We start from the raw sequence: 57,671 nt of genomic DNA, 5'->3' as shown, positions 1-57,671 counted from the left end.
GAGGCGCGGGAAGAGGCCGTTCGTGGCACCGGGGCCGGCCGCCGGAAGTCCGCCACCCGTTCGGTGGAACGCCATGGGTGCCTCAGCGCCCATTTGACACCCATAGCGTTCCACTCACCGCAGCCCACGCTCGTTCGGTGGAACGGCACGGGTGCCTCACCGGCACGGACTCGACGCCCTCGTGAGCGGGTTGAGGGCTGAGGTGAAGTCGCCGAGCGCGAGAGGATCTCGCGCAGTAGGTTGAGCGGGTGACTGGACGGTTCCCGATCGAAGACGTCTCCCCCGTCGTCTCCTGCGGTCGCTACCCGGCCAAGGCGGTGGTCGGCGAGGTCGTACCGGTGTCGGCGCGGGCCTACCGCGAGGGCCACGACGCGCTCGGGTGCAACGTGGTCTGGCTCGGCCCGGACGGCGCGGCCCGCCCGTTCACCCGGATGCGCCCGGGTGAACCCGGCCAGGACCGATGGCACGCCACCATCCGCCCGGACGCGGTCGGCCTGTGGCGCTTCGCCGTGGAGGCGTTCGGAGACCCGTACCTCACCTGGCAGAACGCGGTCACGAAGAAGCTCGCCGCCGGCCAGGGCGCGGCCGAGCTGGCGAACGATCTGGCCGAGGGCGTACGGGTGCTCACCGCCGCGCTCGACCTGGTGCCGAGGGCCGACCGTGATCGCGTACGCGAAGCCGTGCGGGCGCTGGCCGACGACGACCTGGACCTGCCGCGGCGGGTGAGCGCGGCGCTGGACCTGGCCGACCTGCTGTGGGAGCACCCGGTGCGCGAGCTGGTCACCACCGGCGAGGAGCGCACGCTGTGGGTGGACCGGCCGCGGGCGCTCTTCTCCGCCTGGTACGAGTTCTTCCCCCGCTCCGAGGGCGCGGTCCCGGCCACAGTCGACGCGCCCGCGCGTTCCGGCACGTTCGCCACCGCTATGGAGCGACTGCCGGGTGTCGCGGCGATGGGTTTCGACGTGCTCTATCTGCCGCCGATCCACCCGATCGGCCGGGTCAACCGCAAGGGCCGCAACAACGCGCTCACCGCCGGGCCGGACGACGTGGGCTCGCCGTGGGCGATCGGCGCGGCCGAGGGCGGCCACGACGCCATCCACCCCGATCTGGGTACGCCTGAGGACTTCCGCGACTTCGTCGCGGCCGCCGCCGAGCAGGGGCTGGAGGTGGCGATGGACCTGGCGTTGCAGTGCGCGCCGGATCACCCGTGGGTCACCGAGCACCCGGAGTGGTTCACCACCCGGGCCGACGGCAGCATCGCGTACGCGGAGAACCCGCCGAAGAAGTACCAGGACATCTATCCGCTGAACTTCGACAACGACCCGGAGGGCATCCGGGCCGAGGTGCTGCGGGTGGTGCTGCACTGGGTCGGCGAGGGCATCCGGATCTTCCGGGTCGACAACCCGCACACCAAGCCGTTCGACTTCTGGCACTGGCTGATCGCCGAGGTCAAGAAGGTCGACCCGGACGTGCTGTTCCTGGCCGAGGCGTTCACCCGGCCGGCGATCATGCACGGGCTCGGCAAGATCGGCTTCACCCAGTCGTACACCTATTTCACCTGGCGCACGACGGCGGCCGAGATGCGGGAGTACTGCGAGGAACTGGTCGCCTCGGTCGACTGGATGCGGCCGAACTTCTGGCCGAACACGCCTGACATCCTGCACTCGTCGTTGCAGCACGGCGGCCCGCCGATGTTCAAGATCCGGGCGGTGCTGGCGGCGCTGCTGTCCCCCTCGTGGGGCATGTACGCGGGGTTCGAGCTGTTCGAGCACGTCGCGCGCCCCGGTGCCGAGGAGTACCTGGACAACGAGAAGTACGAGCTGCGCCCGCGGGACTGGGACGCCGCGCTGGCGCAGGGCCGGTCGCTGGCGCCGTTCGTCACCACGCTGAACCGGGTACGCCGGGACAACCCCGCCCTGCACCGGCTGCGCAACCTGCGGTTCCACGACATCGACAACCCGGCGCTGCTGTGCTGGTCGAAGCACGACCCGGAGACCGGCAACACGGTGATCGTGGTCTGCTCGTTCGACTCCCGCGAGGTGCAGTGGGGCAACACCACGCTCGACATGCCGGCGCTCGGCCTGGACTGGCACGAGCGGTTCACCGTGCGCGACGAGCTGACCGGCGCCGAGTACGACTGGGGGCAGCGCAACGCGGTGCGCCTCGACCCGTACCTGCAACCGGCGCACGTGCTCACCGTGCGCCGCCCGGCCGCACCCGAGCCCCCGCAGCCGGCCGCGCCGACCGCCGCCGAGCCGGAGCAGCCGGCCGCGCCCGACCTGACAGTGGAAGACGTGCCCGCCGACCTCTCCGGCGGCACCGCCCCGACCGCACCGGCCGACAAGGACGACGCCCGATGGACCAGCTGATCGCCGGCGAGGTACACGACCCGCACGCCGTGCTCGGCGCGCACCCGGCCGACGGGAGCACCACGATCCGGACGCTGCGCCGGGGCGCGGGCGAGGTGGCGGTGCTCGCCGACGGCGAGCGGCACCCGATGAAGCGGGTGCACGACGCCGGTGTCTTCGAGGCGGTCCTCCCCGGCGAGGTGCTCGACTACCGGGTCGAGGTGGACGGCACGACGCACGACGACCCGTACCGTTATCCGCCCACGCTCGGCGACCTCGACCTGCACCTGATCGGCGAGGGGCGGCACGAGCGGCTCTGGGCGGCGCTCGGCGCCCGGGTGTTCGACGAGGGCGTCGCGTTCACCGTCTGGGCGCCCAACGCGCGGGCCGTGCGGCTCGTCGGCGACGTCACCGGCTGGGCGCCGGACGACGGGTGGCCGATGCGCTCGCTCGGCTCCAGCGGCGTGTGGGAGATCTTCGTGCCGGGCATGCCGGTGGGCAGCCGCTACAAGTACCGCGTCCTCGGCGCGGACGGCCGGTGGCGGGACAAGGCCGACCCGATGGCCGCGCGCACCGAGGTGCCGCCGGCCACCGCGTCGGTGGTGCACGAGTCACGGTACGAGTGGGGCGACGCGGACTGGCTCGCGCGCCGGTCCCGGCAGGCGCCGCACCAGGAGCCGATGAGCGTGTACGAGGTGCACCTGGGCTCCTGGCGACCCGGCCTCGGCTACCGGGAGCTGGCCGAGCAGCTCACCGCGTACGTGCTGGAGATGGGCTTCACCCACGTGGAGTTCCTGCCGGTGATGGAGCACCCGTTCGGCGGCTCGTGGGGCTACCAGGTCACCGGCTACTACGCGCCGACGGCCCGGTTCGGCGACCCGGACGACTTCCGCCACCTGGTGGACCGGCTGCACGCCGCCGGCATCGGCGTGCTCCTGGACTGGGTGCCGGCGCACTTCCCGAAGGACGAGTGGGCGCTCGCCCGTTTCGACGGCACCCCGCTGTACGAGCACCCCGACCCGCGTCGCGGCGAGCACCCCGACTGGGGCACGTACGTCTTCGACTTCGGCCGCAACGAGGTGCGCAACTTCCTGGTCGCCAACGCGCTGTACTGGCTCGACGAGTTCCACATCGACGGGCTGCGGGTGGACGCGGTCGCCTCGATGCTCTACCTGGACTATTCCCGGCAGGACGGGCAGTGGGCGCCGAACGTGCACGGCGGCCGGGAGAACCTGGAGGCGATCGCGTTCCTCCAGGAGGTCAACGCCACCGTCTACCGGCACCACCCGGGCGTACTGATGATCGCCGAGGAGTCCACCGCCTGGCCCGGCGTCACCCGGCCCACCTCGGAGGGCGGGCTCGGGTTCGGGTTCAAGTGGAACATGGGCTGGATGCACGACACCCTGCTCTACACCTCGAAGGACCCGATCTACCGGCAGCACCACCACCATCAGCTCACGTTCTCCCTGGCGTACGCGTGGAGCGAGAACTACGTGCTGCCGATCAGCCACGACGAGGTGGTGCACGGCAAGGGCTCGCTCGCCGGCAAGATGCCCGGCGACACCTGGCAGCGGCTGGCCACGGTGCGGGCGCTGCTGGCGTACATGTGGGCGCACCCGGGCAAGCAGTTGCTCTTCATGGGCTGCGAGCTGGCCGACGACAGGGAGTGGAGCGAGGAGCGCGGCCTCGACTGGTACCTGACCCACGATCCGGCCCGCGCGGGCGTGCAGCGGCTGGTCGCCGACCTGAACCGGGTCTACCGGGAGAGCCCGGCGCTCTGGGCGCAGGACACCGACCCGGCCGGCTTCCGCTGGATCGCCGGGGACGACGTCGCCAACAACGCGGTGTCGTTCATCCGGATCGCCCCGGACGGGCAGACGCTCGTGTGCGTGGCGAACTTCTCCGCGCTGCCGCTGGAGGACTACCGGATCGGCCTGCCGGCCGGCGGTACGTGGACCGAGGCGCTGAACACCGACGCCCACCACTACGGCGGGTCGGGGGTGGGCAACCTGGGCGAGGTGCACGCCGAGAACGTGCCGTGGCACGGCCTGCCCGCGTCGGTCTCCCTGCGCGTGCCGCCGCTGGGCGTCCTCTGGCTCCGCCCGGCCTGACGGCACAGCCCAGCCGGCCGGGCGGCCCACGGCGGCGGCAGGCCACCCCGGACGGCGGCCAACCCCCCGAACGGCGGCCAAACCCCGGACGGCGGGCCAAGGGTACGCACGGGTCACGGGGAAGGCGGCCAACCGGGCCGAGCGGCCGTCTGAAGGTTTCGTCTTGAGCCCGTTATGACTCAGAGGCATAAATATGCCTCTGAGTCATAACCGTATCGGGGAGTCGCTTCCCGGTCAGCACTACGCTCTGTGATATCCCGGCGTCGGGATGACCGCGATCTGGCGGTCGCTCTCCACACCCAGGCTGTCGGCGCGTGACCGCCCGTCGCCGGGTGGCCGCAGGAGTCAGACCAGGTCGGCTTCGCGGAGGAGCTTCCAGAGGCCGGCGCCGTCGGGGGCGCTCAGCCACTTCTGACCGATCGGGCCCGACGACGACCGCCCTGCGGGCGCCGGAAGGCTACCGGCCAGCACCGACTGGGTCGGGGACAGCCGCCGGATCGCCACCCCCGCGACGTTGTCCGGGTGCGCGGCGGCGAACTCCCGGTAGATCTCCGGGTCGTGCTGCCCGTCGTCGCCGATCAGCAGCCACCGCACCTCGGGGAACTCCCGGGACAGCCGGGCCAGCGTGGCCCGCTTGTGCTCCCGGCCGCTGCGGAACCACCTGTCGGCGGTCGGTCCCCAGTCCGTGAGCAGCAGCGGCCCGGCCGGGTAGAGGTGCCGGGACAGGAACCGGGTGAGCGTCGGCGCGACGTTCCACGCGCCGGTGGACAGGTAGAAGACCGGCGCGCCCGGGTGGGCGGTGGCCAGCCGCTCGTACAGCACGGCCATGCCCGGCACGGCGGTGCGGGCGTGCTCGTCGAGCACGAACGTGTTCCACGCGGCCAGCAGCGGCCGGGGCAGCGCGGTCACCATGACGGTGTCGTCGATGTCGGAGAGGATGCCGAAGCGGACGGCCGGGTCGAGGATGCGTACCAGCGCCTCCACCGGTTCGGCGTCGGCGACGCTGAGGCGTACGCAGCCCCAGCCGGGGGTGAAGTCGGCCTCGATCACGGTGTCGACGAAGCCACTGCGGTCGGCGGTCACCTCCTGGCGCACGCCGTCGGCCTCGATGGTCACCGTGATGTGCTTGGCGGGCAGCGTGGCGAAGCTGCGCCAGCCCCGCACCTTGTCCAGCCGGCCCCGCCGCCGCGTGTCCGGGCGGCCCAGCAGCACCCGGCAGAGCACGCGCGCCCAGCCGGGGGCGCCGTAACCCGCGTACGCGATGATGTTGGGCTGCCACCCGGTGCGCCGCAACCGGCGCTCCACCAGGCCGTGCACGGCGTCCTCGAAGCGCGCGGCGCGGTGCAGTTGCGGGACGGCCAGCTGGTCCGGTGGTGTGGGCGGCACACGGCAACAGTGCCACAACCGGACCGGCCGGGCCACGCGAGTGATCCACGCCGATCCGCCCCGGCGCCGGGCGCCGCCGTGACAGACTGCGGTCGGGACGACGACGGGGGCGTTGGTCGTGTCGACGACGAAGCGGAACCCGGTACGACCGCGTCCGGACGCGCCGGCGCTGGTGGCGCTGCTGCTCGGCGCCGCGGGGGTCGGCTACCGGCTGGTGCTGACGCTGCTCACGGTGCCCGCGTCGAACAGCGACGAGGCCACGTTCGGCCTGGCCGCGCTGCACATCGCCGCCGGTGGTGAGCGGCCGGTCTTCCTCTACGGCCAGCGCTACATGGGCGTGCTGGAGTCGTACCTGGCCGCGCCGCTCGTCGGCTGGGCCGGGCCGAGCTGGCCGGTGCTGCGGCTGCCGCTGCTCGCGCTCTTCGCGATCTTCCTGTGGCTGGCGTACCGGCTGACCCGCCGCCTGTTCTCCCCCTGGCTGGCGGTGGTCGTGGTGGGCCTGCTGGCGCTCGGCTCGGAACGCGTGGTCCGCGACCAGCTCACAGCGGTCGGCGGCCGCCCGGAGGTGAAGCCGGCGGTGCTGGCGATGCTGCTGATCGCGGTGGCCCTCGGCGGCCGACGGATCCGGCACTGCTGGCTGGCCACCGGCGCGTTCGGGCTGCTCGCCGGGCTGGCGCTCTGGTCGGACTGGCTGATCGCGCCGTATCTGCTGGTCGCGGCGGTGGTGCTCGCGGTGGCGGTGCCCCGGGACCTGATCGGCTGGCCGGGCGTGCTGCTGGTCGCGGGCTTCCTGGCCGGGATCGCCCCGGTGGTCAAGGACAACCTCGTCGCGCCGCCCGGGCAGGACTCGCTGTCGGTGTTCCGCGAGATCAGCACCAAGGAGGGCGTCGCGCCGTCGCTGGCCGAACGCCTGCGCGGCGGGCTGCTGGAGGGGGTGCCACTGGCGTCGGGCATGTGTCCGATGGACGGCTGCGCGCGCTGGGCGCAGTGGTTCGGCGTGCTCTACCCGGTGCTGCTGGTGGCCGCCGCCGCGCTCGGGCTGATCGCGTACCGCCGGGCCGCCGACCACGCCGCGCGGGTCCGGGCCGTGGCGATCCTCGCCCTGGTCGCGGGCGCGGTGCTGACACTTCTGGCGTACGTGCGCAGCCCGCTCGCCGCGACCGACCCGCTCGGCAACGCCCGCTACCTGTCGGTGCTCCAGATCTCGCTGCCGGCCGTGCTGTGGCCGCTCTGGCTGGCCGCCGCGCACGCCCTGCGGGCCACCACCGGGTGGACGGCCCGGCTCGGCGGCACCGCGGCGGCGGTGGTGCTGGCCGGGCTGACCGCCGCCACCGTTGCCGGGACCGTGGCGTTCCTGGCCGGCGTGCCGGGCGTACGGGACGAGGAACGCACCGCCCGCCGCCTCGCCGACACGGTGCGGGACGCCGGGTTGCACGAGGTGTACGGGGACTACTGGACCTGCAACCGGCTGATCTTCAACACCGGAGAGACCGTTGCCTGCGGCGTGCTCGACGGGGCGCTGACGCCCGGGCAGAACCGCTATCCGGCGTACTGGCAGCGGGTGGCGCGCGCGGAACGGCCCGGGTACGTGGTGGCGGTCGGCTCCCCGGCCGAGCGCACACTGCGGCGGCTGCTGGGCGACCGCGCCGACGCGGCGGTGGTGGCCGAGGTGGGCGGCAGTCGCGTGTACCACCCCGACCGTGCCGTGCGGCCGTGGCGCTGACCCCGGCCCGTACGCTGTGCCGGTGCTCATCCTGCTGCCCCCGTCGGAGGGAAAGGCCGAGGCCGGCACCGGCCGCCGGCTGGACCTGTCCCGGCTGTCCCTGACCGAGCTGAACCCGGCCCGGGAGGCGGTCCTGACCGCGCTCGTCGACCTGTGCGCCGGGCCGGACGAGACGGCGGCCCGGACCGCGCTGGGCCTCACCGAGGGGCAGCGCGGCGAGCTGCGGCGCAACGCCCGGCTGCGGGAGGCAGCGACCGCCCCGGCCGGACGCCTCTACACCGGCGTGCTCTACGAGGCGCTCGGCCTGGACACGCTGCCCCCCGACGCGCAGCGGGCGGCCCGCCGCCAGGTGCTGATCAGCTCCGGCCTGTGGGGCGCGGTACGCTTCGCCGACCGGATTCCGCCGTACCGCTGCCCGATCGGGGCGCGGCTGCCGGGGCTCGGCGCGCTGTCGGCGTACTGGCGGGCGGCGCTCGGCCCGGTACTGGAACCCGCCGCCGGGCGCGGCCCGGTGCTGGACCTGCGCTCCGGCGCGTACGCGGCCACCTGGACGCCGCGCGGCGCGCTCGCCGAACGCACGGTGACGGTACGGGTGCTGCACGAACGGATCGTGGACGGCACGCCGGCCCGGTCGGTGGTGAGCCACTTCAACAAGGCCACGAAGGGCCGGCTGGTGCGGGATCTGCTGCTCGCCGACGCCCGGCCGCGTACCGCCGACGCGCTGGTGGGGGCGCTGCGGGAGCTGAAGTACACGGTCGAGGAGGCACCCCGGGCGGCCGGGCGGCCCCGGCAGGTCGACCTGGTGGTCACCGAGCTCTGAGCCGCGGGCTTCCCGCAAATTTTGCTCAAGGCTCGGGCGCAGCGGTTCCCGGTCCGGCGCTCGGCAGCGACGGTAGAGGTACCCCGACGACCGAGGAGCCGCGCCGATGCTCACCACGCTGCTCGACCGCCCGCGCCCGTCGCCGCCGCCGCTGGACTGGCTGACCCTGACCGACGCCTTCGAGGTCGCCTGCATGGTGCGCTGCACGCCGCCGCCGGCCGCCGACGTACGCCGCCTCGACTCCGGACCGCACCGCGGCGGCATCGCCGAGTTCAACCGCGAGGACGCGGCGCAACGGATGCGGCAGCTGCTGGGACGCCTCGACGTGCCGGTGGAGCACGAGCTGACCACCGGTGGCCTGCGCCGCCGCTACGAGCTGCACCGGCTGTCGGTGCCGCCGCAGCACCGGGCGGCGTACGCGAATCTGCTGACCGCGGGCTGGCGGCAGGGCCGCCGGGAGCTGCTCGGCGGGCCGTTCCCGGGCGCCTCGGCGCCGCGGCGGCTGTGGCGGCCCCGGCTGGCCGCGGCGGCCTGGCGGGCGGCGCTGCTCGCGGGCGGCCGGCACGTCCGCCGGCACTGCCTCGGCATCCGGCTCGCCGACCGGGACCTGGCGGCGGTGCTGGTACGCGGCGCGGCGCTGCTGGACGTGCCGGCGGCGCTGCGGCCCGGGTCGGGTTGCTTCCTCGTGGTGGTGCCGAACGGCGAGCACCGGGAGCGGATCACCGAGAGCGCGGAGCTGGCCCCGGCGAGCTGACCGGCCCGGCCCGAGACTGCCGCACGCCGGGCCTGCGGTGGTGCGTGCGCCGCGTGGGCTTGCGCCACGGCGGGTGCACGGCGCAGAGTGCAGCCCGTGAGCCGACACTGGCCTGTGCGCGCCGCCGCCCCGCTCGCGCTGGTGCTCCTGCTCGTCGCCGGGCTCACCGGGTGCCGGGACGAGCCGTCCGAGCCGACCCGCATCCGCATCGCCACCGGCAGCCCGACCGCCGTCTACCACGCCTTCGGCCAGTCGCTCGCGGCGCTGCTCAACCGGGAGCTGCCCGGCGTACGGGCCGAGGTGGTGGTCACCGCCGCCTCGGCGCAGAACGTCCGGCTGGTCGGCGCTGGGGAGGCCGAGCTGGGCTTCACCCAGGCCGACGTGCTGCCGCCGCGCGAGCCCGAGCATCCGTCGGTGCTCGCGGTGGCCCGGGTCTACGACGACCTGCTGCACCTGGTGACCCGCGCCGGCGGGCCGATCCGCACGCTCGGCGACCTGCGCGGCCGGCGGGTGTCGGTGGGCGCCGACGGCTCCGGCACGGAGATCACCGCCACCCGTCTGCTGGCGGTGGCCCAGCTCGGTGGCGACCGGGTACGCCAGGAACACCTGGGGCTGGACGACTCGGTGGCGGCCCTGCGCGAGGGGCGGATCGACGCGTTCTTCTTCTCCGGCGGGCTACCCGTGCGCGGCGTCGCCGACCTGGCCCAGCGGACCTCGCTGCGGATCGTGGACCTGGGCGACTGGACCGAGCCGCTGCGCCGGGCGTACGGGCAGGTCTACGTGACCCGGGACGTGCCGCGCTCGGTGTACCGGGCCGCCCCGGTCAGCACGGTGGCGAACCCGAACTACCTGATCGTCCGCGCCGACCTGCCCGCCGCGCTGGTGCGGGAGGTGACCCGGCTGCTGATGGACCGCCGGGAGGAGCTGGCCGCCGCGCACCCGGCGGCGGGACGGATGAGTCCCCGGTCGGCGATCGTCACCACCCCGCTGCCGCTGCATCCGGGCGCGGCGCAGTGGTATCGCGCCGCGAAGCCCTGACGCGGGTCAGCACCGGACCGGCGCGTCGGCGGGCGCCGGGAACCACAGCTCGGCGACCAGGCCCCGGGGCTCGCCCTGGCGCATGGTGAGCCGGCCGTCGGAGGCGTCCACGAGCACCGCCGCGATGGTCAGCCCGAGGCCCACGCCGTCCACGTTCTGCGCGTCCGGCGCCCGCCAGAACCGCTCGGTGGCCTGGTCGAGCTGACTGGTGGTCATGCCCGGGCCGGTGTCGCCGACGGTCAGCACCGTCCCGCCGTCGGCGGCCCGTACGGTCACCGTCACCTCTCCACCGGCGCCGCTGAACTTCACCGCGTTGTCGATCAGGGCGTCCAGCGCCTGGTCGATGGCGGTCGGCACGGTCCGGGCGTACGCCGGCGCGTCCTCGGCGTCGAGGCGGAGCGTGACCTCGCGGTGCCGGGCCAGCGGCAGCCAGGCGGCCACCCGGGAGGCGGCGGTGGCGGTGGCGTCCACAGTCACCCGCTCGTTCTCCTCCCGCTCGGCGCGGGCCAGCGTGAGCAGCGCGTCGAGCACCGTCGCGAGCCGGTCGGTCTCCTCCAGCGCCAGCCGGTGCTCGGCGCGCCCGTCCGGGTCGGTGAGGCTGGGGCCCAGTTCCTCCACCCGCAGCCGCAGCGCGGTGAGCGGGTTGCGGAGCTGGTGGCTGGCGTGCGCGACGAAGGCGCGTTGCCGGTCCATCACGTCGGAGACCGCGTCGGCCATGTCGTTGAAGCTGGTCGCCAACCGGCGCAGTTCGGGCGGCCCGAGTCCGGCGCGGACCCGCGCGGCGCGGCGGCCCTCGGCGATCTCGTGGGTCACCGCGTCCAGCTCGGTGACCGGGCGCAGCACCCAGCCGGCCAGCCCGAACGCGGTCGAGACGCAGGCCAGCACCGCCAGCAGGCCGATGCCCGCGAGCAGCAGCCACCACACGGTGACGGTGCGGCGCACGCCGTCCGCCGGGCTGGTCGTGACCACGGCGCCGAGCACCTCGCCGCCGTCGTTGATCGGCACGGCCGTCACCACCGGCCCGCCGACCCACGGCCAGACCGACTCCGGGCCGCTGAACTGCTGCCCGGACAGGGCGGTGTCGAGCGCCGCGCGGGTGCCCGCGCCCGGTTCCCACCCGGACGAGGCCACCACGGTACGGCGGTCCCGGTCCACCACGGCCGCGCCGATGCCGTAGAGCGCGTCGTAGGCGGCCAGTTCCCCGTCCAGCGGGCCGGGGCTGCCGCCCCGCAACGCCGGCCCGGCCAGCGAGGCGAACCGGGTGGCGTCGGCGAGACGGTCGGCGCGGACCCGGTCCGTCTCCCGGGTCGCGAGCGTGGCCGCCAGCGGCGTCTCCAGGGCGATCAGGACCAGCACCATCAGCAGCAGGTAGCTGATCACCAGCCGGCGGCGCACGAACCGGCCCTCACGCCTCGCGGAGCCGGTAGCCGACCCCGCGTACGGTCTCCACCAGCGTCGGGTCGCCGAGCTTGCCGCGCAGCGACCCGACGTGCACCTCCACGGTGTGCCGGTCGGCCCAGGTGGTGCCCCACACATCGAGCAGGATCCGCTCGCGCGGCACCGCCGCCCCGGGCTGGCGGGCCAGGGACAGCAGGATGTCGAACTCCTTGCGGGTGAGCGAGACGTCCCGGCCGGCCACCGTCACCGTCCGGCCGCCCACGTCGATGCGGACCGCACCGGCCTCGATCAGGTTGCGCTGCGGCGCGGTGTGCGCGGCCCGGCGCAGCACCGCCTCGATCCGCGCCTGCAGCTCCACCATCGAGAACGGCTTCACCACGTAGTCGTCGGCGCCCAGCCGCAGCCCCAGCACCCGGTCGCGTTCCTCACCGCGCGCGGTCACCGCGATGATGCCGAGCCGGCTGCTGCGCCGCCGCAGCTCGCGGCACAGGTCGGTGCCGTCGCCGTCGGGCAGCCCCAGGTCGAGCAGCACCAGGTCGCAGGGGGCGGCGGAGAGCGCGGCGGCCACCGTCGCGGCGTGTTCCACCTGGTAGCCGCGCCGGGTCAGCGCGGACGACAACGCCGCGGCGACCCGGCGGTCGTCCTCGACCAGGAGGATCCGCACCCGTTCCTCCCTCGACTCGACGTGTTGCCCTGCGAATGGTGGCAGACGCGCCGCCGGGACGCGAGGCCGCTCTAGGCTGCTGCCGTGATCTACAAGATTCTCACCGACGACGAGTGGACGCAGGCGCGGGCGGACGGGCGGTTCGCCGGCACCGCGATGGACCGGCAGGACGGCTACGTCCACTTGTCCGCCGCCGACCAGGTGGTGGAGACCGCGCGGAGGTTCTTCGCCGGGGTCACCGGCCTGACCGTGCTCGCGGTGGACGAGTCCCGGCTCGGCGACGCGCTGCGCTGGGAGGAGTCCCGCGGCGGCGCGCTGTTCCCGCACCTGTACGGGGCGTTGCCGGTGGACGCGGTGGTCGCCGCGCACCCCCTGCCGGCCGACCGGCCCGCCGCCGACGCGGTGGCCGAACTGCTCGGGTGAGCGCTCGTTATGCTGCGTCGAGCCCGCCCGACGGCGCGACGCGCCCTGGCATGTGATGCGAGTTGAGATGACTGACAGCAACGACCGGTCCGCCTCCGTCTTCGTCCACCCGACGGCCGACGTGGAGTCCGGCGCCCAGGTCGGCGACGGCACCAAGGTCTGGCACCTGGCGCACATCCGGTCCAGCGCCCAGGTCGGCGCCGGCTGCGTGATCGGCCGCAACGTCTACGTCGACGCGGGCGTCACCGTCGGCGACCTGGTGAAGATCCAGAACAACGTCTCGGTCTACCAGGGCGTGACCATCGAGGACGAGGTGTTCGTGGGCCCGTGCGCGGTGTTCACCAACGACTTCCGTCCGCGCGCCCAGAATCCGGACTGGACGATCACCCCGACGCTCGTCCGCCGGGGCGCGTCGATCGGCGCGAACGCCACGCTCGTGTGCGGCATCGAGGTCGGCGAGTACGCGATGATCGCCGCCGGCTCGGTGGTGACCCGCGACGTCAAGCCGTACCAGCTGGTGGCCGGCAACCCGGCCCGCCCGAAGGGCTGGGTCGACGCCAAGGGCGAGGTCATCTCCCGCGACGTCGACAACCCGCCGCACCAGGGCTGACCGGACGAGACAGGGGCGACGACCGGCGCGGTCGTCGCCCCTGCTCCGTCGGTACGCCTCAGCCGCAGAGCCGGCCGATCTCGTCCCGGAACCGGTCCATCGGATTCGACCCGGCCGGGCCGAGCAGGTACTCCTTCAGCTCCCGCCGCGCCCCGGTCATCGGGTCGTCCCCGGCCCGGGTCACGTCGAGGATCTTCGTCAGCTCGCCGCAGTCCGCCGAGAGCAGGTACGCCGCCCGAGCGGTCGGGAACTGCCGCCGGAACTCGTCCTCGGGCAGGCCGGCCGGATTCGCCACCACGTACGGGCGCTCGCTCTGCACGAAGTCGGAGACCACGCTGGACACGTCGCTGACCAGCAGGTCGGTGACGTTGAAGCAGTCGAACAGCCCCGGCGTGCGGCCGGTGACCACCAGGTGCGCGGTGCCGTCCAGCGAGGACGGATCGGTCTCGCCGCCGGCGGCCTTGATCCGGGACACGATCCGCTCGTGCACGGCGCGGGCCTTCGGCGAGCGCGTCCCGGTCAGCGGGTGCGGCTTGTAGATCACCCGCACGTCCCCGGCTGCGAGCAGGCCGGACACGATCCGCTCACCCATCAGCACGAGCGACGTGTGGTACGGGTCGTCGTCGAGCCAGCCCTCCCAGGTCGGCGCGTACAGCACCGTGAAGCGGTGGTCGGCGGCGCCCGAGCCGAACGTGTGCACCCCGGCGAGCTGCGGGCGGCCGACCTCCACGATGTCGCGGTCCAGCACGCCGACGTCGGCCCGGGCGTACCGTTCCCGCCCGGCCGGCCCGGCCACCCAGACCTCGTCGTACACCTTGCTGTACGGGTTGACGCTCGCCTGCTTGTCGCTGTCGCCGTGGCCGACGAAGACGTGCTTCACGCCCGGCTCCCGCAGCAGGTGGATGTTGGCGCCGACGTTCGCGGCGTACAGCGCCACGCGCAGCGAGCCCAGGTCCAGGTTCATGAAGTCGACGCCGGCCGGCACGCAGATCACCGGCAGCCGGGTGTCGGCGAGCTGCTCGAACGCGTCCGCGGCGCGCAGCAGCACGACGGCGCGACGGCCGGTCGCCTCCACCGGCGCGAGCCACATGTTGGCCTGGTAGACGTCCTTGGCCGGGCCGGCGAAGTAGAGCGCCACCTCGGGCCGTTCCCGGGCCATCCAGTCGTGCACGGCGGGCAGCACACCCGGGGCCTTGCCCCGGCCGCGCAGCGCGGTGAGCGCCAGCACCGCGGCGGTGACCAGGCCGGCGGCGAGCGTGACCAGGGCGGTGAGCACCACCGGGGCGACCCGGTCGAGTGCGGCGGCCACCACTGCCGCGGGCACCAGCAGCACGTTCAGCAGCGGCATGCGCAGCCCGGCCAGCAGCCGCGCCCAGGCCGGCGGCACCGGAACCCGCCGCAGCGCGCCGAGGTCGATGTTGCGGGTGTACGCCGGTGGGTCGACCCGGCCGTCGATCACCTTGGTCACCGCGTTGGTGGCGACGGCCACGGTCCACAGCGCGGCGGGCAGCAGCAGGACGGCGACGGTGCCGGCCACGCCGGGACGCACCGCGGCGACCACGAGCAGGACCACCGACAGGTCCCGCACCAGCCGCCGGAATGTCTCGCCCAGACCGGCCTTGTCGAGCAGCGTGGCGGTCTCGGTGTGCCGCCCGGCCAGGGCCAGCTCACCGGCGACGGCGACCACCGCGGCCACCGCGTACGGGACCACCAGGCCGAGAACTCCGGCGAGGACCATGACCGCGTAGCCGAGGAGCGTCGCGCCGACCGCGGCGAGACCCTGCTGGCTGCGTACTCTGCTGAACAACGACACGCTCCCTGTCTGCCCCACCGATGTCGGTGCGGGTCGATTTCCGACGGCTGCGACCCTAAACGGATCACATGACACAAGTATTGCCGGGGTGTCCGGCAGGTGAACTCCACACGGCGTGATCCCGGCTCATCCCGGCGGCGGCACGCGACGGGCCCCGGCCGTTCGAGACGGCCGGGGCCCGCGGAGTCGGTGGGGTCAGCCCCCGATGACCACCCGGCGCACGCCGGTCCAGCGCGCCGGGTCGGTGACCCGGCGGCCGTCGACCAGCACCGTCACGCCCGGCAGGTCGGCCGGGGCGAGGGTGCGGTACTCGGCGTGGTCGGCCTGGATCACCGCGGCGCCGACCGGCTCGCCGTCGTACCCGGGCAGGCCGTGCGCGACCAGCTCCTCGTTCGTGTACATCGGGTCCGAGACGTACGGCACCGCACCCCGCCGGCGCAGCGCGTCCACGGTCGGGAAGACACCGGAGAACGCGGTCTCCTTGACGCCACCCCGGTAGGCGGCGCCCAGCACCAGCACGCCCACGCCGGTCAGATCGCCGTACGCGGCGGCGAGCAGGTCGACCGCGTACTCCGGCATGGCCGCGTTGGCCTCGCGGGCCGAGCGGACCACGGTGGCGGCCGGGTCGTTCCACAGGTACATCCGCGGGTAGATCGGGATGCAGTGGCCGCCGACCGCGATGCCCGGCGAGTGGATGTGGCTGTACGGCTGCGTGTTGCACGCCTCGATGACCTTGGTGACGTCCACGCCGACGGTGTCGGCGAAGCGGGCGAACTGGTTCGCCAGGCCGATGTTCACGTCCCGGTAGGTCGTCTCGGCGAGCTTGGCCAGCTCGGACGCCTCGGCGGAGCCGAGGTCCCAGACGCCGTTCGGCCGGTCCAGGTCGGGGCGCTCGTCGAAGTCGAGCACCGCCTCGTAGAACCGCACGCCGTGCGCGGCCGACGCCTCGTCGATGCCGCCGACCAGCTTCGGGTAGCGGCGCAGGTCGGCGAAGACCCGCCCGGTGAGCACCCGCTCGGGGCTGAACACCAGGTGGAAGTCGGTGCCGGCGGTCAGGCCGGAGCCCTCGGCGAGCATCGACGCCCACCGGTTACGGGTGGTGCCGACCGGCAGCGTGGTCTCGTAGCTGACCAGCGTGCCCGGCTTCAACCCACGGGCGATGGCCCGGGTGGCGTCGTCCATCCAGCCGAAGTCCGGCACGCCCTCGGCGTCCACGAACAGCGGCACGACCACGACGACCGCCTCCGACTCGGCGACCGCGGCGGCGGTGTCGGTGGTGGCCGACAGCAGGCCGGCGGCCACCGTCTCCTTGAGCTTGACGTCCAGGTCGGCCTCACCCGGGAAGGGCACGGCACCGTCGTTGACCAGCTGGACGACCCGCTCGGAGACGTCGGCGCCGATCACCCGGTGCCCCTTGGACGCGAACTGCACGGCCAGCGGCAGACCGATCTTGCCGAGCGCGACGACGCAGATGTTCATGAACTACTTTCCTCCAGAGGGCCAGATTCGGCGCAGGCGGGCAAGGAACCGACCGGGGGTCACCGGCGTGATCGCGACGATCACCTGGCCCTTGTGGTTCGTGGTGGGTGTGACGAGGTGCCAGCGGACACCGCGCCGGGCCACCAGCCGGGGTGCGGCGACGGGGCGGTCGGTGCGCAACGGCGCCGAGCCCGTCCCGCCCAGGGCGGAGACCTCGGCGCGTACGATACGACGCTCGCCTGTCCCCGCGACGACCGCCAGCAACCGGTCCACCGCGAAGTCCGTTCGTACGACGGTACCGCTGCCGGAGGACTCGGCCGACGTGACACCCGTCAGATCGCCCACACTGACCCGCAGCGCCTCCGCGCTCAGCTCGGCCAGCTCGGCCCAGCGGCTGCGGGCGGTGACCACCAGGGCCCGCGCCCCGGCGGCGTCGCGTCCCCAGGCCAGCCCGGTCGCGGTCAGCTTGGCCAGTATCGCGGCGGCCCGCTCGGTGACGTCGTACCAGTCGTCCGGGTAGCCGAACGCCGGATCGCGGAAGCCGACGTGGTCGGCGTACCAGCGGTCGCCGTCGACGACCACCTCGGGCAGTGACCGGTCGGACTGCTGGCCGATGAGCGTGCACAGCGCGTCCAGGTCGCCGTCGCGCGCCACCGCCACCCGCAGCCGCTCCTCGGGCGCCATCCGGGCGGTCACCCCGTCGGTCAGGTACGCCTCGGCGAGCTTGCGGATCCGGTCGTGGACGTGCCGCTGCACGTCCGGGGCGAGGGCGAGGAACTCCGCGCGGAGCAGCTTCGCCACCTCCCAGGTGAAGTGGCGCACCAGCACCGCGTCCCGCCGCGGGCCGGGCTCGATCAGGCCGGCGACGAACCCGACGAGTTCCTCGGCGCAGCGCAGCCGCTCCTCGAACCGGCTGGCGTACGTGATGTTCTGGGCGTTGTCCCGCTTGACCGCGTAGTAGAACTCGTAGTCGCCGAGGACCGACACCTTCTTCGCCCGGACGCACGCCTCCAGCGTGAACGGCTGGTCGCTGCCCATCCGCATGTCCGTACGGAACCGCAGGCCGTGCCGCTCGATCAGGTCCCGGCGGAACAGCTTGGTGTTCGACAACGACCAGGGCAGGTCGCTGTCGAACAGGTCGAGCCGCTCCCGGGTGGTGGCGTAGACGGCCTGGTGCACGTAGCGCTTGTTGGTGCCGACCATCCGGCCGAGCACCACGTCGGAGTCCCACCGGTCGGCGGCGTCGACGAGGCGCTCCAGCGCCTCCGGGCCGAGGTGGTCGTCCGAGCCGATGAAGAAGACGTACCGGCCGCGGGCGTGGTCGAGCGCCAGGTTGCTCGGCGCCGCCGGGCCGCCGGAGTTGGCCTGGTGCAGCACCCGGACCGTGCCCGGGTACCGCTCGGCGTAGCGGTCCAGTTCCGCGCCGCTGCCGTCGGTGGAGCCGTCGTCGACGGCGACGACCTCCAGCCGGTCCCGGCCGATGCTCTGCCCGACGAGCGAGTCGAGGCAGGCGGTCAGGTACGGCATGGTGTTGTAGACGGCGACCACCACCGTCACGTCCGGCCCGTTCACGCGCCCACCTCCACCTGTGCCGGCTCCACCGGGGCGTGCGCCGGCGGCGTCGGCCGGGGCGGCGCGTCGGGCAGCAGCCGGGAGTAGACCTCGTCGAGAACCCGCGCCTGCGCCTCCCAGGTCCAGCCGGCCAGCAGGCCCGGCCGGTCGTACGCGGCGCGGTACCGCTGCGGGTCGGCGAGCACCGCGGTGACCGCGCGGACGAAGTCGGCCACGTCCTCGGCGCGGAACACCTCACCCTGACCGGTCTCCCGGACAGTCTCGGCCATGGTGCGCACGTCGGAGACGACCAGTGGCAGGCGGGCGTGTGAATACTCGAAGAACTTGGTGATCAGCGCGATCTCGTGGTTCGGCCAGTGCTGGATCGGGATGACTCCGACCTGCGCGCCGCCGAGATACCGGACCACCTGGTGGTGCGGCACGTACGGCAGCACGTGCACCCGGTCCGCCACGTCCAGCTCACCGGCCCGGGTGACCAGGCCCCTGACGTACGCCGAGTCGGGCTTGTTGACCACGAACGCGACGTGCGCGCCGGGCAGCCGGGGCAGCGCCTCGACCATCACGCCGAGGCCGCGCTTGGCGGCGGCCACCCCGCTGTAGACCAGCAGCGGCTCGTCCGGCCCGAGCCCGCAGCGGGCGCGGATGTCCGGCGCCGGCCCGGCCGGATCCGCGGGCAACTCGTCCACCGCGGGTGCGTTGAGCACGACCGCCGGCCGTTCGGCCAGCCCGTGCTCGGTGCGCAGCAGGTCGGCCAGACCACCGGAGACGGTCATGGTGGCGTCGGCGTACGGCACGTACTCCCGCTCGTGCGCCACGTTGCCGGGCAGCCAGCGGGCGTTGTCGCGCCACGGCTGCACGCCGGGCAGGTATTCGTGGGCGTCCCAGAGCAGCGCGATCCGGCGGCCCTTCGCGGCGGCCCGGACCTTCGCGCGGGCGCCGACGCCGAGCATCCGGAAGTCGTTGGCGTGGATCAGGTCCGGCGCCAGCTCGTCGACCACCGGGCCGTAGGCCAGCTCGTAGTCCCACAGGCCCGGTTCCAGGCGCCGCCACGCGCCGTCGCCGCGCAGCTTGCGCCAGAACAGCGTGTACGCGCGGTCCCAGGGGCCGTCCAGCTTGCGGCCCTTGCGGGCCCGGGTGAGCTGACGGTTGCGGAAACCGACCCACTTGCGGGTCAGGCCGGACAGCTTCTCCTCGGCGCGCAGCGCGGCCCAGGGCAGCCCGCCCGGCCGGCCCGCGCCGGACTCGCGGGCAGCGACGGTGAGTGCCGCCCGGCGGACCGCCAGGTCCGCGCGCCAGGCCTTCACCGCCTGGGTACGCTGCGCCGCGATGCCGCTGGGCGGATAGGCGAGCGGGTGCCGCAGCCAGGCCCGGCGGAACTCGTGCCGGCGGCGGGCCAGCGGCTCGGGCATCGGCACGAGGCGTACCTCGGCGGCGCCGAGGCGCCAGCTCTGCGGGCTGCCGACCGGCGCGCGGCCGAGCAGCACGACGTCCCAGCCGGCGTCGGCGGCGGAGCGGGCCGCCTTCTGCACCCGGGAGTCCCCGATGACCCCGTTGTCCACCAGCATCACGACCCGTCCCCGGGTGCCCGCCGCTGCGGTCGTGCCGTCAGATCCCATTCCTGCCCGTTTCGTCGTCGCCAGCACCGCGCCCGCGGACCCGAGCGAGTCTACGACAGCGGATCGGGCTCGAACGCCCGCCGCCGCCGGTGCCCCACGACCTGGTGTGACGGTTGCTACCCTCCATCCTGTTCAACGACCGGCGCCCGCTCCGGGTCGTTCGCCGGGTCGCCGGCCGCGCCACGCGGGCCTCCGGACAATCGCAGCTCAGCGCGAACGGGACCGCACAATGGACGTGGTGACCACCGAGGAACCCAGCCGGCCCGCACCAGCCCCGCCGACCGGCCCGGCCACAGCCGACCGCGTCCGGCCCGGCTACGTCCGGCGGCTGCGCGACGCCGCCCGGGACGCGGCGCCCGCGCTGGCGTTGTACGCGGTGATCCGGCTGATCGGCGTGCTCGTCGTCTACCTGTGGGCCCGCAACATCGACGTCTCCCCGGTCGAGCGGCTCACCCGGGCCGACGGCAACTGGTACCTCGGGATCGTCCAGCACGGCTACGACGGGTACGAGAAGACCCAGAGCAACATGGCGTTCTTCCCGCTCTACCCGGGCCTGACCGCGGCCCTGGAGCGGCTCTCCCCGTTCAGCCCGCGCGAGTCGGCGCTGGTCGTGGCGTGGCTGGCCGCGCTGGCCGCCGCCTGGGGCCTGTACGCCATCGGCAAGCACCTGCACGACAGGCGTACCGGCATCCTGCTCGCCGCGCTCTGGGGCGCCGTGCCGCACGCCGTCGTGGAGTCGATGGGCTACAGCGAGAGCCTGTTCACCGCGCTGGCCGCGTGGACGCTGTACGCGTTGCTGCGCCGGCACTGGGTGACCGCCGGTGTGGTGTGCCTGTTCGCCGGCCTGACCCGGCCCACCGCCTCGTCGCTGATCCCGGTGGTGGGGCTGGCCGCGCTGCTGGCGGTCGTCAGGCGGCGCGACGGCTGGCGGCCCTGGGCGGCGCTGCTGCTCGCCCCGGCCGGCTGGCTGGGCTACCTGGCCTGGGTCGGCACCCGGACCGGCCGGCCGGACGGCTGGTTCCACATCCAGTCCGCCGGGTGGGGCACCACCTTCGACTTCGGCGTCTACACCGTCGACCGGGGCCAGCAGGCGCTGGTGCAGGTGGCCGCGTTGCCGCTGCTGGTGGTCACCGTGGTGGCGCTGCTGTCGATCATGTTCTTCGCGTTGAGCGCGATCGACCGGCAGCCGTGGCAGTTGCTGCTCTACAGCGGCCTGATGTTCGTCACCACGCTCGGCGCGGCCGGTTACTACCACTCCAAGGCGCGGTTCCTGCTGCCGGCGTTCCCGCTGCTGCTGCCGGCCGCCGTGGGCCTGGCCCGGGCCGGATGGGCCCGGGCCGGCACGGTGCTGGTCACGCTCGTGGCGCTCTCCGCCTACTTCGGCGGCTATCTGCTGCTGATCTGGACGAAGTCGCCGTGACCGGTCAGCGGGTGAACGGCCGGACGTCCCACACCCAGACGTCCTCGACCCGCTCCCCCGGGCCGTAGAGCGCGTCCAGCACGGTCTTCAGGTCGTCGTGGCGGCGGGCGCCGCGGTCGGGCAGCACCACGGCGTCGGCCTTCCAGTAGCGGACGTCGGCGCGCGCCTGGTCGACGTCGGCCTGGCCGACCGTGGTGTCCCGCTCGCCGAGCGAGACGGCGGTGAGCAGCTTCGCCGTGGGCTGCGGGTCGACGCCCCAGCGGCCGGTGTTGTCGGTGGCGGAGACCGGCGCGAGGAAGTAGCCCTCGGGGACGGCGAAGCCGGCCACCGCGGCAGAACTCCAGTACAGCGACGTCATACCGTTCACCGGGACCGGGACGAGCGTGCGGCCGGGCGCCACGTGGTCGCGCCAGGTGCCGGCGGTGACGAAGTCCGGCACCGGGGTGCGGCCCTTCGCGTCCAGCGGCATCGGCAGGATCGGCAGCAGTGCGGCGGCCACCGCCACGGCCCCGACGCGGGCGGCCAGGCGGCCGGCCGGTTCGGTGCGGCGGGCGGCGAGCCGGTCACCGGCGACCGCCAGCAGCACACCGAGCGCCACCGTGGTGATCAGCGCGAACCGGGACACCACCACGGAGTCGAACACGGGCAGGTTCTGCACCAGGGCGAACGGCGCGGGGACGTCGGTGCGACGGGTGCCGACGGTCCAGGTGGTGCCGATGGAGAACAGCGCCGACACCAGGCCGACAGCCCCGAGGACCCGGACCGTGGTCTCCCGGCGCAGCCACCAGAGCACCCCGGCCGCCAGCACCACCAGGGACCAGCCGTAGAAGCTGGCCTGCTCGGTGGTGTTCGGCGCCCAGCCGATCGCGCTGGTCGGGCCACCGGCGATCGACTTGGTGGCGAACTCGACGAACGAGCCGAGCTTGAGGGCGTAGATGTCCGGGGTGCCGGGGTGGCCGACCCGGTGCTGCGGGCCGGCGAACTGCATCCACAACGGGTACGCCGCCGCCGCGGACACGAGCACGGCGGTGATCGCCAGACCGGACAGCAGCGGGCGCAGCCGGCGTACCGCGTCGCGGGGCCGGAAGACGAGGTAGGCCAGGACCAGCATCAGGCAGCCGAGCGCGGTCAGGAAGAGGATCTCCAGGCTGATGAAGAACTGGGCCACCACCAGCCCGCCCAGGATCAGGCCGTCGCGGATCACCCGCTCGCCGCGGGACAGCGCGATCACCCGCCAGACGATGAACGGCACCAGCCACTGCGCGGTGATGTGCGGGTGGCCGTTGCTGTGCGAGATCAGCGCCGGCGCGAAGGCGCAGAACAGTCCGCCGACGAACGCGGCCGCACGGGAGTCGACCACGTGCCGGGACAGCACGTGGTACCAGGCGTACCCGGTGCCGGCCAGGTTCAGCGTGATGAACAGCAGATAAGAGAAGGACGCGCCGAAGAGCAGCGTGACCGGGGTGAGCACCAGGCCGGGCAGCTGCATCCCGACGTTCGTCATCAGGTTCACGCCGGCCGGGGCGTTCTGGAGCGTGGTGAAGAACGGGTTCTCCAGGTTGGTGACCGCGTGCGCCGCGTACGCCAGCATCCACTCGTTGAAGCCCTGGTCGTTCGGGCGGCTGCCGAGCAGCCGGCCGTCGTAGTCGCGCCAGCCGCGGGCGGTGACCCAGAACGCTCCGGCGAGGTAGATCAGGGCCACCAGCGCGTCGACCCGCCGCCACCGGCCGCCGCGCCGCTTTTCGGCCGCGGTGTCCGGCTCCGGCTGCTCCGGCTGCTCCGGGGCCGCGGTCGTCGTCGGGCGCGGGGTGGACGACCCCGGATCGGACGAGTCGTCGGCCGCGGACCCGTCGCCGCCGGTGGGGGCGGGCTCACGGTCGCGGGTGTCGGGCGCAGGCGCGGTCATGGCGTAGGAGTCTACGAAAGCGGAGGCCGCGGTCGAGGACCGGCCGAGACGGCGTGTCCGGCCGGCCGGGACCGCCGGTGACGGGACCGCGGTGATCCGGGGCACGGCGCACCCGCCGGCCGCCGGGCGGCGGCAGGTCCGGCGCGCGAAACGGCGTTATTGTAGTGTCCGCACGCGCTCCGGCGGTCGTTACGCGGCCACCAGCACAGCAGGTACCGCGTCCGGCCGAGCCGTCCAGGCCGCGACACGGCATCTCCCCACCTCCCCAGGATCGGAATCGATGAACAACGGGCGAACTCTCTGGGACTCGTTGAAACTCCCCCGGCCGCGACGGTCCGGGTCCCGGCCGCACATGGTCTACCTCGCGATCGGCTTCCCACCGGCGGCCAAGAGCTGCGCCTACCGCATGCGGGAGACCGCGAACCAGTTCGCCGCCGCGGGCTGGGACGTGACCGCTGTCACCATCGCGGACGAGGCCTGGGAACGGGAGTACGGGCTCGACCACACCCTCTCCCAGGGGGTGGATCCCAGCGTGCGCGTGGTGAAGCTGCCGCTGTTCCGGGACGACCTTGAGACCGACATCCGCACGTTCACCGAGCAGCGTGCCCTGGCGCACAAGGACTACCTGGCCGACCTGCGCAAGCAGAACCTCAAGGTCTTTCCCGAGCCGGTCTTCGGCGGCTGGCGTCCGGCGCTGGAGAAGGCCCTGCTCCGGATCCACCGGGAGCGGCACGTCGACCTGCTGGTGACCACCTGCGCGCCGTACGTCAACCTGTCCGCGACCTGGAAGCTGTGGGAGACGCACCGGGTGCCGTACGTGGTGGACTTCCGCGACGGCTGGTCGGTCGACGTGATCAACAACGGTGAGGCGTTCACCCGGGAGTCGGTCTCCGGCCAGTGGGAGATCAAGCTGCTCACCAACGCCGTCGCCATCTGGAACGTCAACGAGCCGATCTCCCGCTGGTACCGCGAGCGCTATCCGGAACTGGCGCACAAGATGCGGGTCGTGCGCAACGGCTACGACGCGGCGAGCATCCCGGCCCAGGTCCGCCCCGCCCCGCCGGACCGGCCGCTGACCTTCGGCTACCTCGGCGCGCTGAACCTTCCCGTCCCGCTGCTGAGCGCCGTGCTCGAGGGCTGGCGCACGGCACGCGCCGAGGACCCGGCGCTGGCCGACGCCCGCTTCGAGGTGCGGGGCCACATCGGCGCCGCCTGGGCGCGCGGCGACAACGCGCACGCGGAGCTGCTCAGGGCCGCCGCCGTCGACGGCGTGCTGGTCGGCGGCTCGGTGCCCAAGGCCGAGGTGGTGGACCTCTACTCCCGCTGGGACGCGGTGGTGCTGATGGTGACCGGCGGCCGGTACATGACCTCCGGCAAGGTGTACGAGTACATGGCGACCGGCCTGCCGGTGGTCTCCGCCCACGAGGCCGACCACGACGCCTCCACGGTGCTGTCCACCTATCCACTCTGGACCGGCGCGGTCGGGCTGGACCCGGCCGAGCTGACCGGCGCCTTCCGGCGGGCCGCCGCGATGGCCCGTACCGCCGACGCGGCCGAGCGGGAGAAGGCCCGCGCCGAGGCGCGGCAGTACGCCCGCGAGGAGCAGCTCATCCCCGCCGTCCGGGAGGTGACCGAGCTGGTGCTGGGCACCGGCGGTCCGGCCGGCACCCCACAGCCCTCCCCCGCCGGCGCGCGCGTCCTGGCCCGAGAAGGTAGGTCATGATCGAGGTCCTGATGGTTATGGGCACCGTCCCCGGACGGGTGGCGGTCCTGACCGACGCGCTTCAGCAGTTCCGTGACAGGGGCGTCACCGTACGGGTGGCCACCACCTTCGACCCGGTGGAGAAGATCCCGGCGGCGACCGAGCTGGCCGAGGTGCACCTGCTGCCCACCGCCACCGAGCTGGGCCCCCGCTTCGGCCGGGCGGTCAAGCGGGCGGCCCCGGCCCGGCGCCCGTGGCTACGCGCCCAGCGCGACCCGTGGGTACGCCGGCACGCCAAGCGGGCCGACGTCCTGGTCGCGCTCGACGCGCAGGCCCTGCACACCGTCTGGCAGCTCGCGCAGCGCTACCGGCGGGCCGACGCCGTCTACGGCATCGCCCCGGCGCTGCGGGCGGTGGAGAAGCGGTCCGCCGATCCGGCGCGCTACCGCCGACCCCGGCTGAACACCGTCGGCCCGGCCCCGACCGTGCTGGCGAGCGCCACCCGCAACCAGACCGTCGACCTGGCGAAGCGGGTGTTCGAGATGAGCACCGGCAAGCGGGCCATGAAGCTCAGCCCGGTGCGCTGGTTCTGGCAGGGCGCCGTCACGGCGCCCGGCCTGCCGGAGCGGCACCGCGGCAAGATCGCCCGGCGGGTCACCGGCAACATGCTCAAGACCGGGCACGGCGCCAGCGCGAAGCGGCTGGCGCTGGCGGCGCAGGGCCGGCTGAAGAGCCCGGCGACCAAGGGGCAGCTCCTCGGCCCGATCGTGGACGCGGAACTGAGCCAGGGCAAGGTGCCCGAGCACCTGATGACAGTGGTGCGAGGTCAGCTCAAGCTCGCCGACGGCTTCCTCAAGAAGCGCAACCCGGGCAAGGCCGCGCCGCACGTGCTGCGCGCGTTCAACCTGATGTTCCACCGGATCGTGCAGTTCGACGGCACCACCTCGCCGCTGGCCGAGGACCCGGAGAAGTTCCTCGCGCCGCTGCACGACAGCGAGGCCGGCCGGGCGATGGCGACGCCGCGCGGGCGGCAGAGCCCGGCGGCGTTCCCGCCCGCCGGCCGGCCGCACCGGATGCTCTTCTTCACCGGGCTGAACGACAACTTCCTCGGGCCGATCCTGGAGCGCTACGAGGCGATGCCCGGGGTGGAGGTCCGCCGGCTGAACCTGATGGAGGAGTCGATCCTCCCGGTGCTCAGCAACGGCCGCACCAACGTGACGCTCCACATGCTCGCCGGCGCCTCCAAGCGGGCCGGGGAGGTCCAGGAGGCGTGGGGCCCCCACCTGGAGTGGGCGGACACGGTCTTCGTGGACTGGTGCAACCTCGGCGCCGCGATGCTGACGATGATCGACCCGGGCACCACCCGGGTGGTCGTCCGCCTGCACAGCTTCGAGGCGTTCAGCTGGTGGCCGCACCTGACCGACTGGTCGCGTGTGGACGACGTGGTCTTCGTCTCCGAGCACCTGCGCGACCTGGCGCTGGCCGCGGTGCCGCGGCTGCGCGCGCCGCAGGGCCCGCGGACCCACATGATCAGCAACGCGATGGACCTGCACCGGTACGTGGCGCCGAAGGTCTCCGCCGACAGCCGGTTCACGCTCGGGCTGGTCGGGTTGAGTTCCCTGGCGAAGGACCCGCGCTGGGCCCTGGCGGTGCTGCGGGAGCTGCGCCGGCACGACGAGCGGTACCGTCTCAAGCTGGTCGGCGACGACCTCAACCCGGAGCTCAGCCCGGCGATCACGGCCTACGTCCGGGAACTCGACGCCGAGCTGGCCGAGCTGGAGCCGTCCGGCGCGGTGGTGCGGACCGGCCGTACCGAGGACGTCCCCGGTGCGCTCACCGACGTCGGGGTCATCCTCAGCACCTCGCTGCGGGAGAGCTTCCACTGTGCGCTCGTCGAGGGCGCGGCCAGCGGCGCGGTGCCCGTGGTGCGCGACTGGCCGTTCTTCGCCGGCCGCCCGCACAGCGCCCGGAGCCTGTTCCCGAGCGACTGGGTGGTGGGTACGCCGCAGGAGGCCGCCGAGCGGATCCTGGCCCTCACCGCCACCGAGGAGACCTGGCGTGAGGCGGGCCGGGCCGCGGCGTCGCACGTGCTGAGCACCTGGGACTGGTCGGTGACGCAGAAGGACTTCGACCGGCTGCTGCTGGAGCCGCCGGCCACGTCCGGCTGACCGGCGTACACGTGATCGGCCGGCTCCCCGTCGCGGGGAGCCGGCCGAATCGTTCTGTGCCGGGGGTCAGCGCGAGGTGGCCGCGTACTCCCGCTCGTCGCCGGGACGCCGGGACGCCGGAGGACGCGCCCCACGCGCGGCGGGCGTGCCCAGCAGCGAGCCGTACACCTCGTCGAGGATCCGGGCCTGGGCCTCCCAGGTCCAGCCCTCCAGCAGGCCGGGCTTGTCGTAGGCGGCCCGGTAGCGCTCCGGGTCGGCGAGCACGGCCCGGACGGCCCGGACGTAGTCGGCCCGGTCCTCGGCGGTGAACACCTCACCCTGCCCGGTGGCCCGCGCGGTCTGCGCCATGGTCTTCACGTCGCTGACCACGATCGGCAGCCGGGCGTGCGAGTACTCCAGGAACTTCGTGATCAGCGCCAGCTCGTGGTTGGGCTTGTGGTGGATCGGGATGACCCCGGCGTCCGCGCCGGACAGGAACGGCACCACCTGCCAGTGCGCCACGTACGGCAGCAGGTGCACACGGTCCGCGACGCCGAGTTCGGCGGCCCGCTCCCGCAGCGCCTCGGAGAACTGGTTGTCGCCGTTCGGGTTCATGGTCACGAACGCGACGTGCACGTCGGGCAGCTCCGGCAGCGCCTCCACCATGATCTGGCAGCCCCGGCTCGGGTTCACCGCGCCGGAGTAGACGAGTACCGGCGTACGGCTGTCCACGCCGCACAGCGCCCGCAGGTCCGGCACGTCGCCGTCGGCCTCGGCCGGCGGCGCCATCGGCGCGTTGAGCACCACGGCCGGCCGGTCGGGCAGGTTGTGGGTCTCCTGGAGCAGGTCGGCGAGCGTGTCGGAGACGGTCACCACCGCGTCCGGATAGGCGGCGTACTCAGCCGTGTAGGCGATCTGGGCCGGCAGCCAGCGCGGGTTGTCGGCCCGGCCGGTGATGCCGCCGACGAACTCGTGGGCGTCCCAGACCAGCTTGGTCCGCCGGCCGGCGGCCCGGGCCCGCAGCGTCGCCCGCGCGCCGATGCCGAGCATCCGGAAGTCGTTGGCGTGGATGATGTCCGGCTTGAGTTCGTCGAGCGTCTTGCGGAAGGCCAGTTCGAAGTCCCACAGGCCCGGGTCCAGCCGGCGCCAGGCGCGGTCGCCCAGCAGCCCCTGCCAGAACCGCACGGGCAGGCGGCTGAACAGCGCCTCCGGATCGGTCTGCGCCTTGCGCAGCCGACGGGTCTCGCCGCTGCGGAACCGTACCCAGCGGGCGAGCGCGGTGGCGGCGGCGCGGGTCGGCAGCTGGGCCGCCCGTCCCACGGCGGCCGGAAGCCCGCCGCCCAGCGCCTGGGCGCGGACGCGGCGCTCGTACAGATCGGCCTGCCATGCCTTGATCTCCTGGACCCGGTACGCGGCCTTGGTGGTGGACGCGTACGCCAGCGGCCGGCGCAGCGACCGGCTGTACTCCCGGGGCAGCCGGTGCAGCGGCTTGGGCACCCGCAGCAGCCGCACCTCGGCGCCGCCGATGCGCCAGGTGTCCACGTCGGAGCGGGCGTTGCGGATGCCGAGGAGGAAGACCTCCCAGCCGGCGTCGGCGGCCGAGCGCGCTGCCTTCTGTACCCGGGAGTCGCCGTGGACGCCGTTGTCGACCAGCATCACCACCCGGCCCCGGGTCGGTCGGGCATCGCTGTTAGCGCCAGCTTGCATCGGGTGCTTCTCCTCGTTGACGGTGCGGGCGTGGGTGGTGGTCGGGCGGGTCACCGGAGGAAGGCGTCGAAGACCTCGGCGGTGCGCCGCCCGTCGTGGTGGTCACGGACGTAACGGGTGCCCTCCGCGGCCAGGGCGACCGCGGCGGGCCGGTCGTCGAGCAGCGACTCGATGGTCTTGACGAGGGTGCCGGGGGTGGCGTTGGCGATCGGCGGCTGGATCCCGGCGGCCCGGTGCGGCCCCTCGCTGAGGTACGCCACCACGACCCGGCCGGCGGCCATCCCCTCGCAGGAGAAGGTGCCGTAGCTGCCCATCACCAGCTGGTCGACCACGATGTCGCACTCCTGCACCTGGCGCCGCATCTCGTGGTGCGGCAGCCCTTCCACCAGGCGCAGTTCGATGATCCGTCGATCGTGCAGCTCCTGCAACCGGGGCAGGAGCCGGTCGGTGCCCTTGGTCCACCGCTTCGACGGCGCGTGCAGCACCACCGGCCGGGCGCGTTCCAGCACCGGGCGGTCGCAGGCCCAGGCGTCCACGTCGACGATCAGCGGCGCCCACGTGGCGGACGGCACGTCGTCCAGCAGGTCGGGGGTGGTCACGAAGAACGGCAGGCCGCTCTCCTCGGCGGTGCGCCGGTTCCGCTCGGCGACTGTGGTGAGCTGCCCGATCAGGTCCGCCGGGGCGTCCCGGAACGCGGACTCGGCGTGCCGCTCCAGGTGCGCGCCCGGATGGCGGATCTCGCTGCCGTGCGCCAGCAGCGCGACCTTGAGCCGGGCCCGGCGCAACGCGGGCAGGTCCGCGGCGATGTCGTCGCCGTTGGCCCGGCCGAGCACCGGACGGAACGCGTCCACGATCAGGTGGGTGTACCAGCCGAGCACCCGCTCGGCCCGCGCGATCTGCACGTCGAGCCGGTGCTCGCCGGGGTAGTTCAGGTAGCGGTCGGCCGGGTAGCGGTAGGTGGCCGGTGGCTTGGCCATCACCAGTTCCACGCCGACGTCGGCGCGGGCGGTGGTGATCGCCACCGCCAGGGCGGAGAGCTGCCCGGCGTAGTTCGCCGTGCCCAGCCCCAGCCGGATCGGCCCGGCGCCGAGCGGACGCCACGGGCCGGGCGTGCCGGCCTCGATCGGCGCGACCGGCGGCTCCTGCGCGGGAGATGCCTCGTCGCCGCCGCGCTGCCGGGCCCGTTCCACCGCCTTGGTGAACGAGGGCAGCGAGCCGGGCGCGAAGCATTCGCCGCCGCCGTGCCGGGCCAGGTGCTCGCGCGTCACCCGGCTGTCGGCGGCGACCACCCGCAGCCCGGCGGCGAGGTAGGTGTCCAGCAGGTCGAGACCGGCGTCCGGGTCGAACCCGAACACCGCCACGTCCGCCGGGGCGAGGAACGCGGCCGTCACCGTACGCGGGCGCGGCACCACGTGGACCCGGCGGCGCGCCTTGCCGGCGCGGCGGGTCAGGTCCTGGGCCGGCGCCCGCTCCGCCTCGTCGCAGACCAGCGCCAGGTGGAACTCGGGCAGCCGGACGAGCGCGCGCAGCACGCCGTCCAGCGCCCGGTCGCCGGTGATCCCGCCGGCGTGCACCAGCAGCGGCGTGCCGGCGGGGAGTTCACACAGTTCGCGTACCGAAGGGGTCTGCCAGGGCCGCGCGCCGGCGGCGGCCCGGCGGAGCGCGATGCGCCACCGCCGGGGAATCCGCCGCCGTACCGCGGAGACCGTCCGCCGCACCGGCGCCGGGCTCATCGCAGTGCCGGCTCCGCGTCGCTGCCGCTGGCCGCGACGGACACGACCTTGCCGTCGGCGGACGACTCCAGCAGGGCGGCCGCGACCTGCACGGTACGCAGACCCTGCCGCAGCGTGACGATGTCGCTCTGCTTGCCCTCGACCGCGTCCCGGAAGCGCTCGTGCTCGACCAGCAGCGGCTCCCGCTTCGGGATCGCGTAGCGGACCATGTCGCCCTCGGCCACGCCGCGGAACGCGCGCAGCGCCTCCCACTCGGTGTCGATGGCGGCGTTGGCGTAGAAGGTCAGGTCGGCGGTGAGCGTGTCGGCCACGAAGCAGCCCTTGTCACCGGTGATCACAGTCGACCGCTCCTTGAGCGGGCTGAGCCAGTTCACCAGGTGGTTGACCATCGTGCCGTCGGCGAGCTGGCCGACCACGGCGACCATGTCCTCGTGCAGCCGGCCGCTGCGCGAGACGGTGCGGGCGGCGACCGAGCTGTACTGCTGGCCGGTCACCCAGGCGGTCAGGTCGATGTCGTGGGTGGCCAGGTCCATCACCACGCCGACGTCGGCGATCCGGTGCGGGAACGGGCCCTGGCGCCGGGTCACGACCTGGAACACCTCGCCCAGCTCGCCCGCCTCCAGGCGGGTGCGCAGGCTCTGCAGTGCCGGGTTGTAGCGCTCGATGTGCCCGACGCCGGCGACCAGGCCGGCGTTCTCGAACGCCTCGACCAGCCGGGTGGCGGCGTCGACGGACTGGGCGAGCGGCTTCTCGATGAGCGCGCAGACGCCGTTGGCGGCCAGCTCCATGCCGATCGGCTCGTGCAGCGCCGTCGGGCAGGCCACCACCGCGTAGTCGACGCCGAGGGCGAGCAGGTCGCTCAGCTCGGGTACGACGGGCGCGCGCAGCGTGCCGGTCACGTCGCCGGCCGGGTCGACCACGCCGACCAGCTCGACGCCGTCCAGGTTGGACAGCACGCGGGCGTGGTTGCGGCCCATCGCGCCGAGGCCGATCAGGCCGGCCCGCAGCTTCCGTCCGCTCATCGGGCACCCCCGGCCAGGTTCGCGCCCTCGGCGATCCGCTCCAGGTCGGCAGGGCTCAGCGACGGGTGCACCGGCAGCGAGACCACCTCGGCGGCGGCCCGCTCGGTCTCCGGCAGGTCCCACGCGCCCGGCTTGCCGTCGGCGTCGAGGTACGGCTTGAGCCGGTGGATCGGGGTCGGGTAGTAGACCGCGTTGCCGATGCCCAGCTCGGTGAGGCGGGCCTGGGCGGCGTCCCGGTCGGCCCGCACCCGCACGGTGTACTGGTGGTAGACGTGCTTGGCGCCGTCGGCGACGGGCGGGGTGACCATGCCGGTGATCGCCGAGTCGAGGAACTTGGCGTTGGCGCGGCGCTGCTCGGTCCACTCGGCGAGCTGGGTGAGCTGCACCCGGCCGATGGCGGCGGCCACGTCGGTCATCCGCATGTTGGCGCCGACGATCTCGTTGGCGTACCGCTGCTCCATGCCCTGGTTGCGCAGCAGCCGCAGGGTCCGGGCGAGGTCCGCGTCGGCGGTGGTGATCATGCCGCCCTCGAGGGAGTGCATGTTCTTCGTCGGGTAGAAGCTGAAGCAGCCGGCGGTGCCGAACGCGCCGACCGGGGTGCCGTTCAGCTCGGCGCCGTGCGCCTGCGCGGCGTCCTCGACCACTGCGAGGCCGTGCTGCTGCGCGATCGCCATGATCCGGTCCATCGCGGCCGGGTGGCCGTAGAGGTGCACCGGCATGATCGCGACCGTCTTCGGCGTGATCGCCGCGGCGACCGCCTCCGGGTCGACGCAGAAGCTGCCCGGCTCGATGTCCACGAAGACCGGCTCGGCGCCGACCAGCCGGACCGCGTTGCCGCTGGCGGCGAAGGAGAAGGACGGGACGATGATCTCGTCACCGGGGCCGAAGCCGAGCGCCATCAGCGTCAGCTGGAGCGCGGAGGTGCCGGAGTTGACGGCGATGCAGTGCCGGCCGCCGACCAGGTCGCCGAACTCCTCCTCGAACGCGGCGACCTCGGGGCCCTGCACGACCCGGCCGCTCCGCAGCACCCGGACGGCCGCCTCGATCTCGGCTTCGCCGATGATCGGCCGTGCGGGGGGAATGAACTCTGGATGCGGCCCGACCATGGGGCTTCCTCCTGTCGACGCGTGGTTCATGAGAGACATTTCGGGGGATGGTACCGGTCTGTCGGGAAAACCAACGGGTTGCACTGATTGTCCGACCGGATGTGACCTTCTGTTCATGATCGACGACGGCCCTCCGGGGGCGGCCCGGGGTTCAGACTTCCACCTCGTCGCGTACAGGCCCCACGCATGCTACCCGCAGAGCGGCGACGATCGCGGCCGCCATCCGGGGCACCTCGGTGGCCTCCAGCGGGGCCCGGGAGATCGCCATCCGCCAGTAGACCGGGCCGACGATGAGATCGACGGCGGCGCGCCGGTCGGTGTCCGCGGACAGCTCACCGCGCTCGACCGCCCGGCCGATCAGGATCCGGCCGATGGCCTGCTGGTAGTCGTCCAGGGCGGCCTGCAGCTTCTCCGCGATCTGCGGGTTGCGGGCCGCCTCGGCCAGCAGGTCCGGGATGATCTGCGCGGCCAGCCGGTGACGCAACGCACGCGCCATCACGTGCAGCAGGATCTCCAGGTCACCGAGGAGGCTGCCGGTGTCCAGCAGCGGGATGTTCCGCCCCGCCACCGCCGAGACCATGTCCAGCACCAGGTCGAGCTTGGAACGCCAGCGGCGGTAGATGGCGGTCTTGCTCACACCGGCCCGGCGGGCCACCGCCTCGATGGAGAGGCGACCGTAGCCCACCTCGGCCAACTCCTGCATCACGGCGGCGCGGATGGCACTGGTGATCTCCCCGCGCAGCACCGCCGCGCCGGCCGGGGCACGCCTCTTCTCGGTCGTCACGTGGAACAATGTAGCGCAACGACGGTACGGTTGCGTCCCGACGTTCGGTGGACTACCTTCCATGCAGCAGCGAGGCGGCTCCTCCCCGCCCGGCCACGCTGGATCTCATTCACCGCACTGCTCCCCATCAGCACGAAAGATCGGAGCGCCTGAACATGGCCAACACCGCGGTGGCCGACCCCGAATCCGGACTGACCCGGGCCCAGCTGGCCCAGCGGTACGGGCTACGGGTGGCCGGGGAACGACCCGCCCTGGGCGAGTACGCCCGCAGGTTGTGGGCGTACCGGCACTTCATGACCGCGTACTCGCGGGCGAAGGTCGCCTCCTCGCTGAGCAACACCCAGCTCGGTCAGCTCTGGCAGGTGCTGACACCGCTCACCAACGCGGCGGTCTACTTCCTGATCTTCGGCGTGATCCTGGCCCAGCACCGGAACGTGCCGAACTTCATCGCGTACCTGTGCACCGGCATCTTCATCTTCATCTTCACCCAGACCGCGGCGTCCAACGGCACCAGCGCGATCACCGGAAACCTGGGCCTGATCCGGGCGCTCCAGTTCCCGCGGGCCGCGCTGCCGATCACCGTGACGCTGGTCCAGCTCCAGCAGCTGCTCATGTCGATGGTGGTGCTGGCCGCGATCGTGCTGCTGACCGGCGAGCCGATCACCTTCCGCTGGGTGCTGATCGTCCCCATGCTGCTGCTCCAGACGATCTTCAACGTCGGGCTGAGCATGGTGATGGCCCGACTCGGCTCCAAGGCCACCGACCTCAAGCAGGTCATGCCGTTCGTGATGCGCACCTGGCTGTACGCCTCGGGCGTGCTCTACCCGGTGGCGCTCATCCGCGAGCACCTGCCGAACTGGGCGGCGAACATCCTGGAGTGGAACCCGCCGCTGGTCTTCATCGAGCTGGCCCGCTACGCGCTGCTCGACTCGCACCAGCCGAACCTGATCAGCTCCCCGCTGAAGCTGTGGGCGATGGGCCTGTTCTGGGCGGTCGTGATGGGCATCGGCGGGTTCGTCTACTTCTGGCGCGGAGAGAAGGAGTACGGCCGTGGCTGAGCAGACCCTGCCGCTGAACGCCGGCCCGGTGACCGACTCGGGTCGCGTCCCCACGGTGGTGGTGGACGACGTGCACGTGATCTACCGGATCCACAAGGGCGCGAGCGGCGGCACCACCCCGGTCTCCGCGCTCAAGCGGATCGTCTCCCGCACCAAGGCGCCGAACATCCGCGAGGTGCACGCGGTCAAGGGCGTGAGCTTCACCGCGTACGAGGGTGAGGCGATCGGCCTGATCGGCAGCAACGGCTCCGGCAAGTCCACGCTGCTGCGCGCCATCGCCGGGCTGCTCCCGCCGGCCCGCGGCGCCGTCTACACCAAGGGCCAGCCGTCGCTGCTCGGCGTGAACGCCGCGCTGCTGAACGACCTGTCCGGCGAGCGCAACGTGGTGCTCGGCTGCCTGGCCATGGGCATGCCGCCGGAGGAGGTCAAGCGGATCGCCCCGGAGATCATCGAGTTCTCCGGGATCAACGAGCGCGGCGACTTCGCCTCGCTGCCGATGCGCACCTACTCCTCCGGCATGGGCGCGCGGCTGCGCTTCGCGATCTCCTCGGCGAAGAAGCACGACGTGCTGCTCATCGACGAGGCACTGGCCACCGGCGACCGCAAGTTCCGGGTCCGCAGCGAGCAGCGGGTCCGCGAGCTGCGCGACAGCGCCGGCACCGTCTTCCTGGTCAGCCACTCGATCGGCTCGATCCGGGACACCTGCGAGCGGACCATCTGGCTGGAGAGCGGCGTCCTGAAGATGGACGGCCCCACCAAGGAGGTCTGCGACGCGTACGAGAACCAGAAGTAGCGCCCTGGAGCGCACCGCACCGGGTTCCGCCCGGAGCGGTGCGCTCCGGCGTACGCGTTAAGGTTTTCGGATCCATCCCCTTTCACCCAGAGTGAGGTACGGCAATGACGCAGGACCACACCACCGCACCGGACGCCGCGCCGGCGAGCCCGGCACCCTGGCGCCCCGCGCGTACGGTGGCCGTGATCCTGGCCGGGGGGACCGGCACGCGCCTCGGGCTGGGCATCCCGAAGCAGCTCCTCAAGATCGCCGGTAAGCCGATCATCGAGCACACCCTCGCCGTCTTCGAGGCCGCGCCGGAGATCGACGAGATCATCGTGCTGATGGCCACCGGTCACGTCGACGACGCGCGGCGCATCGTCGCCGACGCCGGCTTCCGCAAGGTCACCAAGGTGATCGAGGGCGGCGAGACCCGCAACGACACCACCCGGATCGCGCTCGACGCGGTCGGCGAGGGCGACGTCAACATCCTCTTCCACGACGCGGTCCGCCCGCTGGTCAGCGCCCGGATCGTGCGCGAGTGCGTCAACGCGCTCTGGACGTACTCGGCTGTCGACGTGGCCATCCCGTCCGCCGACACGATCATCCAGGTCGACGCGGACGACTGCATCACCGACATCCCGGTCCGCTCCCGGCTGCGCCGCGGCCAGACCCCGCAGGCGTTCCGCTCCGGCACCATCCGCGAGGCGTACCGCCGCGCCGAGGGCGACCCCGACTTCGCCGCCACCGACGACTGCGGCGTGGTGCTGCGCTACCTGCCCGGCACGCCGATCAAGGTGATCGACGGCTCGGACGAGAACATCAAGGTCACCCACCCGGTCGACGTGCACCTGGCCGACAAGCTGTTCCAGCTCGCCGCCGCGCAGGCGCCCCGGCTGACCGACCACCGCAGCTACGCCGAGGAGCTGACCGGCCGGACAATCGTGGTCTTCGGCGGCAGCTACGGCATCGGCCACGACCTGGCCGAACTGGCCCGCGGCTACGGCGCCCAGGTCTTCCCGTTCAGCCGCTCCACCACCGGCACGCACGTCGAGCGCGCCGAGGACGTGGCCGCCGCGCTGAAGACCGCGTTCGAGGCCACCGGCCGGATCGACCACGTGGTGGTCACCGCCGGCATCCTGGAGAAGGGCGCGCTGGCCGAGATGGACTCCGAGACGATGGACCGTCTCCTGCACGTCAACTTCGTCGGACCGGTCACCATCGCGCGCCAGTCCCTGCCGTACCTCCAGCAGACAAAGGGCCAGTTGCTGCTCTACACGTCCAGCTCGTACACCAGGGGCCGGGCCCGCTACGCGCTCTACTCGGCCACCAAGGCCGCGCTGGTCAACCTGACCCAGGCGCTCGCCGACGAGTGGGCCGAGTTCGGCGTACGGGTCAACTGCGTCAACCCGGAACGCACCGCCACCCCGATGCGGACGCGGGCGTTCGGCGAGGAGCCGGAGCACACGCTGCTCTCCTCCGAGGCGGTCGCGCAGGCGTCCCTGGACGTGCTGATCTCCGACCTGACCGGCCAGGTGGTCGACGTGCGCCGGTCCCCCGGCGAGCAGGTGGCCGCCGTACCGGCGCAGCCGGGCCCGCACCGGTCCGAACTGTCCGCCGACGCCTGAACCCGACGGGACGTACCAGATGCGTGGTGACCTGGTCCGCAAGCTGCTCGCCCGGGGGCTGACCACCGGGCTGGCGGTGCTGGCCTTCCTCGTCGTGGCGCTCACCGGCGCCACCGGCTGGGGCCTGGCCCTGGCGGTCGCGGCGCTGGCCGCCACCGCCTGGGAGCGCCGGGTCCGGCCGTCCGCCGACGGGCTCGCCGAGACGGTGCTCGTGGCCGCCGGCATCCTGGTCGGCTACGCCCGTCGCCTCGACGACGGCTTCGACCCGGCGCTCGCCACCACCGCGCTGGTCCTGCTCGGCCTGGTGCTGCTGGTCGGCCCGCTGCGGCAGGCCGGCGCACTGGAGATCCGGGCGGCGAACCTGCCGGTCCGCACGTGGACACCCGTGGTCGCCGCCCGGCTCGGCGACGCGCTGCTGGTGCTGCTCGCCGTGGTGGCGCTCGCCGCCGCCCTGACGCTGCCCGCGTGGACGGCGCTGGTCGCCGCGCTGCTCGTCGGCGCCGGATGCGGGGCGGTCGCGCTGGACCTCGCCCGGCGCCGGTTCCGGCCGCCCGCCGGAGGCGGCCCGGTCGGCCGGGCACTGCGCCGCCACCAGCCCGAGTTCGTGCTGCACTTCTCCGCGCCGCCCGGCTCGGAGTACCAGGTCACCATGTGGCTGCCGTACCTGGAACGGATCGGCCGCCCGTTCGTGGTGGTGCTGCGCGAGCCGGAGCTCCTGCCCGCGGTGGCCGCCGCCACCCGCGCGCCGGTGGTCCTCTGCCCCACGCTGAAGGCGCTCGACGAGGCGCTGGTGCCCAGCCTGCGGGTCGCGTTCTACGTCAACCACGGCGCGAAGAACGCCCACCTGATCCGGTTCAACCAGCTCACCCACGTGCAGCTGCACCACGGCGACAGCGACAAGGCCCCCAGCGCCAACCCGGTCTCGGCCATCTTCGACAAGATCTTCGTGGCCGGGCAGGCCGCGATCGACAGGTACGCCCGCGCCGGCGTGGAGATCCCCGCCGACAAGTTCGTCGTGGTCGGCCGGCCCCAGGTCGAGGCGATCGAGGTACGCCGGGAGCCGGTCACCTCGCCGGCGCACCCCACGGTCCTCTACACCCCGACCTGGACCGGGCACCACGCCGACGCGAACTACTGCTCGCTGCCGGTGGCCGAGACGCTGATCCGCCGGTTGATCGACAGGGGCGCCGCGGTGATCCTGCGCGCCCACCCGTACACCGGCAAGAACCCGGCCTCGGCCCGCCAGCTCGCCCGGCTCACCGAACTGCTCGCCGCGGACCGGGCGAAGACCGGCCGGCCGCACCTGTGGGGCGCCGCCGCGGCCCGCGAGCTGACGCTCACCGAGTGCGTCAACCGCGCCGACGCGCTGGTCTCCGACGTGTCAGGGGTCATCTCCGACTGGCTCTACTCCGGCAAGCCGTACGCGGTCACCGACACCGGCGCCGACGGCGAGCACTTCGTCGAGCGGTTCCCGCTCGCGGCGTCCGGCTACGTGCTGCGGCGTGACATGTCCAACGTGGACGAGGTGCTCACCGACCTGCTGGACGCCGACCCGAAGGCGGCGCAGCGCTGGACGGCGCGGACCCGCTACCTGGGCGACTTCCCCGCCGACGCCTACGCCGAGGCGTTCCTGTCCGCCGCCCGCCGCGAGCTGGAACCCGACTGGGCGGTCCCGGCGCCGCGCGCGGCCGGCTAGAAACGCGGGCGGCCCGTCGCGGGCCGGCTCGCCCGCTCAGAGGTACGGGTCGAGCAGGGCGAGCACCGCCTCCGGGTCCTCGACGTGCGCGTTGTGGCCCAGCCCGGGCAGCGTGGCCACCGGCACGCCCAGTTCCTTGAGCTGCGCGTCGGTCACCATCGGGTCCAGCTCGCCCCGGGCCAGCAGCACCGGCACGTCGGTGGCGGCCAGCAGCACCGGCAGCCGGGGCTCCCCGACCGCGAACGCCGCCGGGTCCATGGCGAGCCGCCAGCGGCCGTCCTCCCGCCGCAGCCCCGCCTCCACCACCGGATGGTCCGGGGCGAACAGCCCGGCGAGCCCGGACACGCGCAGGTAGCGGCGGGCCGCCTCGTCACGGGTGGCGAACCAGGTGACCGGCCGGGCGGCCAGTTCCGCCGACTTCGCCAGCTCGGCCGGGGACCAGACCGCCTTGATGCCGAGCCCGACCACCGCGTCGACCGGAAGCCCTCGCTGCCGGGCCGCGAGCGCCAGCGCCACCACCCCGCCGAGCGAGTGCCCGAGCAGCACCAGCCGGTCCTCGGGGCCGAGCCGGACCGGGCCGAGCCCGTCGACCACGCGCTGGGCCAGGGCCTCGAACGAGTAGCCGTCGAGCGGCGGCGACCAGCCGTGACCCGCCAGGTCGGGGGCGAGCCAGCGGCCGGGCCAGCGGCGTTCCAGCAGCGGCGCCCAGGGCAGCCACACCTCGCCTGTGGCACCCATGCCGTGCAGGAGAATCAGGTGCCGCTTCCCCGTCGCATCGCCCATTGGCGCAGTCTGCCACCGCCCGCCCCGGACACGCGAGACCGAACCCGCCGACCCGCCCCACCCTGACGCCCCCACGCCCCACGCCGCTCGCCCTCGCCCCCGCCCCGTCCTCGCCCCCGCCCCGTCCTCGCCCCCGCGCGCCGCCCTCGCCCCGGCTCCGGCCGCCCACACTCCGCCCTCGCCGTCGATCTTGGAGTTGTGGCACCTTCCATAGCGGGTGAGCCGGACAAACTGGGCGCCACAAGTCCAAGATCGGCGCGCCAAGGCCGCATGAGGGCCGCGCCAGGGCCGGGCGGGGCGAGGGCGAGGGGCGAGCGCGGACCAGCCGCCGGGCCACCTGCGGGGCCACCAGCGCCACGAAGTCGACGGCGCCGACCTGGGCGGTGACGGACGGGGGCGAGGGAGGGCGGGACGGGGAAGGCCGGCACCCCGGGTGGGGTGCCGGCCTTCGGGCGTGCGGGACGGTCAGGCGGAGTAGCCGCGGCTGGCGATCCAGTGCGCCAGGTCGATCGTGGTGATCCAGTACGAGGGCAGCGACGGGTCGGCCGAGTCGGCGATCCGTACGGTCCGGCCGTCGTCCTTGTAGCCGACCACCGCGACGTAGTGGCCACCAGGGAACGAGTGCCAGCCGCCGTTGGTGTCGGTGGCCGTACCGGCGACGTTCGCGACGACCCCGCGGCCGTTGCTGATCGCCTCGACCACGTCGGCCTGGAGGCGGTCCATCTGCGCCGGGGTGGCCGAGCCGGGAATCATGCGGGTCCGGTACGGGTTGCCCTTGACCTGCTGGTTGAGCACCCGAGTGGTGTCCTCGGCCGAGTTGGTGCCCATCTCGGTGGTGCCGAGGGGGCCGGCGAGCGCGTCCTGGCTGCGCTCGACGCCGGCGGCGCTGAGCGCGTTGCGCACGGCGGCCGGGCCGCAGTAGAAGTAGTTGATCTGGGCCTGGTAGTCGTAGTCGAGCGACTTGCTCGACGGCGGCTTCGGCTTGGCCTTGGGCGTGGTGTCCGGGTCGGCCGTGACCTTGGCCGACGGGGAGGCGCTCGGCGACGCGCTGGGCGAGGCGGAGGCGCTGGGCGACGCCTGCGGTACGGCGATGCGGGCCTCGCTGCGGCTGGCGGGCTGCTCGCCGAGGCGGGCGGCGCCGAGGTCGGCGACCGCGGCGGTGTTCTCCTGGACCGGGGCGTCGTCACCCGCGGTGGCGACGGTGCCGGCGCCGGCGGCCAGCACGAGCGCGGCGGCCGATCCGGCGATGATCTGGTACGGGCGTTCAGTGACGATCCGTCGCAGCTGACGCTTCAGGTGGTGCTTCACGAAATCCTCCACGGGGCGTGAGCGGCACACGCCGGCCCGGCACGCGGAGGAACTCACACGTGCTGGCGGGGCCGGATGGCCGGGGGATCGGGAACGCCCGTGATGCCGGGCGCCCAGAGGGCGGTTGCCGGTCGCGCGTCAGGCGCGCGCGGGCACCGCTTCGCCGTGGAGGCGGGGGGACGATCGAGGGGTGGGCACGCGGGGTACTCCTTCCGTGGCCGCCGACCGGGTTAGCTGACGGATTCGGGCGGGAAGTACGCCCTACCGCGGGCCGTGGGCTCGCGGATTCACCCCGATGGTGCTCATGGGTCCCCGGTTCGTGGAACACGATTAGGCGGGTCGGTGCGGCGTCGCCGTCGGCGATCGATTACCGCATCGGACGCGCCGACACTACCGGTGGGTATGCCCCCTGCCAAGCGCTCCCACCTGCGTAAACGTGATCCGTGGTAACGGATTTCGGAACACCCGGTTACTGACTTCACTCAATGGGACAAGCAGTTTCGACGGCGCCCGGTGGCGGAAAGCGGACAGACGGCGACCACCCGGCCGACAATCGCGATACTCGATGACCCGTTCTGCGCCCGGCGCCCGTTTCGGTGAACCGGGTGACCGGGCTCACCACGTTCCGGGTAACGATTCGGTCGAGACGGCCGTCTCAGCCGACCCGGGCCGGGCGCCAGCGGGCGTTACGGACCGACGCGGGCACCGGCTGGGCGCTCGGCGTCGCGCTCCGGTACGCCGGGGCGGGCCGCAGCGCCACTGTGGCCGCGTACGCCTCGGCGGCGAGTGTCCGGGCGGCCTCGGCGGCCAGTTCCGCGTCCCGCCAGGCTGCCCGCTCCCGCGCGGCGGCGCTCTCCCATCCGGACCGGCGCCCGTCCCTGACGGTGCGGGCCAGCACGATCTCCTGCTCGGCCGGGTGCCGGCGCGGATCCCACCCGTTGCGGCGCGCCAGCACGTCGGCGAGCTGACGGGCGGTCAGGTCGCCCCGCCAGTGCGCCGTCATGGCGGCGTGGCGCAGCCAGCGCTCCCGGGCCGCGTACTCCGCAGGGGTTTGTGGCGTGCGCGGCGCGGCCAGCGCGGCGGCGCCGGCGAGGCGGCGGGCGGCGGCATCCGCCTCGTCGTACGCGGCCCAGGCCCGGTCCGCCTCGTCCTGCGCGGCCAGCCACTGCTCCCGGCGGCGACGGGCCGTCTGGGCGGCCCCGGCGGCGGCCACCGCCACCTCCTCGGCGTACCGGGTCAGGTCGTCGCGGCGGGCGGCGTCGGCGTCGGGCGGCTCGGGGGCGGTCTCCGGCGCGGGGTCGCGTTCGGGCCGGGCGACGAGCGCGGCGAGCAGGCCCAAGGCGAGCAGCAGGAGGAAGGACCAGATGGCGGCGGCCTCGGGCACGGAGGTGAGGAAGTGGTACAGAGCGGTCTGCGACATGGTCGGCACCTCACGGGAAGGACCTGGCGGGAGGACCCGCACGACCTCGCCGGGGCGGGCCGGTGAAGAGCCGCCGGGGCGGGTGCGGGGATGACGTGCGGTGGGTGCGGAGAACGGGCGCGGCCCGTGAGCGGGTCAGCGGGCGGGCGGTGCCCGCGGGCCGGCCGGTGCGACGGCCCGTCCGGCCGGGACCGGCTCCACGACGGCCGGGGCGGCCGCCCGGGGCGCGGGCGCCGGAACCCCGGCGGGAGCGGCCTGCCGCTCGGCCTCCGGCCGCGTCGCGGTCGAGGCGCCGGTGACCGTGCACGTCGAGGCGGCGACCGCCGGAGCCGGGGCGGCAGCGGCGACACCGGCCGGCAGCGTGGCGGCGCCGAACGAACAGGCGACGACCACGGCGAGACTGGCGAGCATCCGGGCGGTCCAGCGCGCCACCCACCACACGGGGCAGGTGAGCGCGATCGGAAGCACGGGTACAAATTACCGCCGATCCCCCACGAACGCACCGCCGCACGGCGTGTCGCGGATCGACCGGCGGACGTGTGCGCGTGTCAGTCCGGGCGACGCCGCCCGGCGTACTCGATGTCCTCGGCCGGACCGGTGACGGGCCTCGCGCCGCCGTCGGCGGCCGGGCTGGTGGCGGCGTCGGCGGGCTCGCGCGGAGCCGGCACGGCCGGTGCGCGCGACGCCGCGCGGGCCCGGCGGGACGGGCCGAGCAGGCGCATCATCGGTGTCTCCACCCAACGGTGCAGCGCGGCGGCCAGCGCGAGCGTGACCACCAGGAAGCCGAGCACCGCGACCGGGCCGCGCCAGCCGGGCAGCCCGGTCCCCCAGTGCCCGGTCAGCCGCAGCACAGTGACCATGACGAGCACGTGCACCAGGTAGAAGGCGAACGAGACCTCACCGAGCCAGACCATCGCCCGGGACCGCCAGGGGGTGGGGCGGCCGCGCACGTCGGCGTCCGCCGCGGCGGCGATGACCAGCAGGTACGCGACAGCGAGCAGCGCCGCCCAGAACTCGGCCGGGATCCACAGCGCGGCGACCACCCAGGTGGCGACGAAGAGCCCGGTGGCGACGGCGAGGTTCGGGCCGCGCCAGCGGTGCCGGCGCATCAGCTCGGCGGCGGCCACGCCCATCCAGAACTCCAGCGACCGGGTCACCGGAAAGATCTGGGTGAACCACCACCGCTGCTCCTCCGGCACGAGCTGCTGGCCGGGCCACAGCGCCAGGATGAGCAGTGGTGCCGCGACCAGCACGGTCCGCAGCACGCCGGTACGGGCCCGGCGCAGCCACGGCACCACGAGCGGCAGGCACAGGTAGAAGGCCAGCTCGCAGGAGAGCGACCAGCTCACGTTGTTGACGCTGTAGAAGTAGCCGCCCAGCGGGATCCACGCCTGGACCAGGAAGAAGTTGGCGATCGCGGCCCACGGCACGACCGGGTCGGCGAACCAGGCCGCTACGGCCAGCGCCGCGACGAACGTCACCACGTGGTTCGGGTAGATCTTGGCGAACCGGCGGCGCAGGAACGTCCACGCGCGCTCCCCGTCCCGGTACGACCAGACCAGCACGAACCCGCTGAGGATGAAGAAGAACTCGACGCCGGACAGGCCCAGGCTGAACGCCTTGTCGACCAGGGGCTTCAGGTGCGGCTCGGCGATGATCCCCATGGTCCCGGCGTGGAAGCCGAAGACCAGCAGCGCGGCCACCCACCGCAATCCGGTCAGCGACGGCAGTCGCGGGGCACGGGTGACGGTCGGCGCGCTGGTCATTCCGGGCACCCTACCCCGGGGAACCGGGACGTTCCCGGCGAGCCGACGTCCGCTCGGCTCCGCTCGGGCGGCGGATAGGATTTCCGTTCTGCACGCGCGGGCACCCACCCGGCTCCCGCCCGCACGCCGTGCCGTACGGAAGGTGAGCGAACCGGATGCACCAGCGGATCCTGCTCCGCGCCCGCAAGGGCCCGTTCGACGTCCTCACGCCCGAGGAGACGTTCGCCGGCAACTGGATCGGGGACAACAGCGGCAACCTGGTCTTCAGCCACGCCGCACACAAGCTGCTCGCCACCTCCACGGCCGAGATCACACCGACACGCACCCCGGCCGACCCGCGTCTCGCCGACGAGATCAACGAGCGGCACGACGTGTTCGTCGTACCGCTGGCGAACGCGTTCCGGCGCAGCTTCGTGCACCGCCTGACGCCGCTGACCCGGCTGATCGAACGGCTGAAGATCCCGGTGGTGGTGCTCGGCGTCGGCGTGCAGACGAACGTCGACGGCGACCGCGAGTACCTGCGGCCGATCGACGAGCCGGTCCGCGCGTTCTGCAAGGCCGTGCTGGACCGGTCGCACAGCATCGGCGTACGCGGCGAGGTGACCGAGAGCTACCTCAACGCGCTGGGCTTCTCCGCCGTGGAGCAGATCGGCTGCCCGTCGATGTTCCTGCACGGCGACACGTTCCAGCTGGAGAAGAGCCGCCCGGAGCTGACCGCCGACTCGAAGGTCGCACTGACCATCTCCCCGTACGTCCGCTCGATGGCCGCGGTGGTCCGCCACCACCAGGAGCGCTACCCGAACCTCTGCTACGTGCCGCAGGACCTGCGCACGCTCGGCACCCTGCTCTACGGCGACGCGCCCGAGCACCGGGGCCAGAGCAGCGACATCCCGCTGCACACCTCGCACCCGCTGTTCGCCGAGGACAAGGTGCGCATGTTCGTCGACCCGTGGACCTGGATGTCGCACCTGTCCGGGTACGACTTCGCGTTCGGCACCCGCATCCACGGCACCATCACCGCGCTCGTGGCGGGCACGCCCGGCTACCTGTTCGCGCACGACTCGCGCACCCTGGAACTGGCCCGCTACTTCGGCATCCCGCACCGGATCATGCGGGACGTGCCGGCCGACGTGGACGCCGCCGACCTCTACGCGGAGGCCGACTACACAGCGCTCAACGACGGCCACAAGGCCCGCTTCGAGACCATCACCGCGTTCCTACGCAAGCACGACCTCGGCACCTCGTTCGCCGACGGCGACAGCGCCGCGCGCTTCGACAGGCAGGTCGGCGAGACGGTGTTCCCGCCGGCCGTCCGGCCCGCCGCCGCCACCACGCCGGCCGAACTGCTGACCCGCATCGAACGGCTGCGCGACGAGAACGCCACGCTCACCGCCACCATCGACGCGCTGCGCTCGCAGCAGCTCCGGGAGCGGATCAAGCAGGCCGTCCCGGGCAAGGTCCGCCGGATGCTGCGGCGTTGATCGTCGTACGCCTGTTCGAGAGCGGGGTACGATCGGCTGCGTGTCCGACGCGTACCAGCCCTCGATGCTCGACCTGGCCGAGCAGGGCCCGACCCTGGGCCCGCTCGCCGGGGCGCTGCGCCGGCACGAACTGAGCCGGGGCGCCTGGGTCGATCACCTGCCCGGCTGGGTGCGCGGCTCCGACGAGGTGCTCGACACGCTGCGCCACGACGTGCCGTGGCGGGCCGAACGCCGGACCATGTACGACACCGAGGTCGACGTGCCCCGGCTGCTCTGCTGGTACGCCGCCGGCCGGCCGCTGCCGCACCCGGTGCTCACCGCGGCCCGGGACGCGCTCACCCGGCACTACGCGCCCGAACTGGGCGAGCCGTTCGTCACCGCCGGCATGTGCCTCTATCGCGACGGGCGCGACAGCGTGGCCTGGCACGGCGACACCCTGGGCCGCTCCGCGCACACCGACACCATGGTGGCGATCGTCTCGTTCGGCTCCCCGCGCGCGCTGCTGCTGCGCCCGCGCGGCGGAGGCGGCGGCAGCCTGCGGTTCCCGCTCGGCCACGGCGACCTCGTGGTCATGGGCGGCTCCTGCCAGCGCACCTGGGAGCACGCGGTGCCGAAGACCACCCGGCCGGTCGGCCCGCGGGTCAGCGTCCAGTTCCGTCCCACCGGCGTCGCCTGAGCCGGGGCGGGCCCCCATCGCCGCAGGGCACGTGCTAGAAACAACTCCCAGGGTCGATCACGCCCCCGTCACCCGATGACGCGAAGGGCGACCGATGACCCAGTCCCCCACCTCCCGCTGGTCCCCGTGGACCCTGCACGGCGACGGCCGCCAGGTACGCCCCGGCGACGTGGTCGCACCCGACGAACGGCTCTCCTGGCCGCGCACCATCGGCGTGGGCGTGCAGCACGTGGTCGCCATGTTCGGCGCCACCTTCACCGTCCCGCTGATCACCGGCTTCCCGCCCGCCACCACGCTGCTGTTCTCCGGGCTCGGCACGCTGCTGTTCCTGCTGATCACCGGCAACCGGCTGCCCTCGTACCTCGGGTCGTCGTTCGCGTTCATCGCGCCGGTCCTGGCCGCGAAGACCGACGGCGGCATCGGCGCGGCCCTCGGCGGCATCGTGGTCGCGGGCGTCGCGCTGGCGATCGTCGGCGTGGTGGTGCAGGTGGCCGGCTCCCGCTGGATCGACGCGCTGATGCCGCCTGTGGTCACCGGCGCGATCGTCATGCTGATCGGCCTCAACCTCGCGCCGGTCGCGTGGGACGGCGACGGGTCCGGCACCGGCGTGAAGGCGCAGCCGCTGATCGCCGTGGTCACGCTCGTCGCGATCCTGCTCACCACTGTGCTGTTCCGCGGCTTCGTGGCGCGGCTGTCGATCCTCGTCGGCGTCGTGGTCGGCTGGGTGCTCGCCGCGCTCACCGGCAACCTCGACCAGCAGGCCGTCAGCAGCCTGCGCCAGGCGGCCTGGGTCGGTTTCCCCGAGTTCCACACGCCGAGCTTCGACGCGCGTGCCGTCGTGCTGGTCATCCCGGTGATCCTGGTGCTGATCGCGGAGAACGCCGGGCACGTCAAGGCGGTCGCCGCGATGACCGGCCGCAACCTGGACCGCGACATGGGCCGGGCGCTGCTCGGCGACGGCGTCGCCACAGTGCTGGCCGGGTCCGGCGGCGGTTCCGGCACCACCACGTACGCGGAGAACATCGGCGTGATGGCGGCGACCCGCGTCTACTCCACCGCCGCGTACTGGATCGCCGGCGGCACGGCGATCCTGCTCGGGCTCTGCCCGAAGTTCGGCGCGCTGATCCTCACCGTCCCGGCCGGGGTGCTGGGTGGCGCCACCACCGCCCTGTACGGCCTGATCGCCATTCTGGGCGCCCGGATCTGGATCGAGAGCCGGGTCGACTTCCACGACCCGATCAACCTGTTCACCGCCGCGGTGGCGGTGATCATCGGCGCCGCCAACTACACGCTGACGGCCGGTGATCTGTCGTTCAACGGCATCGCGCTGGGCACTGCTGCCGCCCTGGTCATCTACCACGGCATGCGCCTGATCGCCCGCCTGCGCGGCACGACCCCCGAGTCCCGGCAGTCCCCCGAACCCGAACTCTGACCCGCCCCACCGCCGCCCCACCCTCGCCCCGTTGATCATGAAGTTGGCGGCACAGTTTGCCCGATTCACGCCCGCCAACTTCATGGTCAACAGGCGGTGGGGGGCGATCAGGTCACCCGGAGGGCCCGACCGCGTCGATCATGAGGTTAGCGGCACTCGGTGTCCGTTTTGTCGCCGCTAACCTCATGATCGACCGTGCAGAGTGGGGGCGAGTGCCCAGACGCCCGGAACTCGCCAGCCGCCCAGGGCGCCCAGTGCGGCAGGAGCGCCCGCTGCGGTGATCAAGGAGTTTGTGGTCGGCGCGGGGCGTGAAAGGCCGCTAACTCCTTGATCAACCGGGTTGGGTGGGGCCGGGAGGGGCGCAGCGGGGAGGACGGGTCGGGTGGCCGGAGGGCTGGGGCGGCCAGGGCCACGCCGCCGGGCCGGGTGCGGGCGGAGGCAGGGGACGAGCGGCGGCGACTGAGCGGTTGGGGCGGGTGGGCCGGGCCGCCCGCCCCAACTCGTCAGTCGCGGTCGATGTGGTGGCCCACCACGGTCGGGCCGAGCATCACGGCGAAACCGGAGCCGTCTCGGCGCGGGTCCGCAGGCGGCAGGTCCACCGGGTCGCCGGTGGCCGTCGCGCCCACCGGCCGCGGGCCGATCCAGGCCACCGACAGCTCCAGCTCGCCCTTGAGGAACCGCTGCGCGCGTACGCCGCCGGTCGCCCTTCCCTTCGCCGGGTACGCCTTGAACGGCGTCACCTTCACCGTCGCTCCGGTCGAGGTGACCACCATCGGCTCACCGTGCTTCGAGTCGTCGGTGCGGATCGCGCCGAAGAAGACCGCCCGCGCGCCGGCCGGCAGGTTGATGCCGGCCATGCCGCCGCCCTTGAGCCCCTGCGGGCGTACGACGGATGCGGCGAAGCGCAGCAGCGACGCCTCCGACGAGACGAACGCCAGCGTCTCGGCGCCGTCGGTCAGCCAGGTCGCGCCGATGACCTCGTCGCCGTCACGCAGCGAGATCACCTCGAACTCGTCGGAGCGGACCGGCCAGTCCGGGGCGCACACCTTCACCACGCCCGCCCGGGTGCCGAGCGCCAGGCCGGGCGACCCCTGCGCGGACGGGCCCAGCGGCGCGAGCCCGACCACCGTCTCGCCCGGCTCCAGCGGCACCACTTCCGCCGCCGACATGCCGCCGCGCAGCGACACCGTGCCGGACTGCTCCGGCAGCACCGGCAACGGCAACACGTCGATCTTGAACGCGCGGCCGGCGCTGGTCACCAGCAGCACCCGCCCGCGGGCGGTGGAGTGCACGATCGCGCGTACCGCGTCGTGCTTGACCCGGCCGCTGCGCCGGCGCGCCTCGGCGGCCTCCTCCGACTCGGCCGCGGTCCGCGCCACCAGCCCGGTGGCGGAGAGGATCACCTGGCACGGGTCGTCGGCGACCTCCAGCGGACCGGCGGGCACCGAGGCGGCCAGCACCTCCTTGAGGTCGCCGTCGACGAGCGTGGTGCGTCGCGGCGCGCCGAACTGCTTGACCACGGCGGCCAGCTCGTCGGAGACCACCTTCCGAAGCACCTTCTCGTCGTCCAGGATCTTCGACAGCTCGGCGATCTCGCCGCGCAGCTTCTCCTGCTCGGCCTCCAGTTCCAGCCGGTCGTACTTGGTCAGCCGGCGCAGCGGAGTGTCCAGGATGTAGGTCGCCTGGATCTCGGAGAGCTTGAACCGCTGCATCAGGCCGTCCTTGGCGGCCTGGGCGTCCTCGCTGGCACGGATCAGCTTGACCACCCGGTCGATGTCGAGCAGGGCGATCAGCAGGCCGTCGACCAGGTGCAGGCGCTCCTCCCGCTTGCGCTTGCGGTACGAGCTGCGCCGGGTCACCACCTCGTAGCGGTGGGCCAGGAACACGTCGAGCAGTTCCTTGAGCCCGAGCGTGCGCGGCTGGCCGTCGACGAGCACCAGGTTGTTCACGCCGAAGGACTGCTCCAGCGGGGTGAGCCGGTAGAGGTCGGCCAGCAGCGCCTGCGGGTTGACGCCGACCTTGCACTCCACCACCAGGCGGGTGCCGTTCTCCCGGTCGGTGAGGTCCTTGACGTCGGCGATCCCGGTCAGCCGCTTGGTCTTGTTCACCTCGTTGGTGATGGCCGCGATGACCTTCTCGGCGCCGACGCCGTACGGCAGTTCGGTCACGGTGATGGCCTGCCGGCCGCGGCTGCCCTCCAGCGGGCCGATCTCCACCCGGCCGCGCATGCGCACCACGCCGCGCCCGGTCTCGTACGCGCGGCGCACCTCGTCCAGGCCGAGCAGCAGCCCGCCGGTCGGCAGGTCGGGGCCGGGCACGAACTCCATGAGCTTGTCGAGTGTGGCGTCCGGGTGGTTGATCAGCCACCGGGCGGCCTGGACCACCTCGCCGAGGTTGTGCGGGATCATGTTCGTCGCCATGCCGACCGCGATGCCGGACGCGCCGTTGACCAGCAGGTTCGGGAACGCGGCCGGCAGCACCGTGGGCTGGGTCAGCGAGCCGTCGTAGTTCGGCTCGACGTCGACGGTGTCCTCACCCAGCTCGCCGGTGAGCAGCATCGCCTCCCGGGACATCCGGGCCTCGGTGTAGCGGGCCGCGGCCGGGCCGTCGTCCGGGCTGCCGAAGTTGCCGTGCCCGTCGATGAGCGGGACGTTGAGGGAGAAGTCCTGCGCCAGCCGCACCATCGCGTCGTAGATAGCGGTGTCGCCGTGGGGGTGGTATTTACCCATCACGTCGCCGACGATCCGGGCGCTCTTGACGTGGCCGCGGTCCGGCCGGTGGCCCTGCTCGTGCATCGACCAGAGGATGCGCCGGTGCACCGGCTTGAGCCCGTCGCGCGCGTCGGGCAGGGCGCGGGAGTGGATGACCGAGAACGCGTACTCCAGGTAGGAGTCCGAGACCTCGGTGACCAGCGGGTTGTCGAAGACGCGGGCGCCGGCCTGGTCGAAGGCGGCCAGGTCCGCCTTCGCGCGGTCGTCCTTGCGGCGTGCCATGGTGCGGTTTCCTTCCGAGACGAACCCGTTGGTCAGGCGTCGATGGCGTCGCGGTCGACCCGGTCGGCGGAGTCGATCAGCCAGTTGCGGCGGGGCTCGACCTTCTCCCCCATCAGCAGTTCGAGGATCCGCTCGGCGGCCTCGACGTCGTCGAGCGTGATCCGGCGGACCGCCCGGGTGGCCGGGTTCATGGTTGTCTCCCACAGCTCGTCGGCGTCCATCTCACCGAGGCCCTTGAAGCGCGGGATGGGCGTGACGATCTGCTTGCCGGCCTTCTCCAGCTTGCGGACCGTCGCCTCCATCTCGGCCTGGGTGTAGGTGTAGACGGTCTGCGGGTTGCGCCCCTTCGTGGTGATCTTGTGCAGGGGCGGCATCGCCGCGTAGAGCCGACCGGCCTCGATCAGCGGCCGCATGTAGCGGGCGAACAGCGTGATCAGCAGGGTACGGATGTGCGCGCCGTCGACGTCCGCGTCGGCCATGATGAGCACCCGGCCGTACCGCAGGGCGGACAGGTCGAACGTACGGCCGGAGCCGGCGCCGAGCACCTGCACGATCGCGGCGCACTCGGCGTTGTCCAGCACCTGCTGGAGGTTGGCCTTCTGCACGTTGAGGATCTTGCCGCGGATCGGCAGCAGCGCCTGGTATTCGGAGGAGCGGGCCATGCGGCTCGTCCCGAGCGCGCTGTCGCCCTCCACGATGAACAGCTCGCTGCGCTCCACGCCGGTGGCGCGGCAGTCGACGAGCTTGGCCGGCATGGCCGCGCCCTCCAGCGCGGTCTTGCGGCGGGCGGCGTCCTTCTGCTGCTTCTGGGTGAGCCGGACGCGGGCCGCGTCGACGATCTTCTGAAGTACCGTACGGGCCTCGGCCTTGGTCCGGCGGTCCTCCAGCCAGCTCTTGAGGTGCGCCTCGACCAGGCCCTGGAGCACCTTGGTGATGCCGGCGGTGGACAGCTCGTCCTTGGTCTGCGAGGTGAACTGCGGTTCGGGGATGCGCACGTGCACCACGGCGGTCATGCCCTCCAGGACGTCGTCCAGGGTGGGCGCGTCCTCCTTGGGCTTGAGCAGGCCGCGGGCGTTGCGGGCGGCGTCGGCGAGGGTACGGGCCAGCGCCCGCTCGAAGCCCTTGCGGTGGGTGCCGCCGTGGGCGTTGCGGATGGTGTTGGTGAAGCACTCGACGGTGCGCTCGTAGCCGGTGCCCCAGCGGAACGCCACCTCGACCTCGGCGCGGCGCTGCACGTTGGACTGCATGACGCCGTTGGCGTCGGCGGCGTTCTCCCGGTAGGTGCCCTCGCCGGTGACCAGCAGCGTGCCGGAGACCGGCCGGTCGCCGGCCGGGGCGAGGAACTCCACCATATCGGTGAGGCCGTCGGGGAAGTGGAAGCTCTCCTCGACGCTCTGCTCGCCGGTCTCGTCGCGCAGCCGGTAGGCGACGCCGGGGACGAGGAACGCGGTGTTGCGCAGCTTGAGCCGGACCGTCTCGGTGTCGAGCGCGGCGCCGGTCTCGAAGTAGCGCGGGTCGTGCCACCAGCGGATCGAGGTGCCGGTGCGCTGGCCGCGCTTCATCGCGCCGACGATCTGGAGACCGGGGCCGGGGGTGAACGGCGCGTCCGGCCCGTCGCCGTCGAAGACGCCCGGTACGCCGTGGCGGAACGACATGGCGTGGACCTTGCCGCCGCGCCGGACGGTGACGTCGAAGCGCCGGGACAGCGCGTTGACCGCTGACGCGCCGACGCCGTGCAGGCCGCCGGAGGTCTTGTAGCCGGAGCCGCCGAACTTGCCGCCCGCGTGCAGGCGGGTCAGCACCAGCTCGACGCCGGAGATGCCGGATTTGGCGTGCACGTCGGTGGGGATGCCCCGGCCGTCGTCGTCGACCTGGACCGAGCCGTCGGCGTGCAGGATCACGTCGACCTTGGTGGCGTGACCGGCGACACCCTCGTCGGTCGAGTTGTCGAGGATCTCGTTGACGAGGTGACCCACGCCACGGCTGTCGGTCGAGCCGATGTACATGCCCGGGCGCTTGCGGACGGCGTCGAGGCCCTCCAGATGCGTCAGGTCGTCGGCCCCGTAGAGGGTCTCAGGCTGTGCGGTCAACTGGTCGTACTCCCAGGTCTCGGCGGTGTGGTGCCGTTCACCGTGTGATCCCCCCACGATGATCGCCGGGCGCGGCGCGCCGGAGCGAGCCTAGCCGGGTGCCCTGACAGGTCGGCGGCACCGGGGCGGTGCGTTGCGCGATCGGCCTGCCGGCCGGGTCCGCGCCGGGGCCGCGTACGGCGGCCGGCGGGACGGGCCGGGGCTCCAGGCGGCACAACGACCCGGGCACCGGATGTCTTCCCCGATGCGGGGCCACTGATGTCGAACCATTGACGTCCGTCACACGTGCGTGATCTGATCGCCCCCCTGAAGAATCTTTCACATTTCGATGTCTTGGGAGGTCGGGCATGTCCGTGTTCCGTCGTTCCGTGCTCGCGGCGGCGTTGGCGCTCGCCACGGTGGCGTTACCCGCCGCCGCGGCGCCCGCCCGGCCCGCAGCCGCCGCACTGCCCACCGCCGCGGTGGCGCTGGGAGACAGCTTCATCAGCGGTGAGGGCGCCGGGGCGTACGCGCCGGTCGTGGACGTCAACGGGGTGGCCCAGGGCTTCCCCGGCTGGTCCGCCGCCAACGCCAACGCCTACTTCTGCCACCGCTCCCCGAACGCCTCGCTGTTCCAGGCCGACCTGCCCGGCATCTCCGCGCGGTTCAACCTGGCCTGCTCGGGCGGCCAGCCGTACGACATCGCCAGCGCCTCGGCCACCCGGACCAAGGGGCGGCAGGTGGCCGCCCAGCTCGACCAGCTCCGGTCGGTGGCGCGGACCCACGACATCGACCTGGTGCTCGTCGGCCTCGGCTCGAACAACAGCTCGTTCACCTTCGGCAGCGTGGCGGAGAAGTGCGCCAACCGGTTCATCGCCGACGCGTGGACCGGCTGGTGGGAGTTCTGGGCATACCTGGGCGGGCCGGTGGAGCAGAAGCCGTGCACCGACGCCGACCTGGGCACGGCCGCGCAGTTCGCCGCCGCCACCGCGGAGACCACCACGGCGCTGCGGCAACTGCTCACCACGCTGGACCAGATCGACGCCGACGGGCAGCACCGGGTGGTGTTCCAGGACTACACCAACCCGCTGCCGTTCGAGCTGAACCAGACCTACTGGACCGAGGACAGCCGCGACGACACCCGGGACAAGTTCCGCGCGCTGGGCGCCGAGCGGTACGCGGCCGGCTGCCCGATCCACCGGGCCAGCCTGGCGCCCGGCCACCGCTTCTCGCAGGGGCTCGGCACGCTCGTCAGCTCGGTACGCGGCACGCTCGCCGGCGAGTTCCCGCAGGACGACCTGGTCTACCTGAACGTGCAGCGCGCGTTCGACGGCGCCCGGCTCTGCGAGTCGACCGGCAGCCCGGGCAATGCCCTGGCCACGCCGATCCGGCTGATGGACGGCCCGAGCGGCACGTTCGTCACCAGCCTCTCCGGATACGACAAGCTCGACATCCAGCGGATCGCCAACGCCTGCGGCACGTACTTCCAGACCTGCCAGGAGTCGTGGCACCCGAACGCCGCCGGACACAAGGTGCTCGGCCGGTGCCTGGCCGGGGCGGCGGCGACCGGCGCCCGTACCGTCTCCTGCGTCCGCGCCCCGGACGGCACGGTGAGTGTGAGCTGAGCGCGCCGGACCGGGCCGGAAGAAACCGGCCCGGTCCGGCGTCAGGCCCGGATCGCGGTGCCGAGCACGTGCGGCGAGGCCGGCGCCGGCAGCCCGGTCGGCGGGAAGCGGAAGCGGTCCAGCGCGGTCACCTCGAACCCGGCGGCCCGGATCGCGGCCACCGTGTCCCGGGCGGTGTGGCAGCCGGCGCAGAACAGCGGCCAGAGCGTGGCGTCGGCCAGGCGCTGGGCCCTGCGCAGGCCGGGCGTCTGCGCCACCACGTGTTCGTAGAAGCGCAGTTCGCCGCCGGGCCGCAGCACCCGGCGTGCCTCGCCCAGCGCGACCGCCTGGTCCGGCACCGAGCAGAGCACGAGCGACAGCACCACCGCGTCGGCGGCGCCGTCGGCGACCGGCAGCGCCTCGGCGAGACCGGCGACGACTGTCACAGGTACCCGGGCTCCGGGTGCGGCGGCGCGGGCCAGGGCACGCAGGCGTGGCTCCGGCTCGACGGCGACCACGCCGGTCACCCCCGGTGGGTAGTGCGCGAGGTTGCGCCCGTTGCCCGCGCCGACCTCGACCACCCGGCCGCGCAGCCCGGCGACGAGGCGGGCGCGGTGCTCGGCCATCCCGGCCTGGTCCATTGCGACGCTGGCGCGGGCGAAGAGCCGGGAGAAGATCGGATGGGAGACGGCCATCAGCGGCCTGCCGGTGGCGCGCCGAGGCTGAGCAGGAGCGGGCCGGCGGATCCGTCGATCAGGTCGCCGAGGCGTACTCCGTCGAGCACGGCGAGGAAGGCGGCCTGCGCGCGGCGCAGCTCACCGCGCAGCCGGCACTCCGCGACCAGCGGGCAGACCGGTTGCGCGCAGTCGACCACCTCGCCGTCGCCCTCGAAGGCGCGGACCACCCGCCCGACGGTGATGTCCCCGGCGTGTTCGGCGAAGGCCACGCCGCCGGAGCGGCCCCGGATGGTCACCAGGACGCCGATGCGTTGCAGCCGCTGCACCACCTTGGCGACGTGGCTGCGGGGCAGTTCGAGCCGGGTGGCGAGTTCGTCGACTGTGGCCCGGACCGGGGACGCGGCGGTCAGCATGGCGATCCGCAACGCCATGTCGGTCGACCGGTTCAGCCTCACGCACCGACCCTAGCCACTCGGCGCCGTCCGGGACACCAGCAGATTCACGGTGACCCTTGCCACCCCGGCACCGGGACCTTCGGCCCTGAAAGAGGAATCATGGATTCCTGTTTCGTGGAGATCGACCTGTTCGAACCCCGGAAGGAGATTCGGTCGTGCTCTCGGAATCCTCAGCTGCGGTCGTGACCGCCACCCTGCCCGTCGTGCAGGCGCACGGCGAGGCCATCACCGGCCGCTTCTACCAGCGGATGTTCGACGCCCACCCGGACCTGCTGGACCTGTTCAACCGGGGCAACCAGGCCACCGGAGCGCAGAAGGCGGCGCTCGCCTCGGCGGTGGTCGCGTACGCGGCGCACCTGACCGGCGACACCGGCATGCCGTGGGGACCGGTCCTGGACCGGATCGCGCACAAGCACGCCTCGCTCGGCATCACCGCCACCCAGTACCCGATCGTCGGCCGGCACCTGCTCGCCGCGGTCGGCGAGGTGCTCGGCGACGCGGTCACGCCGGAGGTGGCCGCCGCCTGGGACGAGGTCTACTGGCTGCTGGCCTGCGAGTTGATCGCCCGCGAGGCGCGGCTCTACGCCGGCGCCGGCGTGCCCGAGGGCGGTCCGGTGTGGCAGGACTGGCGGGTGACCGGCCGGGCCCGGGAGAGCGCCGACGTCGTCTCGCTCACCCTCGCGCCGGCCGCCGGCGGCGCCGCGCCCGGCTTCACCCCCGGCCGGTACGTCTCGGTCGCCGTCGACCTGGACGGCGGCCGGGGACAGCAGATCCGCCAGTACAGCCTCTCCGGCCGCCCGGGCGCCGACACGTGGCGGATCACGGTGAAGCGCGTACGCGGCGAGGGCGGCGCGCCCGACGGCATGGTTTCCGGCCACCTGCACGACCGGGTCGCGGTCGGCGACACGCTACGGCTGAGCCCCGCGTTCGGCGAGGTCGACGCCACCGGCGGCGACGGGCCGCTGCTGCTGATCAGCGCCGGCATCGGGCTCACCCCGGCGATGGCGGCGCTGGCCCACCTGGCCGACCGGAACCCCGGACGCCAGGTGACGCTGGCGCACGCCGACCGGGACGCCGAGGCACACGCGCTGCGCGCGGAACTCCCCGTGCTCCAGCAGCGGCTGCCGAACCTGGCCGTCCACCTCTGGTATCTCGACGCCGCCGGGGCCGACCTGCCCGGCCTGAAGGCTGAGGTGTCCGCCGGGCTGATCGACCCGGACCGGCTCCCGCTGCCCGCCGGGGCGGCCGCGCACCTGTGCGGTCCGATCGCGTTCATGAACCTGGTCCGGGGCAACCTGCTGCGCCGTGGTGTGCCGGCCGAGCGGATCGCCTACGAGGTGTTCGGTCCCGGGATGCTGCCGGGCTGACGCCCCGCCGCGAGACAGGACCTCCGCAGACCCGATTCTCCGGCACGAGGGCGCCCGTCCAGCGCCCGGAGCCTCCACGGCGGAGGCGACGGGTCCGCGGAGAAGTCGGCGATCTCCTGGGTGGGGGCGGAACCCGAGGGCAGGGGCGCGGGGCGAACGGGTCCGGCCACCCCTTGCTACCCACCGGTAGGTTCGGGCCGTACCCTGATCCGGGTGAGCGGGGACTACACCCAGGAGTTCGTGGACGTCGACGGCGCGCGCATCGGCGTGCAGGTCTACCCGGAGCCGGCCGGTCCGCCCGGCGCGCCGGTGGTGCTGATCTGGCCGGCCATGGGCGTACGCGCCCGCTACTACCGGCCGTTCGCCGCCGCGCTGCGCGACGCCGGGCTCGCGGTGATCGTGGCCGACCTGCGTGGCACCGGCGAGAGCACCCCCGCACCGTCGCGCGCCTGCCGCTACGGCTACCAGGAGATGGCCACCGACATCGGCGCCGTGCTCGACGCGCTCAAGCCCCGGCTGGACGGCCGTACCCGGCTGCTGCTCGGGCACTCCCTCGGCGGTCAGGTGGCGGTGCTGCACCAGGCGCTGCACGACGACGACCGGGTCGACGGGCTGGCCCTGGTGGCGGTGGGGCTGCCGTGGTGGCGGCGGTACCCGGGCCTGCGCGGGTGGGCGTGCTGCCGTACACCCAGGCGATCGCGGCCACGGCCCGGCTGCTCGGCGTCTGGCCGGGCTGGGGCTTCGGCGGCCGGCAGGCCGCCGGCGTCATCCGGGACTGGGCGCACACGGCCCGCACCGGCCGCTTCCCCGCACTGGACGGGGTGGACACGGAGGCCGCCGTACGGCGGATCCGCACACCTGTGCTGGCGGTGAGCGTCGACGACGACCAGTACACGCCGCACGAGACGCTCGACCACCTCTGCGAGAAGCTGACCGCGGCGCCGGTGACGCGGCACCGCTACACGGTCGCCGAGGCGGGCGCGCCGCTCGACCACTTCACCTGGGTACGCGCGTCGGCGCCCCTGGCCGACCGGATCGCCGCGTTCGCCGGCACGCTCCCCCGCCGCTGAGCCCTCCTCCTCCCCGCCACGCCGGGCGTGAGTCGCCCGATCGTGGGTATGCCGCACCGCCCGAACACGGCGGAGGGGGATCTGATGTCAGAACGGCACACCACGCTGCGCTCGATGCACGACCTGGGCCTGGC

Annotated in this window: 45 protein-coding genes and 1 riboswitch (1 of these 46 only partly in view); of the genes, 23 read left to right on the top strand and 22 right to left on the bottom strand. The window is 73.4% G+C overall.

All coding sequences use genetic code 11. The features are described from left to right. Positions 1 to 248 precede the first annotated feature (248 nt). Positions 249 to 2,369: an alpha-1,4-glucan--maltose-1-phosphate maltosyltransferase gene (locus FB455_RS06540; RefSeq protein WP_013474744.1), complete on the top strand. Its 2,121-nt coding sequence runs from the start codon at positions 249 to 251 to the stop codon at positions 2,367 to 2,369. Beyond that, on the top strand, positions 2,357 to 4,459 hold the full coding sequence (gene glgB / locus FB455_RS06535; protein WP_030270468.1) for a 1,4-alpha-glucan branching protein GlgB: 2,103 nt from the start codon (positions 2,357 to 2,359) through the stop codon (positions 4,457 to 4,459). The genes FB455_RS06540 and glgB overlap by 13 nt, the downstream gene beginning before the upstream one ends. Before the next feature lie 345 nt (positions 4,460 to 4,804). Here the strand turns inward: glgB and FB455_RS06530 are convergent, their stop codons facing one another. Next, complete coding sequence (locus FB455_RS06530) at positions 4,805 to 5,881, bottom strand: App1 family protein phosphatidate phosphatase (RefSeq protein WP_013285282.1); 1,077 nt, start codon at positions 5,879 to 5,881, stop codon at positions 4,805 to 4,807. A gap of 82 nt (positions 5,882 to 5,963) precedes the next feature. On the opposite strand from FB455_RS06530, the gene FB455_RS06525 reads away from it, so the two are divergent. The 4 genes from FB455_RS06525 to FB455_RS06510 all read left to right on the top strand — a co-directional run bounded on the left by FB455_RS06525 (position 5,964) and on the right by FB455_RS06510 (position 10,180). Beyond that, the gene (locus FB455_RS06525) at positions 5,964 to 7,568 is read left to right on the top strand and encodes a hypothetical protein (RefSeq protein WP_030270472.1); all 1,605 of its coding nucleotides are present in this window, start codon (positions 5,964 to 5,966) and stop codon (positions 7,566 to 7,568) included. 16 nt (positions 7,569 to 7,584) lie between these two features. Continuing rightward, positions 7,585 to 8,388: a peroxide stress protein YaaA gene (yaaA, locus tag FB455_RS06520; protein ID WP_013285280.1), complete on the top strand. Its 804-nt coding sequence runs from the start codon at positions 7,585 to 7,587 to the stop codon at positions 8,386 to 8,388. 106 nt (positions 8,389 to 8,494) lie between these two features. Then, on the top strand, positions 8,495 to 9,142 hold the full coding sequence (locus tag FB455_RS06515) for a hypothetical protein (protein ID WP_013474740.1): 648 nt from the start codon (positions 8,495 to 8,497) through the stop codon (positions 9,140 to 9,142). A 96-nt stretch (positions 9,143 to 9,238) separates the two neighbouring features. Further along, positions 9,239 to 10,180, top strand: coding sequence for a TAXI family TRAP transporter solute-binding subunit (locus FB455_RS06510; protein ID WP_013474739.1), 942 nt, complete (start codon positions 9,239 to 9,241; stop codon positions 10,178 to 10,180). Between the two features lie 6 nt (positions 10,181 to 10,186). On the opposite strand, the gene FB455_RS06505 is transcribed toward FB455_RS06510, so the two are convergent. Together FB455_RS06505 and FB455_RS06500 are read right to left on the bottom strand one after the other, a co-directional pair. Continuing rightward, positions 10,187 to 11,575 carry a sensor histidine kinase gene (locus FB455_RS06505; protein ID WP_030270477.1) on the bottom strand — a complete coding sequence of 463 codons (1,389 nt, stop codon included), beginning with the start codon at positions 11,573 to 11,575 and terminating at the stop codon, positions 10,187 to 10,189. A 10-nt stretch (positions 11,576 to 11,585) separates the two neighbouring features. Continuing rightward, positions 11,586 to 12,242, bottom strand: coding sequence for a response regulator transcription factor (locus tag FB455_RS06500; RefSeq protein WP_030270479.1), 657 nt, complete (start codon positions 12,240 to 12,242; stop codon positions 11,586 to 11,588). Between the two features lie 84 nt (positions 12,243 to 12,326). Here FB455_RS06500 and FB455_RS06495 point away from each other — a divergent pair, with 84 nt between their 5' ends. Then, positions 12,327 to 12,665 carry a DUF952 domain-containing protein gene (locus tag FB455_RS06495; protein WP_030270481.1) on the top strand — a complete coding sequence of 113 codons (339 nt, stop codon included), beginning with the start codon at positions 12,327 to 12,329 and terminating at the stop codon, positions 12,663 to 12,665. Positions 12,666 to 12,732: 67 nt separating this feature from the next. Further along, on the top strand, positions 12,733 to 13,275 hold the full coding sequence (locus FB455_RS06490; RefSeq protein ID WP_013285274.1) for an acyltransferase: 543 nt from the start codon (positions 12,733 to 12,735) through the stop codon (positions 13,273 to 13,275). A 58-nt stretch (positions 13,276 to 13,333) separates the two neighbouring features. On the opposite strand, the gene FB455_RS06485 is transcribed toward FB455_RS06490, so the two are convergent. The 4 genes from FB455_RS06485 to FB455_RS06470 all read right to left on the bottom strand — a co-directional run bounded on the left by FB455_RS06485 (position 13,334) and on the right by FB455_RS06470 (position 19,704). Then, positions 13,334 to 15,082, bottom strand: coding sequence for a CDP-glycerol glycerophosphotransferase family protein (locus FB455_RS06485; RefSeq protein ID WP_013285273.1), 1,749 nt, complete (start codon positions 15,080 to 15,082; stop codon positions 13,334 to 13,336). Positions 15,083 to 15,283: 201 nt separating this feature from the next. Next, positions 15,284 to 16,567 (bottom strand): nucleotide sugar dehydrogenase, encoded by a 1,284-nt coding sequence (locus FB455_RS06480; protein ID WP_013285272.1) that lies wholly within the window; start codon positions 16,565 to 16,567, stop codon positions 15,284 to 15,286. 3 nt (positions 16,568 to 16,570) lie between these two features. Continuing rightward, positions 16,571 to 18,139, bottom strand: a complete 1,569-nt coding sequence (locus tag FB455_RS06475; protein ID WP_030270483.1) for a glycosyltransferase family 2 protein — start codon at positions 18,137 to 18,139, stop codon at positions 16,571 to 16,573. Further along, a complete protein-coding gene (locus tag FB455_RS06470; RefSeq protein ID WP_013285270.1) occupies positions 18,136 to 19,704 on the bottom strand; it encodes a glycosyltransferase family 4 protein in 1,569 nt (522 codons plus the stop codon). Before FB455_RS06470 ends, FB455_RS06475 begins: the two co-directional genes overlap by 4 nt. Positions 19,705 to 19,984: 280 nt before the next feature. Here FB455_RS06470 and FB455_RS06465 point away from each other — a divergent pair, with 280 nt between their 5' ends. Continuing rightward, positions 19,985 to 21,175, top strand: coding sequence for a glycosyltransferase family protein (locus FB455_RS06465; protein WP_145752641.1), 1,191 nt, complete (start codon positions 19,985 to 19,987; stop codon positions 21,173 to 21,175). Between the two features lie 4 nt (positions 21,176 to 21,179). On the opposite strand, the gene FB455_RS06460 is transcribed toward FB455_RS06465, so the two are convergent. After that, positions 21,180 to 23,081: a DUF6311 domain-containing protein gene (locus FB455_RS06460; protein ID WP_327653026.1), complete on the bottom strand. Its 1,902-nt coding sequence runs from the start codon at positions 23,079 to 23,081 to the stop codon at positions 21,180 to 21,182. Positions 23,082 to 23,361: 280 nt separating this feature from the next. Between FB455_RS06460 and FB455_RS06455 the strand changes: the two genes are divergently transcribed. After that, positions 23,362 to 24,804 (top strand): glycosyltransferase family protein, encoded by a 1,443-nt coding sequence (locus FB455_RS06455; protein ID WP_013474735.1) that lies wholly within the window; start codon positions 23,362 to 23,364, stop codon positions 24,802 to 24,804. After that, on the top strand, positions 24,801 to 26,951 hold the full coding sequence (locus FB455_RS06450) for a glycosyltransferase family protein (RefSeq protein WP_357089017.1): 2,151 nt from the start codon (positions 24,801 to 24,803) through the stop codon (positions 26,949 to 26,951). Before FB455_RS06455 ends, FB455_RS06450 begins: the two co-directional genes overlap by 4 nt. Positions 26,952 to 27,017: 66 nt before the next feature. On the opposite strand, the gene FB455_RS06445 is transcribed toward FB455_RS06450, so the two are convergent. The 5 genes from FB455_RS06445 to FB455_RS06425 form a co-directional block, all read right to left on the bottom strand. Next, entirely contained in the window at positions 27,018 to 28,637 is a 1,620-nt protein-coding gene (locus FB455_RS06445) for a glycosyltransferase family 4 protein (RefSeq protein ID WP_186466381.1), read from the bottom strand. A gap of 50 nt (positions 28,638 to 28,687) precedes the next feature. Then, the gene (locus FB455_RS06440) at positions 28,688 to 30,370 is read right to left on the bottom strand and encodes a glycosyltransferase family protein (protein WP_145752635.1); all 1,683 of its coding nucleotides are present in this window, start codon (positions 30,368 to 30,370) and stop codon (positions 28,688 to 28,690) included. After that, positions 30,367 to 31,392, bottom strand: a complete 1,026-nt coding sequence (locus FB455_RS06435) for a Gfo/Idh/MocA family protein (protein ID WP_145752633.1) — start codon at positions 31,390 to 31,392, stop codon at positions 30,367 to 30,369. Before FB455_RS06435 ends, FB455_RS06440 begins: the two co-directional genes overlap by 4 nt. Then, the gene (locus FB455_RS06430; RefSeq protein ID WP_145752630.1) at positions 31,389 to 32,498 is read right to left on the bottom strand and encodes a DegT/DnrJ/EryC1/StrS aminotransferase family protein; all 1,110 of its coding nucleotides are present in this window, start codon (positions 32,496 to 32,498) and stop codon (positions 31,389 to 31,391) included. The genes FB455_RS06435 and FB455_RS06430 overlap by 4 nt, the downstream gene beginning before the upstream one ends. A 151-nt stretch (positions 32,499 to 32,649) precedes the next feature. Further along, entirely contained in the window at positions 32,650 to 33,282 is a 633-nt protein-coding gene (locus FB455_RS06425; protein ID WP_145752627.1) for a TetR/AcrR family transcriptional regulator, read from the bottom strand. 155 nt (positions 33,283 to 33,437) lie between these two features. Here FB455_RS06425 and FB455_RS06420 point away from each other — a divergent pair, with 155 nt between their 5' ends. The 4 genes from FB455_RS06420 to FB455_RS06405 all read left to right on the top strand — a co-directional run bounded on the left by FB455_RS06420 (position 33,438) and on the right by FB455_RS06405 (position 38,436). After that, positions 33,438 to 34,340, top strand: coding sequence for an ABC transporter permease (locus tag FB455_RS06420; protein ID WP_013285260.1), 903 nt, complete (start codon positions 33,438 to 33,440; stop codon positions 34,338 to 34,340). Further along, complete coding sequence (locus FB455_RS06415; RefSeq protein ID WP_013285259.1) at positions 34,333 to 35,133, top strand: ABC transporter ATP-binding protein; 801 nt, start codon at positions 34,333 to 34,335, stop codon at positions 35,131 to 35,133. Before FB455_RS06420 ends, FB455_RS06415 begins: the two co-directional genes overlap by 8 nt. A 104-nt stretch (positions 35,134 to 35,237) precedes the next feature. After that, positions 35,238 to 36,740, top strand: coding sequence for a bifunctional cytidylyltransferase/SDR family oxidoreductase (locus FB455_RS06410; RefSeq protein WP_013285258.1), 1,503 nt, complete (start codon positions 35,238 to 35,240; stop codon positions 36,738 to 36,740). Between the two features lie 19 nt (positions 36,741 to 36,759). After that, positions 36,760 to 38,436, top strand: coding sequence for a CDP-glycerol glycerophosphotransferase family protein (locus FB455_RS06405; protein ID WP_145752625.1), 1,677 nt, complete (start codon positions 36,760 to 36,762; stop codon positions 38,434 to 38,436). A gap of 36 nt (positions 38,437 to 38,472) precedes the next feature. Here FB455_RS06405 and FB455_RS06400 read toward each other — a convergent pair whose 3' ends face one another. From FB455_RS06400 to FB455_RS06375, 5 genes are all read right to left on the bottom strand, one after another. Further along, a complete protein-coding gene (locus FB455_RS06400; RefSeq protein ID WP_013474728.1) occupies positions 38,473 to 39,219 on the bottom strand; it encodes an alpha/beta fold hydrolase in 747 nt (248 codons plus the stop codon). A 465-nt stretch (positions 39,220 to 39,684) separates the two neighbouring features. Next, a complete protein-coding gene (locus FB455_RS06390; RefSeq protein ID WP_176921687.1) occupies positions 39,685 to 40,539 on the bottom strand; it encodes a C39 family peptidase in 855 nt (284 codons plus the stop codon). Between the two features lie 192 nt (positions 40,540 to 40,731). After that, a riboswitch (cyclic di-AMP (ydaO/yuaA leader) is annotated at positions 40,732 to 40,874 on the bottom strand. 308 nt (positions 40,875 to 41,182) lie between these two features. Further along, on the bottom strand, positions 41,183 to 41,947 hold the full coding sequence (locus tag FB455_RS06385) for a hypothetical protein (protein WP_145752623.1): 765 nt from the start codon (positions 41,945 to 41,947) through the stop codon (positions 41,183 to 41,185). Positions 41,948 to 42,082: 135 nt separating this feature from the next. Further along, positions 42,083 to 42,415 carry a hypothetical protein gene (locus tag FB455_RS06380; RefSeq protein ID WP_145752621.1) on the bottom strand — a complete coding sequence of 111 codons (333 nt, stop codon included), beginning with the start codon at positions 42,413 to 42,415 and terminating at the stop codon, positions 42,083 to 42,085. An 80-nt stretch (positions 42,416 to 42,495) separates the two neighbouring features. Continuing rightward, positions 42,496 to 43,713: an acyltransferase family protein gene (locus tag FB455_RS06375; protein ID WP_145752619.1), complete on the bottom strand. Its 1,218-nt coding sequence runs from the start codon at positions 43,711 to 43,713 to the stop codon at positions 42,496 to 42,498. A 155-nt stretch (positions 43,714 to 43,868) separates the two neighbouring features. Between FB455_RS06375 and FB455_RS06370 the strand changes: the two genes are divergently transcribed. The 3 genes from FB455_RS06370 (at position 43,869) to FB455_RS06360 (ending at position 47,302) form a co-directional block, all read left to right on the top strand. After that, positions 43,869 to 45,194, top strand: coding sequence for a polysaccharide pyruvyl transferase family protein (locus FB455_RS06370; protein WP_013285252.1), 1,326 nt, complete (start codon positions 43,869 to 43,871; stop codon positions 45,192 to 45,194). 40 nt (positions 45,195 to 45,234) lie between these two features. Continuing rightward, complete coding sequence (locus FB455_RS06365; RefSeq protein ID WP_013285251.1) at positions 45,235 to 45,870, top strand: alpha-ketoglutarate-dependent dioxygenase AlkB; 636 nt, start codon at positions 45,235 to 45,237, stop codon at positions 45,868 to 45,870. A gap of 94 nt (positions 45,871 to 45,964) precedes the next feature. Further along, positions 45,965 to 47,302 (top strand): uracil-xanthine permease family protein, encoded by a 1,338-nt coding sequence (locus FB455_RS06360; RefSeq protein ID WP_013285250.1) that lies wholly within the window; start codon positions 45,965 to 45,967, stop codon positions 47,300 to 47,302. A 503-nt stretch (positions 47,303 to 47,805) separates the two neighbouring features. On the opposite strand, the gene FB455_RS06355 is transcribed toward FB455_RS06360, so the two are convergent. Next, positions 47,806 to 50,295 carry a DNA gyrase/topoisomerase IV subunit A gene (locus FB455_RS06355; RefSeq protein WP_071095914.1) on the bottom strand — a complete coding sequence of 830 codons (2,490 nt, stop codon included), beginning with the start codon at positions 50,293 to 50,295 and terminating at the stop codon, positions 47,806 to 47,808. A 32-nt stretch (positions 50,296 to 50,327) separates the two neighbouring features. Beyond that, positions 50,328 to 52,385 carry a DNA gyrase/topoisomerase IV subunit B gene (locus tag FB455_RS06350; RefSeq protein WP_091331858.1) on the bottom strand — a complete coding sequence of 686 codons (2,058 nt, stop codon included), beginning with the start codon at positions 52,383 to 52,385 and terminating at the stop codon, positions 50,328 to 50,330. Between the two features lie 347 nt (positions 52,386 to 52,732). Here FB455_RS06350 and FB455_RS06345 point away from each other — a divergent pair, with 347 nt between their 5' ends. Then, positions 52,733 to 53,989: an SGNH/GDSL hydrolase family protein gene (locus tag FB455_RS06345; RefSeq protein WP_013285247.1), complete on the top strand. Its 1,257-nt coding sequence runs from the start codon at positions 52,733 to 52,735 to the stop codon at positions 53,987 to 53,989. Positions 53,990 to 54,030: 41 nt separating this feature from the next. Here FB455_RS06345 and FB455_RS06340 read toward each other — a convergent pair whose 3' ends face one another. Continuing rightward, the gene (locus FB455_RS06340) at positions 54,031 to 54,663 is read right to left on the bottom strand and encodes a class I SAM-dependent methyltransferase (protein ID WP_030274801.1); all 633 of its coding nucleotides are present in this window, start codon (positions 54,661 to 54,663) and stop codon (positions 54,031 to 54,033) included. Beyond that, complete coding sequence (locus FB455_RS06335) at positions 54,663 to 55,100, bottom strand: RrF2 family transcriptional regulator (protein ID WP_071095918.1); 438 nt, start codon at positions 55,098 to 55,100, stop codon at positions 54,663 to 54,665. The genes FB455_RS06340 and FB455_RS06335 overlap by 1 nt, the downstream gene beginning before the upstream one ends. A 155-nt stretch (positions 55,101 to 55,255) precedes the next feature. Here FB455_RS06335 and FB455_RS06330 point away from each other — a divergent pair, with 155 nt between their 5' ends. From FB455_RS06330 to FB455_RS06320, 4 genes are all read left to right on the top strand, one after another. Continuing rightward, positions 55,256 to 56,467 carry a globin domain-containing protein gene (locus FB455_RS06330; protein ID WP_030274803.1) on the top strand — a complete coding sequence of 404 codons (1,212 nt, stop codon included), beginning with the start codon at positions 55,256 to 55,258 and terminating at the stop codon, positions 56,465 to 56,467. Positions 56,468 to 56,680: 213 nt separating this feature from the next. After that, on the top strand, positions 56,681 to 57,340 hold the full coding sequence (locus tag FB455_RS06325; RefSeq protein ID WP_357087101.1) for an alpha/beta fold hydrolase: 660 nt from the start codon (positions 56,681 to 56,683) through the stop codon (positions 57,338 to 57,340). Further along, the gene (locus tag FB455_RS34700; protein ID WP_356997993.1) at positions 57,337 to 57,537 is read left to right on the top strand and encodes a hypothetical protein; all 201 of its coding nucleotides are present in this window, start codon (positions 57,337 to 57,339) and stop codon (positions 57,535 to 57,537) included. The genes FB455_RS06325 and FB455_RS34700 overlap by 4 nt, the downstream gene beginning before the upstream one ends. Positions 57,538 to 57,621: 84 nt before the next feature. Next, positions 57,622 to 57,671: the 5' end (the start) of a hypothetical protein gene (locus FB455_RS06320; protein ID WP_013285242.1), read on the top strand. Its footprint extends 580 nt past the window's final position; only the first 50 of its 630 coding nucleotides appear in the window; the start codon lies at positions 57,622 to 57,624; its stop codon lies off the right edge, out of view.

It is taken from the genome of Micromonospora sp. CNZ296 (assembly GCF_007827635.1).
Note: the sequence above shows the minus strand (reverse complement) of the source record. Positions and strands in the feature narration are given on the sequence as shown.

Excerpts from the sequence above, each read along its gene's own strand:
- glgB (WP_030270468.1), top strand. The coding sequence starts at position 2,357 with ATGGACCAGCTGATCGCCGGCGAGGTACACGACCCGCACGCCGTGCTC.
- FB455_RS06515 (WP_013474740.1), top strand. The coding sequence starts at position 8,495 with ATGCTCACCACGCTGCTCGACCGCCCGCGCCCGTCGCCGCCGCCGCTG.
- FB455_RS06490 (WP_013285274.1), top strand. The coding sequence starts at position 12,733 with ATGACTGACAGCAACGACCGGTCCGCCTCCGTCTTCGTCCACCCGACG.
- FB455_RS06480 (WP_013285272.1), bottom strand. The coding sequence starts at position 16,567 with ATGAACATCTGCGTCGTCGCGCTCGGCAAGATCGGTCTGCCGCTGGCC.
- FB455_RS06470 (WP_013285270.1), bottom strand. The coding sequence starts at position 19,704 with ATGCTGGTGGACAACGGGGTCATCGGGGACTCCCGGGTGCAGAAGGCG.
- FB455_RS06465 (WP_145752641.1), top strand. The coding sequence starts at position 19,985 with ATGGACGTGGTGACCACCGAGGAACCCAGCCGGCCCGCACCAGCCCCG.
- FB455_RS06460 (WP_327653026.1), bottom strand. The coding sequence starts at position 23,081 with ATGACCGCGCCTGCGCCCGACACCCGCGACCGTGAGCCCGCCCCCACC.
- FB455_RS06455 (WP_013474735.1), top strand. The coding sequence starts at position 23,362 with ATGAACAACGGGCGAACTCTCTGGGACTCGTTGAAACTCCCCCGGCCG.
- FB455_RS06450 (WP_357089017.1), top strand. The coding sequence starts at position 24,801 with ATGATCGAGGTCCTGATGGTTATGGGCACCGTCCCCGGACGGGTGGCG.
- FB455_RS06445 (WP_186466381.1), bottom strand. The coding sequence starts at position 28,637 with ATGCAAGCTGGCGCTAACAGCGATGCCCGACCGACCCGGGGCCGGGTG.
- FB455_RS06440 (WP_145752635.1), bottom strand. The coding sequence starts at position 30,370 with ATGAGCCCGGCGCCGGTGCGGCGGACGGTCTCCGCGGTACGGCGGCGG.
- FB455_RS06435 (WP_145752633.1), bottom strand. The coding sequence starts at position 31,392 with ATGAGCGGACGGAAGCTGCGGGCCGGCCTGATCGGCCTCGGCGCGATG.
- FB455_RS06430 (WP_145752630.1), bottom strand. The coding sequence starts at position 32,498 with ATGGTCGGGCCGCATCCAGAGTTCATTCCCCCCGCACGGCCGATCATC.
- FB455_RS06420 (WP_013285260.1), top strand. The coding sequence starts at position 33,438 with ATGGCCAACACCGCGGTGGCCGACCCCGAATCCGGACTGACCCGGGCC.
- FB455_RS06410 (WP_013285258.1), top strand. The coding sequence starts at position 35,238 with ATGACGCAGGACCACACCACCGCACCGGACGCCGCGCCGGCGAGCCCG.
- FB455_RS06405 (WP_145752625.1), top strand. The coding sequence starts at position 36,760 with ATGCGTGGTGACCTGGTCCGCAAGCTGCTCGCCCGGGGGCTGACCACC.
- FB455_RS06400 (WP_013474728.1), bottom strand. The coding sequence starts at position 39,219 with ATGGGCGATGCGACGGGGAAGCGGCACCTGATTCTCCTGCACGGCATG.
- FB455_RS06385 (WP_145752623.1), bottom strand. The coding sequence starts at position 41,947 with ATGTCGCAGACCGCTCTGTACCACTTCCTCACCTCCGTGCCCGAGGCC.
- FB455_RS06375 (WP_145752619.1), bottom strand. The coding sequence starts at position 43,713 with ATGACCAGCGCGCCGACCGTCACCCGTGCCCCGCGACTGCCGTCGCTG.
- FB455_RS06370 (WP_013285252.1), top strand. The coding sequence starts at position 43,869 with ATGCACCAGCGGATCCTGCTCCGCGCCCGCAAGGGCCCGTTCGACGTC.
- FB455_RS06360 (WP_013285250.1), top strand. The coding sequence starts at position 45,965 with ATGACCCAGTCCCCCACCTCCCGCTGGTCCCCGTGGACCCTGCACGGC.
- FB455_RS06355 (WP_071095914.1), bottom strand. The coding sequence starts at position 50,295 with ATGGCACGCCGCAAGGACGACCGCGCGAAGGCGGACCTGGCCGCCTTC.
- FB455_RS06345 (WP_013285247.1), top strand. The coding sequence starts at position 52,733 with ATGTCCGTGTTCCGTCGTTCCGTGCTCGCGGCGGCGTTGGCGCTCGCC.
- FB455_RS06340 (WP_030274801.1), bottom strand. The coding sequence starts at position 54,663 with ATGGCCGTCTCCCATCCGATCTTCTCCCGGCTCTTCGCCCGCGCCAGC.